Annotated in this window: 52 protein-coding genes and 1 tRNA gene (2 of these 53 running past the window's edge); 34 read left to right on the top strand and 19 right to left on the bottom strand. The window is 67.5% G+C overall.

What is annotated here, in order from left to right; genetic code table 11:
* The 7 genes from der to IEY07_RS05525 form a co-directional block, all read left to right on the top strand.
* Positions 1-39, top strand: the end of a protein-coding gene (gene der / locus IEY07_RS05555; RefSeq protein WP_188894169.1) for a ribosome biogenesis GTPase Der. Its footprint begins 1,347 nt before the window's first position; 39 of the gene's 1,386 nt are visible here — the last part of the coding sequence; the start codon falls outside the window, past its left edge; its stop codon occupies positions 37-39.
* Between the two features lie 68 nt (positions 40-107).
* A tRNA-Pro gene (locus tag IEY07_RS05550) sits at positions 108-181 on the top strand.
* 425 nt (positions 182-606) lie between these two features.
* Positions 607-1,080: a hypothetical protein gene (locus IEY07_RS05545; protein ID WP_188894168.1), complete on the top strand. Its 474-nt coding sequence runs from the start codon at positions 607-609 to the stop codon at positions 1,078-1,080.
* Positions 1,081-1,104: 24 nt separating this feature from the next.
* A complete protein-coding gene (locus IEY07_RS05540; protein ID WP_188894167.1) occupies positions 1,105-2,202 on the top strand; it encodes a threonine aldolase family protein in 1,098 nt (365 codons plus the stop codon).
* A gap of 25 nt (positions 2,203-2,227) precedes the next feature.
* A complete protein-coding gene (locus tag IEY07_RS05535) occupies positions 2,228-2,845 on the top strand; it encodes a DJ-1/PfpI family protein (protein ID WP_188894166.1) in 618 nt (205 codons plus the stop codon).
* Positions 2,845-3,381 (top strand): MarR family winged helix-turn-helix transcriptional regulator, encoded by a 537-nt coding sequence (locus IEY07_RS05530; RefSeq protein ID WP_188894165.1) that lies wholly within the window; start codon positions 2,845-2,847, stop codon positions 3,379-3,381. The genes IEY07_RS05535 and IEY07_RS05530 overlap by 1 nt, the downstream gene beginning before the upstream one ends.
* 10 nt (positions 3,382-3,391) lie before the next feature.
* Entirely contained in the window at positions 3,392-4,552 is a 1,161-nt protein-coding gene (locus IEY07_RS05525) for a serpin family protein (protein ID WP_188894164.1), read from the top strand.
* Here IEY07_RS05525 and IEY07_RS05520 read toward each other — a convergent pair whose 3' ends face one another.
* Positions 4,553-5,812, bottom strand: a complete 1,260-nt coding sequence (locus tag IEY07_RS05520; protein ID WP_188894163.1) for an MFS transporter — start codon at positions 5,810-5,812, stop codon at positions 4,553-4,555.
* A 62-nt stretch (positions 5,813-5,874) separates the two neighbouring features.
* On the opposite strand from IEY07_RS05520, the gene IEY07_RS05515 reads away from it, so the two are divergent.
* On the top strand, positions 5,875-6,447 hold the full coding sequence (locus IEY07_RS05515; protein WP_188894162.1) for a TetR/AcrR family transcriptional regulator: 573 nt from the start codon (positions 5,875-5,877) through the stop codon (positions 6,445-6,447).
* 38 nt (positions 6,448-6,485) lie between these two features.
* Here the strand turns inward: IEY07_RS05515 and IEY07_RS05510 are convergent, their stop codons facing one another.
* Entirely contained in the window at positions 6,486-7,406 is a 921-nt protein-coding gene (locus IEY07_RS05510; protein WP_229669799.1) for an aldo/keto reductase, read from the bottom strand.
* Between the two features lie 80 nt (positions 7,407-7,486).
* On the opposite strand from IEY07_RS05510, the gene IEY07_RS05505 reads away from it, so the two are divergent.
* From IEY07_RS05505 to IEY07_RS05495, 3 genes are all read left to right on the top strand, one after another.
* Positions 7,487-8,233: an IclR family transcriptional regulator gene (locus tag IEY07_RS05505; protein ID WP_188894160.1), complete on the top strand. Its 747-nt coding sequence runs from the start codon at positions 7,487-7,489 to the stop codon at positions 8,231-8,233.
* A gap of 131 nt (positions 8,234-8,364) precedes the next feature.
* Positions 8,365-9,693: an MFS transporter gene (locus IEY07_RS05500; protein WP_188894159.1), complete on the top strand. Its 1,329-nt coding sequence runs from the start codon at positions 8,365-8,367 to the stop codon at positions 9,691-9,693.
* Positions 9,694-9,769: 76 nt separating this feature from the next.
* Positions 9,770-11,401 carry an arylsulfatase gene (locus IEY07_RS05495; protein ID WP_188894158.1) on the top strand — a complete coding sequence of 544 codons (1,632 nt, stop codon included), beginning with the start codon at positions 9,770-9,772 and terminating at the stop codon, positions 11,399-11,401.
* 41 nt (positions 11,402-11,442) lie between these two features.
* Here the strand turns inward: IEY07_RS05495 and IEY07_RS05490 are convergent, their stop codons facing one another.
* Positions 11,443-12,465: an acetamidase/formamidase family protein gene (locus tag IEY07_RS05490; RefSeq protein WP_188894157.1), complete on the bottom strand. Its 1,023-nt coding sequence runs from the start codon at positions 12,463-12,465 to the stop codon at positions 11,443-11,445.
* 94 nt (positions 12,466-12,559) lie between these two features.
* Between IEY07_RS05490 and IEY07_RS05485 the strand changes: the two genes are divergently transcribed.
* From IEY07_RS05485 to IEY07_RS05475, 3 genes are read left to right on the top strand one after another with little or no spacing between them, the layout of a single operon-like run.
* Positions 12,560-13,354 carry a cyclase family protein gene (locus tag IEY07_RS05485; RefSeq protein WP_188894156.1) on the top strand — a complete coding sequence of 265 codons (795 nt, stop codon included), beginning with the start codon at positions 12,560-12,562 and terminating at the stop codon, positions 13,352-13,354.
* Between the two features lie 37 nt (positions 13,355-13,391).
* Entirely contained in the window at positions 13,392-14,708 is a 1,317-nt protein-coding gene (locus IEY07_RS05480; protein ID WP_188894155.1) for an MFS transporter, read from the top strand.
* Between the two features lie 55 nt (positions 14,709-14,763).
* The gene (locus IEY07_RS05475) at positions 14,764-15,540 is read left to right on the top strand and encodes an SDR family NAD(P)-dependent oxidoreductase (RefSeq protein ID WP_188894154.1); all 777 of its coding nucleotides are present in this window, start codon (positions 14,764-14,766) and stop codon (positions 15,538-15,540) included.
* A 40-nt stretch (positions 15,541-15,580) separates the two neighbouring features.
* Here IEY07_RS05475 and IEY07_RS05470 read toward each other — a convergent pair whose 3' ends face one another.
* Positions 15,581-15,994 (bottom strand): hypothetical protein, encoded by a 414-nt coding sequence (locus IEY07_RS05470; protein WP_188894153.1) that lies wholly within the window; start codon positions 15,992-15,994, stop codon positions 15,581-15,583.
* Between the two features lie 87 nt (positions 15,995-16,081).
* Positions 16,082-16,654: a DinB family protein gene (locus IEY07_RS05465; protein WP_188894152.1), complete on the bottom strand. Its 573-nt coding sequence runs from the start codon at positions 16,652-16,654 to the stop codon at positions 16,082-16,084.
* 322 nt (positions 16,655-16,976) lie between these two features.
* Between IEY07_RS05465 and IEY07_RS05460 the strand changes: the two genes are divergently transcribed.
* The 3 genes from IEY07_RS05460 to IEY07_RS05450 all read left to right on the top strand — a co-directional run bounded on the left by IEY07_RS05460 (position 16,977) and on the right by IEY07_RS05450 (position 18,979).
* Positions 16,977-17,525, top strand: a complete 549-nt coding sequence (locus IEY07_RS05460) for an HD domain-containing protein (RefSeq protein WP_188894151.1) — start codon at positions 16,977-16,979, stop codon at positions 17,523-17,525.
* Between the two features lie 41 nt (positions 17,526-17,566).
* Complete coding sequence (locus IEY07_RS05455; RefSeq protein WP_188894150.1) at positions 17,567-18,022, top strand: P-loop nucleotide/nucleoside kinase family protein; 456 nt, start codon at positions 17,567-17,569, stop codon at positions 18,020-18,022.
* A gap of 162 nt (positions 18,023-18,184) precedes the next feature.
* Positions 18,185-18,979, top strand: coding sequence for a P-loop nucleotide/nucleoside kinase family protein (locus IEY07_RS05450; protein WP_188894149.1), 795 nt, complete (start codon positions 18,185-18,187; stop codon positions 18,977-18,979).
* A gap of 56 nt (positions 18,980-19,035) precedes the next feature.
* On the opposite strand, the gene IEY07_RS05445 is transcribed toward IEY07_RS05450, so the two are convergent.
* On the bottom strand, positions 19,036-19,524 hold the full coding sequence (locus IEY07_RS05445) for a GNAT family N-acetyltransferase (RefSeq protein ID WP_188894148.1): 489 nt from the start codon (positions 19,522-19,524) through the stop codon (positions 19,036-19,038).
* Between the two features lie 81 nt (positions 19,525-19,605).
* On the opposite strand from IEY07_RS05445, the gene IEY07_RS05440 reads away from it, so the two are divergent.
* Entirely contained in the window at positions 19,606-19,998 is a 393-nt protein-coding gene (locus IEY07_RS05440) for a GNAT family N-acetyltransferase (RefSeq protein ID WP_188894147.1), read from the top strand.
* A gap of 70 nt (positions 19,999-20,068) precedes the next feature.
* A complete protein-coding gene (locus IEY07_RS05435) occupies positions 20,069-20,920 on the top strand; it encodes an LLM class flavin-dependent oxidoreductase (RefSeq protein WP_188894443.1) in 852 nt (283 codons plus the stop codon).
* Between the two features lie 24 nt (positions 20,921-20,944).
* On the opposite strand, the gene IEY07_RS05430 is transcribed toward IEY07_RS05435, so the two are convergent.
* Positions 20,945-22,528, bottom strand: a complete 1,584-nt coding sequence (locus IEY07_RS05430) for an ABC-F family ATP-binding cassette domain-containing protein (RefSeq protein ID WP_188894146.1) — start codon at positions 22,526-22,528, stop codon at positions 20,945-20,947.
* Between the two features lie 95 nt (positions 22,529-22,623).
* Between IEY07_RS05430 and IEY07_RS05425 the strand changes: the two genes are divergently transcribed.
* Entirely contained in the window at positions 22,624-23,730 is a 1,107-nt protein-coding gene (locus tag IEY07_RS05425) for an alpha/beta fold hydrolase (RefSeq protein ID WP_188894145.1), read from the top strand.
* A 41-nt stretch (positions 23,731-23,771) separates the two neighbouring features.
* Here the strand turns inward: IEY07_RS05425 and IEY07_RS05420 are convergent, their stop codons facing one another.
* Positions 23,772-24,728: a nucleoside hydrolase gene (locus tag IEY07_RS05420; RefSeq protein WP_188894144.1), complete on the bottom strand. Its 957-nt coding sequence runs from the start codon at positions 24,726-24,728 to the stop codon at positions 23,772-23,774.
* 119 nt (positions 24,729-24,847) lie between these two features.
* On the opposite strand from IEY07_RS05420, the gene larE reads away from it, so the two are divergent.
* From larE to lplAB, 6 genes are all read left to right on the top strand, one after another.
* Positions 24,848-25,753 carry an ATP-dependent sacrificial sulfur transferase LarE gene (larE, locus tag IEY07_RS05415; RefSeq protein ID WP_229669737.1) on the top strand — a complete coding sequence of 302 codons (906 nt, stop codon included), beginning with the start codon at positions 24,848-24,850 and terminating at the stop codon, positions 25,751-25,753.
* Positions 25,746-26,453 carry a nickel pincer cofactor biosynthesis protein LarB gene (larB, locus tag IEY07_RS05410; RefSeq protein WP_188894143.1) on the top strand — a complete coding sequence of 236 codons (708 nt, stop codon included), beginning with the start codon at positions 25,746-25,748 and terminating at the stop codon, positions 26,451-26,453. The genes larE and larB overlap by 8 nt, the downstream gene beginning before the upstream one ends.
* On the top strand, positions 26,446-27,705 hold the full coding sequence (gene larC / locus IEY07_RS05405) for a nickel pincer cofactor biosynthesis protein LarC (RefSeq protein ID WP_188894142.1): 1,260 nt from the start codon (positions 26,446-26,448) through the stop codon (positions 27,703-27,705). The genes larB and larC overlap by 8 nt, the downstream gene beginning before the upstream one ends.
* A complete protein-coding gene (locus IEY07_RS05400) occupies positions 27,702-28,562 on the top strand; it encodes an aldo/keto reductase (RefSeq protein WP_188894141.1) in 861 nt (286 codons plus the stop codon). The genes larC and IEY07_RS05400 overlap by 4 nt, the downstream gene beginning before the upstream one ends.
* Entirely contained in the window at positions 28,555-29,145 is a 591-nt protein-coding gene (locus tag IEY07_RS05395) for a PaaI family thioesterase (RefSeq protein ID WP_188894140.1), read from the top strand. Before IEY07_RS05400 ends, IEY07_RS05395 begins: the two co-directional genes overlap by 8 nt.
* A 121-nt stretch (positions 29,146-29,266) precedes the next feature.
* Positions 29,267-30,346, top strand: a complete 1,080-nt coding sequence (gene lplAB / locus IEY07_RS05390; protein WP_188894139.1) for a lipoate-protein ligase LplAB — start codon at positions 29,267-29,269, stop codon at positions 30,344-30,346.
* 93 nt (positions 30,347-30,439) lie between these two features.
* On the opposite strand, the gene IEY07_RS05385 is transcribed toward lplAB, so the two are convergent.
* The gene (locus tag IEY07_RS05385) at positions 30,440-32,677 is read right to left on the bottom strand and encodes an MDR family MFS transporter (RefSeq protein WP_229669736.1); all 2,238 of its coding nucleotides are present in this window, start codon (positions 32,675-32,677) and stop codon (positions 30,440-30,442) included.
* A 6-nt stretch (positions 32,678-32,683) separates the two neighbouring features.
* Complete coding sequence (locus IEY07_RS05380; RefSeq protein ID WP_229669735.1) at positions 32,684-33,310, bottom strand: TetR/AcrR family transcriptional regulator; 627 nt, start codon at positions 33,308-33,310, stop codon at positions 32,684-32,686.
* A gap of 204 nt (positions 33,311-33,514) precedes the next feature.
* On the opposite strand from IEY07_RS05380, the gene IEY07_RS05375 reads away from it, so the two are divergent.
* A complete protein-coding gene (locus IEY07_RS05375; RefSeq protein ID WP_188894138.1) occupies positions 33,515-34,585 on the top strand; it encodes a threonine aldolase family protein in 1,071 nt (356 codons plus the stop codon).
* Positions 34,586-34,589: 4 nt separating this feature from the next.
* On the opposite strand, the gene IEY07_RS05370 is transcribed toward IEY07_RS05375, so the two are convergent.
* Both IEY07_RS05370 and IEY07_RS05365 read right to left on the bottom strand, forming a co-directional pair.
* On the bottom strand, positions 34,590-35,591 hold the full coding sequence (locus tag IEY07_RS05370; protein WP_188894137.1) for a LacI family DNA-binding transcriptional regulator: 1,002 nt from the start codon (positions 35,589-35,591) through the stop codon (positions 34,590-34,592).
* 38 nt (positions 35,592-35,629) lie between these two features.
* Positions 35,630-37,078 (bottom strand): bifunctional cytidylyltransferase/SDR family oxidoreductase, encoded by a 1,449-nt coding sequence (locus IEY07_RS05365; RefSeq protein WP_188894136.1) that lies wholly within the window; start codon positions 37,076-37,078, stop codon positions 35,630-35,632.
* A 107-nt stretch (positions 37,079-37,185) separates the two neighbouring features.
* On the opposite strand from IEY07_RS05365, the gene IEY07_RS05360 reads away from it, so the two are divergent.
* A complete protein-coding gene (locus IEY07_RS05360) occupies positions 37,186-39,801 on the top strand; it encodes a CDP-glycerol glycerophosphotransferase family protein (RefSeq protein WP_188894135.1) in 2,616 nt (871 codons plus the stop codon).
* 14 nt (positions 39,802-39,815) lie between these two features.
* On the opposite strand, the gene IEY07_RS05355 is transcribed toward IEY07_RS05360, so the two are convergent.
* Positions 39,816-43,520 carry a bifunctional glycosyltransferase/CDP-glycerol:glycerophosphate glycerophosphotransferase gene (locus IEY07_RS05355; protein WP_188894134.1) on the bottom strand — a complete coding sequence of 1,235 codons (3,705 nt, stop codon included), beginning with the start codon at positions 43,518-43,520 and terminating at the stop codon, positions 39,816-39,818.
* Between the two features lie 266 nt (positions 43,521-43,786).
* Here IEY07_RS05355 and IEY07_RS05350 point away from each other — a divergent pair, with 266 nt between their 5' ends.
* Positions 43,787-47,365: a CDP-glycerol glycerophosphotransferase family protein gene (locus IEY07_RS05350; protein WP_188894133.1), complete on the top strand. Its 3,579-nt coding sequence runs from the start codon at positions 43,787-43,789 to the stop codon at positions 47,363-47,365.
* Positions 47,362-48,867 carry a CDP-glycerol glycerophosphotransferase family protein gene (locus IEY07_RS05345; protein ID WP_188894132.1) on the top strand — a complete coding sequence of 502 codons (1,506 nt, stop codon included), beginning with the start codon at positions 47,362-47,364 and terminating at the stop codon, positions 48,865-48,867. The genes IEY07_RS05350 and IEY07_RS05345 overlap by 4 nt, the downstream gene beginning before the upstream one ends.
* Positions 48,868-49,005: 138 nt before the next feature.
* On the opposite strand, the gene IEY07_RS05340 is transcribed toward IEY07_RS05345, so the two are convergent.
* Complete coding sequence (locus tag IEY07_RS05340) at positions 49,006-49,968, bottom strand: 5'-3' exonuclease (protein ID WP_229669734.1); 963 nt, start codon at positions 49,966-49,968, stop codon at positions 49,006-49,008.
* 27 nt (positions 49,969-49,995) lie between these two features.
* On the opposite strand from IEY07_RS05340, the gene IEY07_RS05335 reads away from it, so the two are divergent.
* From IEY07_RS05335 to IEY07_RS05320, 4 genes are all read left to right on the top strand, one after another.
* Complete coding sequence (locus tag IEY07_RS05335; protein WP_188894131.1) at positions 49,996-50,433, top strand: Lrp/AsnC family transcriptional regulator; 438 nt, start codon at positions 49,996-49,998, stop codon at positions 50,431-50,433.
* An 18-nt stretch (positions 50,434-50,451) separates the two neighbouring features.
* A complete protein-coding gene (lnt, locus tag IEY07_RS05330; protein WP_188894130.1) occupies positions 50,452-52,200 on the top strand; it encodes an apolipoprotein N-acyltransferase in 1,749 nt (582 codons plus the stop codon).
* A 77-nt stretch (positions 52,201-52,277) separates the two neighbouring features.
* The gene (locus tag IEY07_RS05325) at positions 52,278-52,832 is read left to right on the top strand and encodes an FxsA family protein (protein ID WP_188894129.1); all 555 of its coding nucleotides are present in this window, start codon (positions 52,278-52,280) and stop codon (positions 52,830-52,832) included.
* A gap of 148 nt (positions 52,833-52,980) precedes the next feature.
* The gene (locus tag IEY07_RS05320) at positions 52,981-53,637 is read left to right on the top strand and encodes a Type 1 glutamine amidotransferase-like domain-containing protein (protein WP_188894128.1); all 657 of its coding nucleotides are present in this window, start codon (positions 52,981-52,983) and stop codon (positions 53,635-53,637) included.
* Between the two features lie 316 nt (positions 53,638-53,953).
* Here the strand turns inward: IEY07_RS05320 and IEY07_RS05315 are convergent, their stop codons facing one another.
* The 5 genes from IEY07_RS05315 to IEY07_RS05295 all read right to left on the bottom strand — a co-directional run.
* The gene (locus tag IEY07_RS05315) at positions 53,954-54,334 is read right to left on the bottom strand and encodes an RNA polymerase-binding protein RbpA (RefSeq protein ID WP_188894127.1); all 381 of its coding nucleotides are present in this window, start codon (positions 54,332-54,334) and stop codon (positions 53,954-53,956) included.
* Positions 54,335-54,445: 111 nt separating this feature from the next.
* On the bottom strand, positions 54,446-55,819 hold the full coding sequence (locus IEY07_RS05310) for an MFS transporter (RefSeq protein WP_188894126.1): 1,374 nt from the start codon (positions 55,817-55,819) through the stop codon (positions 54,446-54,448).
* A complete protein-coding gene (locus IEY07_RS05305) occupies positions 55,816-56,640 on the bottom strand; it encodes a glycerophosphodiester phosphodiesterase family protein (protein WP_188894125.1) in 825 nt (274 codons plus the stop codon). Before IEY07_RS05305 ends, IEY07_RS05310 begins: the two co-directional genes overlap by 4 nt.
* A complete protein-coding gene (locus IEY07_RS05300; RefSeq protein ID WP_188894124.1) occupies positions 56,640-57,140 on the bottom strand; it encodes a PGPGW domain-containing protein in 501 nt (166 codons plus the stop codon). The genes IEY07_RS05305 and IEY07_RS05300 overlap by 1 nt, the downstream gene beginning before the upstream one ends.
* Before the next feature lie 76 nt (positions 57,141-57,216).
* Positions 57,217-57,671, bottom strand: partial view of a serine hydrolase gene (locus IEY07_RS05295; protein ID WP_229669798.1) — the 3' portion only. The gene runs 442 nt beyond the window's last position; only the last 455 of its 897 coding nucleotides appear in the window; its start codon lies off the right edge, out of view — the gene reads right to left on this strand; its stop codon occupies positions 57,217-57,219.

The following is a 57,671-nucleotide window of genomic DNA, read 5'->3' as shown; positions in this document are numbered from 1 at the left end:
TCGATCCGGCCGCGGGAGAAGCGCAAAGAACGCTCCTGATCCTTGAGCGGATGCCTGCGGCGGGATCGAGGTGTAGTAGTGTTTTCCCTCGGCTCGTAAGGGCCGATCGGGCTGTGGCGCAGTTGGTTAGCGTGCCGGTCTGGGGGACCGGAGGCCGCGGGTTCAAGTCCCGCCAGCCCGACGATGTGATCGATATGAGGGGCGTGTTCCGTAACGGGACATGCCCCTCTGTTTTGGCTGGGTTGGACCTGTGATGTCCCGCGGATGCTCGGATTCTGTACCCACGACCTGTGCGTTTGCCACCACGTGGTGCAATTCGCCGCGGTGGTCGGATTCCGTACGGTTGTGCCCGCGCTTGGCCGCTGTTTTCCCGGCCATGGCCGGATTCTGTACGCCTGGCTAGGCCGGTCGAGTTCGAGGCCGAAGAGCCCAAGGCGACCTTGGGACTGACTGTAGGCCCGGCTGCCGCGGTACGAGGTCCGCGAAGGACCGTTCGAAGCGATCGAATCCTCGTGCGCCAGTGCAGGTCCGAGTAGCCCGAGCGCTCCGTACCGATGATCTTCAGCGCTTTCGCAAGGCGTACGCCGCGCAGCCATACTGTAGTGCGTGGCACATGACATCGAAGGCGGAGCAGGTTGGGTGATCCGGGGTAGCGATCTGCGCCCCAAGATCACCGACTTGGCGGCGTTCCGTGGAGCGATGGCGACGGACCGTCTGGCTGAGCCGATCGAACTTCTGTGGAGCGGCGACCCCTCGGGGGCTCTGCGGCTGCTGGCAGCTGAGGAGCCGACGCTGCGTGTGCGAGCACTTCGCGCCGATTGTCTGCGCGATCTCGGCGAGGCCTCTGCGGCCGTCCAGGAGTATGACTCGCTCGTTGCGGAGACGGTGGGTACTGCTCGAGAAGCTTCGATGCGTCAGCATCGCGGGAAGGCGCTCCTGTCGGCCGGGCGAGCCGCAGAGGCGGTGCAGGACTTCCGCGCAGTCATCGAGCTCCGAAGTGACGCTGATCCGACCCTGCTGGACTCAGCCCGGCAGGCATTGGAGGTCGCAGCATTGGTGGCCTCGAGCGAGGTGGCCTAGCCTTCTTCGGTTAGCGTGCTGCCCGTGACCGATGATCTTGCCGGGCGTTTCCGCAAGGCGTACGCCGCTGCCTCCGAAACGACTTCCTGGCGTCGCCCCGCCGACCCCGCGACAGCTTTCGCCGCTCTGGCCGCGGCCTGCACCGAACTCGGCATCGACGAGTGGGATCTGTACGCGGGCCACGGAGCCGTCGAACGTCTGGAACAGGAACTCACCACCCTGCTGGGCAAGCCGGCTGCGGCGTACTTCCCGAGCGGTGTGATGGCCCAGCAGGTCGCGCTGCGGATCCATGCCGACCGGTCCGGCAGCAGGCGCGTCGCGCTGCCCGATCTGAGTCATCTGCTGGTGCACGAGGAGGACGGCCCGCGGATCCTGCAGGACCTGCGGTTCGAATTCCTTACTCGAGGGTTCCAGCCGCCCCATGTGGACCAGCTGGCCGCGATCCCCGGACGGCTCGCCGCCGTGCTAGTCGAGTTGCCGCTGCGCGATGCGGGCTGCCTGTTGCCGACCTTCGAAGAACTGGCCGACCTGTCGGCCGGCTGCCGGGAGCGGGGCATCGCGCTGCACGTCGACGGTGCCCGGATCTGGGAGTCCCAGGATCATTTCGGGCGTTCGCTGGCCGAGATCGCCGAGCTGGCCGACACGGTGTATGTCTCGTTCTACAAGGGATTGGGCGGCCTGGCCGGGTCGGCTCTGCTGGGCTCGGAGGACCTGATCGCGGAAGCCAGGCTGTGGCGCCGGAGGATGGGCGGAACGATCTACCGCAACACCGCGGAAGCCGTCTCGGCGCTGGTCGGGCTGCGGGATCGGCTGCCGCTGATGGCCGACTGCGCCGCCTGGGCACGGTCCTTCGCGGCGGCACTGCCGGAATCGATCACCGTGCAGCCGCCGGTGCCGCACACCAACCAGTTCCTGATCTTCACCGGTGGCGATCCGGACAAGATCAACGAGCGGCTGGTCGCGTACGCCGAATCCAGCGGCCTGGCGCTCGGCAGTCCCTGGCGAGCGACCAGCGAACCGGGCCGGGCCGTGTCCGAGCTGAACATCGGCGACGGCGCACTTGAACTCGATCCGGTGGAGCTGGCGGCGGCTGTCGCCGAGATCGCGGCCGACACGATGTAGTACCGAGAGCAATACCGATGACCCATTGACTGAGAACCGCGTACGCGTCGCCCATCTGGCGGTCTACGACACCCTGGCCGACTGGGAATACGGGCACCTGGCCGTCGAGCTGCGGACCGGCCGCTTTACCGGCGTGCCGTACGAGATCCGTACCGTCGCCGAGACCCTGGACCCGATCACCACGATGGGCGGGCTGCGGGTGCTGCCCGACCTGACGCTGTCCGACCTGGACCCGGCGGACAGCGGCCTGCTGATCCTGACCGGCTCCGGCTTCTGGGACGACGGCGGCGGCGAGCCGTTCCTCGACGCCGCACGGGCGTTCCTGGACGCCGGGGTGCCGGTCGCCGGGATCTGCGGAGCGACGTCGGGTCTGGCCCGTGCCGGACTGCTGGACGAACGCCGGCACACCAGCGCGGCGCCGGAATACCTGGCCGCGACCGGCTATCGGGGCGCCGCACACCACGTGGACGAACGCGCCGTCGCCGACCACGGAGTCGTCACGGCCGGTCCGCAGTCGGCCGTGCAGTTCGCTTCCGCCACCCTCGGGCTGCTCGGACTCGCCACGCCGACCCGGCTGGAGGCGTACGAGGGCGTCTTCCACCGGGCCGATCCGGCCGCGTACCCGATCTTGATGGCGGGCTGATGGGAGCGCGACCGGACGGGAATCCTCCGACGCCTCCGCGGGAGCAATGGCCGGATGCTCCGCCGCACAGCAGAGACGGCCAGGTGCTGACCGAGCTGGTTCTCACGGTGTTCCGGCTCAACGGCGAGTTGCTCGAGGCGGCGCAGCAGATGGCGGCTGCGGGGGACATCACCGCAGCCTGGTGGCAGGTGCTCGGCGGCGTACCGGACGAGCCGCGCAGCGTCGCCGAGATCGGCCGGATCATGGGCATGAGCCGGCAGGCCGTGCAGCGGATCGCCGACATCCTGGTCGACCGCGGGCTGGCCGAATACCGGCCCAACCCGACCCACCGACGGGCCAAACTGTTGGTCCGGACCGAGGCCGGCAACTATGCGCTCCGGCGGATCAGCTTCGGCCAGCATCCCTGGACCGATTCGCTGGGCCACCAGGTCGGACACGACCGGCTGCAGACGACGTTGGAGGTGCTGCAGCAGTTGGTCCGGCTGGTGGAGCAGCAGCCACCGGAATCCCGGGAGCCTCGACCACCTGCCGCGTAGTGTCGTGGGGGTGAGCGCACAACAGGCAGACGTCGCGGGGTCGGTCCGGGCTTTCACCGCGGAGCTGTACGGGCGGTTGGCCTCGAGCGCGGACGCGGGCAACGGCTCGAGGAATGGCTCGGGAAACATCGTCGTGTCGCCGTATTCGGCGGCGGCCGCTCTCGGCATGACTCTGGAGGGTGCGCGGGGTGAGACGGCGGCGCAGATCGGCCGGGTGCTGCACGTCGCACCCGACGACGGCTCGGCCTTCGGCGGCCTCGGCACTGAACTGGCCGGCGCGGGGGAGACCCCGGCCGGGGTCACGCTCGATCTCGCCAATTCCCTGTGGGCGCAGCAGGATCTGGGCTGGAAGCAGGAATTCCTGACCGCGCTGGAGACCGGCTACAAGGCCGCGTTCCAGCAGGTCGACTTCAAGGCAGACACCGGCGCTGCCGTTGACCGGATCAACCGCTGGGTCGCCGAGCAGACCCACGACAAGATCACCGAACTCTTCAGGCCCGGGATGCTGGACGCCGACGCCCGGTTGGTGCTGGTCAACGCCGCCTACTTCAAGGCGACCTGGGACCAGCCGTTCACCGATCCGACCGTCGACCGGCGCTTCACCCTGGCCGACGGCACGACCGTGAAGCTGTCGACCATGTCCGAGACGCTGAAGAAGGTCGGCCTGCACGAGGGCCCGGGCTGGCAGGCTCTCCAGCTCAACTTCGTCGGCGACCGGATCGCGATGGCGCTGGTGCTGCCCGACGGTTCTCTGACCGACCTGGAGCAGTCCCTGTCCGAGGACGTCATCGCTGAGCTCCTGAAGCCGTACCGCACGGTCGGCTCGTTGCATGTCCAGCTGCCGAAGTGGGCCTTCCGCTCCCGCTACGAGCTGACCGACCAGCTGAGCCGGCTGGGGATGCCGCTCGCGTTCGACCGCCGGTCAGCCGACTTCAGCGGGATGACCGACGACGAACCATTGGTGATCGGCACGGTCATCCAGGAGGCGTACGTCGCCGTCGACGAGCAGGGCGCCGAGGCCGCCGCGGCAACCGGCGTTGGCATGGTGCGCGCGGCGGCACTCGCCCGTCCGCGGGAGTTGATCTTCGACCGACCGTTCTTGTTCATGATCTTCGACCGTCAGTCCCGGGTGCCGATCTTCATCGGCCGGGTGACCGATCCGCGCGCGTGATCAAGCAGGGGTCGGGGTTGCGCGGCGGCAGCCGCTGAAGGCGTACAGGCCCGCGAGCAGGGCGCCGATGATCAACACTCCGGCGACCAGCGCAACCGAGTGGGGTACGCCGATCGCGGTGCCCAGGATGCTGAGCGTGACACCGTTGAAGGTGCGCATGCCTGAGGAGAACATGCCGTAGACACCGAACACCCGGCCACGTTCGCCGGCAGGCGCCTCGAGTTGCACGATGCTCTGGGTGATCGACATCGAGCCCATGTTGGCCACGCCGCCGATCACCAGCACGATCACTGCGAGCAGATAGCTGCCGGTGGTGGCGAAGGCCAGCGTCGTGATGCCGAACAGGACTGAACAGATCACCGCCCATTTCATGATCGGCTTGATCGCCCGGGTTGCCTCGAGCAGGAAGCCGCCCAGTACACCGCCGGCCCCGTTGGCGAACAGCAGTACGCCGTAGGCCGTACCGCTGGTACCCGACCCGAGCTTGCCGGCGAAGATCGGCATCGACACCTGGAGGGCATTTCCGACGGTGACCGCGGTCAGCCCGGACAGGATGATCATGCTGACCAGGACGCGGTTGTACCAGACCTTGCGCAGTACCCGGATCGAGTCGATGATCGTCACCCGCTGGCCGGTACTGACCAGCTCGCGGGTGTGGCCGGTGTACGGGATCCGCATCATCAGGAGCTGCATCGGCAGGTAGAAGGCGACGTTGGCCCAGATGCCCCAGATCGGTCCGAGCCCGAGCAGCAGCGCCGAACCGACCGCGGGTCCGAAGAGCTGGCCGAGGCTGCGGAAGGTCGCATTCAGCCGGACCGCGCTCGGCAGCTCGTCCCGTTCGACGAAGTCGTGCAACATCAACTGTTCCGCCGGACCCCACATCGAGCCGGCCATGCCGTGCAGCACCAGGAGCACGCAGGCCATCCAGATTTGCAACGAGTGCGTCGCGAACAGCACGCCCCACATGATCGAGACGAACATGAACAGGCCCTGGGAGATGTTGATCAACCGGCGGCAGTCGAACCGCTCGGCCAGGCTGCCGAACCAGACGGACAACAGCAGGAACGGCAGCCAGTGGCTGATCACCTCGAAGCCCACCAGGGCAGGGGAATGGAACTTCTGCCAGAGCACCCAGTAGGTGATCACATGCTCGTTGTTGTCGCCCATCATCGACAGCCCGGCCGTGAAGAGGTACGGACGGGAGTGCCGGTTGCGGAGTGCGGCGAACTTCCGGGGTGCCGCGGATTCGGTACTGGTCATTGCACGCCGTACGTTAGCAGAGAAACGAGACACTCTGTCTCGTTATCTCATATACTGCCCCTATGACCACCAACCAGGCGCCTGGCCGACCGCGCAGTCAGGCCGCCAGGACCGCCGTCCTGCACGCCGTCGACGACCTGCTGCTCGAGCAGGGCTACGCGGCGATGACCATGAAGGGCATCGCGGAGCGCGCCGGAGTCGGCCGGCAGACCGTCTACCGGTGGTGGTCGACCAAGGCGGAGATCCTGATCGAGGCCACCGTAACCGATGCGCTGGACGAACTGGTCGCACCGGTCCGGCGTACGCCTCGGGCCGAGTTGACCAGCTTTCTTCAGCTGCTGGTCCGGTTCCTGACGGTGTCGCCGGCCGGACTGGCCTATCGTGCGCTACTCGGCCAGGCCCAGCACGACGAGGAGGTCGCCGGGCTGCTGGTGGCGACCGATCCACTGGCCGAGTCGGCCCGGATCGTGCTGGACCGGGTCAGGCCGGGGTTGGGCGGCATGCCCGAGACCGGCGAGGCGGTAGCCGAGTTGGTCGGTCCGATCGGCTACGCGATCCTGGCCCGCAGCGCGACCGGGCTTGACACAATGATCGAGCGCCAGGTCGACGGACTGCTGGCTTCCTGGGGCACCTGACCACGTCAGAGCTGGGAGGACGGCTGTGACAGCATCGATCAGGGGACGATGTAACCGGCCGCCGTGAAAAGCCGGTACCACTCCTCGCGGGTCAGGGGGACTTCCGACCCGGCGGCCGATTCCTTGACCCGGCTCGGCTTGGTGGTGCCGAGCACGACCTGGATGTCGGCCGGGTGGCGGGTGATCCAGGCGACGGCGATGCCGGTCGGCGTCACACCGTACTTGGCGGCGAGCTCGTCCAGTGCGTCGTTGAGCTCTGCGTAGTTCTCCCGGTCGTCGAGGAAGACGCCGTCGAAGAAGCCCTTCTGGAAGGGTGACCACGCCTGCAGCGTGATGTCGTTGAGCCGGGCATGGTCCAGCAGTCCGTTGTCGCGGACCACCGATTGGTCGAGGCCGGCCATGTTGGCGGCGATCCCGGAGGCGAACAGCGGCGCATGGGTGATGCTCAGCTGGACCTGGTTGAAGATCAGCGGCACGTTCAGCGAACGCTTCAGCAGTTCGATCTGGCCCGGCGTGTGGTTGGAGACCCCGAAGTGGCGCACCTTGCCCTCGCTGTGCAGCTGGTCGAACGCGGCCGCGACTTCATCAGGCTCGACCAGGGTGTCGGGACGATGCAACAGCAGCACGTCGAGGTAGTCGGTGCGCAGTGCCTCCAGCGACTCGGCGACCGAGCCGGTGATGTGCTCGGCGGAGAAGTCGAAGTAGCCCGGCCGGATGCCGACCTTGGACTGGATGATCACCTGCTCGCGATCGGCGGGGGAGAAGCTGATCGCGTCACCGAAGCGGCGTTCGCAGCCGTGCTCGCCGCCGTAGATGTCAGCGTGGTCGAAGAAGTTGATGCCCTCATCGCGTGCCGTGCCGACCAGTTCGCGGATCTGTTCATCGTCCAGTGACGAGATCCGCATCAGCCCGAGGACGACGTTGGAGGCCTGGAGATCTGTTCGGGAAGGAGTAAGCATCTTCACACCGATCATCCTTGCCCATCGACTGCGGGGCGACATCCCCAGGGTGTGCCGACCTGCTCGCTAGCCTGTCGGCCATGGAGTCCAGCTCGGGGAATGCAGTGGCGAAGGCGATTTCGGTCCTGCAGGCGCTGCGAAGCACCGGTGACGGCGGCAGCGCCCGGCAATTGGCCACCGTCGTCGCCATGCCACGGAGCACCGTTCAGCGGATCCTGTCCACCCTCGAGGATTCCGGCATGGTCGAGCAGGACTCGGTCGACCAGCGGTACCGGATCGGCCCGCAGGCCTTGTTGATCGGACTCGGTTACCGCAAGGGCCTTGATCTGGTCTCACTGGCCCGCCCGCTGATGATCCGGGTCAGGGACGAGGTCGAGGAGACGGTCGGGCTGTCGGTCCGGGTGGCCGACTCGCGGGTATTCATCGACGAGGTGCAGAGCAGGCAGCAGTTGCGCTTCGCCTCCGAGCTCGGACGGCGCTATCCGCTCTGGTCCGGCGCCAGCGGCCGCATCCTGATGTTGGATCTCGCCGACGACGAACTCGGCGAGGTGCTGGCCGACGAGAGCCAATCGGAGGCGGTTTATCGGGCAGTCTCGCCGCAGGACCGACGCAGCTTGCTGGAGCAGGCACGGCGCGACGACTTCGCTGTTGCTCGCAACGAGACGATCGACAACGTCAGTTCGATCGCGGTGCCGGTGCGTGATCTCGACGGAGCGGTCGTCGCCGCGTTGTCGATCAGCGGTCCGACGAGTCGGCTCGCCGCGGAGAAACTGGAGCAGGCCCGTGGGGTGCTGCGCGCCGCTGCAGCGTCGCTACGGCCGAGTTGAGCTAATCCCCGGTGATGCTGCCTGGAATATCCTATCGAACCTCTTGATCTTCCGTCCCGTCCATGGAACAGTCATCAACGCCGTGGGACAGTGTCCCGTAATGCGGGACATCAAGGGAACCGGGGTCAACGATGATCAACAACGATGCAGCCGGGCGGAGCCCGGGCTCGATGCGCACCACCGTCCTTGCGAGTGTGATCGGGTCGGTGATCGAGTGGTACGACTTCTTCCTGTACGCGACCATGGCAGCACTGGTCTTCAACAAAGCCTTCTTTCCCGAGTTCGATCCGTTGATCGGGAGCTTGATCGCCTTCGTCACGTTTGCGGCGGGCTTCGTCACGCGTCCGATCGGCGGGCTGATCTTCGGGCACTTCGGCGATCGCCTGGGCCGGAAGAAGATATTGATCCTGACGATGTTGATCATGGGTGGATCGTCGTTCCTGATGGGCTTGCTGCCGACCTACGCGGCCGTCGGTGCCATTGCGCCGGTGATCCTGCTGGTGCTGCGGATGCTGCAGGGGATCGGCCTCGGCGGTGAGTGGGGCGGTGCGGCGATCCTGACTTTCGAACACGCGCCGGCCGGGCAACGCGGACGGATGAGCAGCTGGCCGCAGACGGGTGTACCGCTCGGACTGCTGCTCTCGACGATCGCCGTCGACCTGGCATCGGCCGGGGGCGACGGCCCGCTCGTGGCGTGGGCCTGGCGGATCCCGTTCCTGTTCAGCGCCGTGCTGGTCGGGATGGGGCTGTTCCTGCGGCTGCGGGTCGCCGAACCGGCTACCTTCGACGCGGTCGTCGCCACCGACCAGCGGGTCCGGGTGCCGTTGCTGAGCGTCGTACGGCGCTTCCCGAAGCAGATCCTGATCGGTGCCGGTGCCCGCTTCAGCGAGAGCATCACCTTCAACGTCTACAACGCGTTCATCCTCACCTACACCAGCACCGTGCTCAAGGTGCCCAAGTCGTACGCCCTGAACGGGCTGCTGATCGCCTCGGTCGCCGGCTTCTTCCTGATCCCGGTGGCAGGCAGACTCTCCGACCGGATCGGCCGCCGGCCGGTGTTCGGCATCGGCGCCGCGGTCGCCCTGGTCAGTGCATTCCCGGTCTTCGCCCTGCTGGACAGCAAGAGCATGATCTTCATCTGGCTGGCGATCCTGATCGGCTGGACGCTGGGTGCCTGCACCATGTTCGGCCCCGAGGCGGCCTTCTTCGCCGAACTTTTCCCGGCCAACGTCCGCTACACCGGGATGTCGGTCGTCTACCAGATCGGCGTACTCCCGTCAGGCGCCATCGCCCCAGCGTTGTCGCTATGGCTGGTCACTCGGTTCAGCGGATCGTGGCCGGTGGCGATCTATGTGATGATCGCGGCCGCCACTGCTCTGACTAGCCTCGCGTTTGCGAAGGAGACCGCCAAGAAGGACATTGATGCCGAGTTGCTCTCGGCAGCCCTGACCAAACAGTGATCGCAGTCAAACAGTGATCATGATCAATTGGTGATCATGATCAAGCGGACAACTCAGGAAGGATCCCGACGCAGTAATGGACAGCGCCATCGACTCCCGAGATCGGCCCCGCCGGCCCAACGTAGTGATCATGCTCGCCGACGACATGGGCTACTCCGACATCGGTTGCTACGGAGGCGAGATCGACACTCCGAATCTCGACGCTCTGGCTGCCGCAGGCGTCCGGCTGACGCAGTTCTACAACACGGCTCGCTGCAGCCCGAGCCGGGCATCGCTGATGACTGGCCTGCATCCCCATCAGACCGGGATCGGGATCTTGAACTACGACGACTCCCCGGAAGGCTATCCCGGCACTCTCAATGAATCCTGCGTCACGCTCGCCGAAGCCTTGGGGCAATCCGGATACCGCAGCTACATCTCCGGCAAGTGGCACATGGCCAGCGACATCCACGCCCCGAGCGACAGTTGGCCGACCCGACGTGGGTTCGATCAGTTCTTCGGGACCCTGGAAGGTGCCGGCAGCTACTTCCAGCCTCGAACCCTTACCAGGAACGAAACCAATGTCGAGCCGGAGGCCGACGGTCCGGACTTCTACTACACCGATGCGATCTCCGATAACGCTGTCAGGTTCGTGCGTGAGCACCGTGACCGGACACCGGAGAGTCCGTTCTTCCTGTACGTTGGCTACACCGCGCCACACTGGCCGCTGCACGCGCTTCCTGATGACATCGCGAAATATCAGGACCGATTCACCGTCGGCTGGGACCAGCTGCGGCGGGAGCGGCTCAAGCGGATGATCAAGCACGGCATCATCTCCCCGGAATGGCCGCTCAGTGATCGCGACCCGCGAGTGCCGGAGTGGTCGGACGTGAGCGCCAAGGAGTGGGAGGCGGCGCGGATGGCGGTCTACGCTGCGCAGGTCGACCGGATGGACCAGGGGATCGGGAAGATCATCCGGGAGCTGGACGAACTCGACATCCTGGACGACACAATCGTGATCTTCCTGTCCGACAACGGCGGCTGTGCCGAGGAGATGCCGATCGAGACGGCAAAGGACTTCGTCACGACCTACGTCACCTTCGATCCGACGACCAGGGATGGTCGTGAGGTTCGTCCGGGCAATGATCCGTCCATCGTGCCGGGTGGTGAGGACACCTACAGCACCTACGGACGCCCGTGGGCGAATCTCTCCAACACGCCTTTCCGAGAGTACAAACACTGGATCCATGAGGGCGGCATCGCCGCTCCGTTCATCATCCGCTGGGCCGGAACGGCCGATGACGGTGGGCTGCGGCATCAACCCCACCAGCTTCCTGACGTCATGGCGACGCTGCTGGAAGCCGCTTCGACCCCGTACCCGGAGGAGTTCGAGGGTCGACGGATTCTTCCGCTCGAGGGTGTCAGCATGGCTCCGACCCTTGTCGAGGATCAACGCGACGATGGTCGACTGCTCTACTGGGAGCACGAGGGCAACTGCGGAGTCCGTCGCGGGCCTTGGAAGCTGGTGCGCAAGTACGGTCAGGACTGGGAGCTGTACGACCTGGCAGCCGACCGGACCGAGCTGACGGACCGTGCGGCCGACCAACCGGCGATGGCTGCGGAGTTGTCCGCTGCGTACGAGGCGTGGACCCAGCGCTGCGGCGTGATCCCGCGTGACCGGGTGCTCAGCCTCTACGCGAGCAGAGGATCCGGGCTCCCTTCGGAGTAGCGCGTCGCTATCCCGTCGGAATGCACGCGGCCTCGTGATGATCACCAGATCCGGGCATTGGCCGACCGGTATTCCTCGGCCACTGCGGCCAGTCGCGCATGGGCTCCGCCGTAGGCCTGCTCGGTGCCGAGCACCGACTTCGGGAACCGGGACACGAAGGTGTAGTTGGGATCGCAGACATTGGCGACCGGCGCTGTGCCCAGCTGGGACACCAGTTGGTAGGCGTCGAAGCGATCGACCGGCAACAGGTCGGTGACCCACTCGACAAGATCCTTCTGGGAGATCCGGTACGCGTCCTCCAACGGCCGGATCGAGCCGGTGCTCATGATCGAATGCTCGTTCTCCAGCCGTGGCCATGCGGGCGCTGCGCCCTTGATCACCTCGACCGTGAAGACCGTGTGCATCGCGCATTCGAGGCCGGTGCCGGTGACCTCGCCCTCGCCCTGTCGCGCGTGTCCGTCACCGAGCGCCAGCAGCGCGCCGTCGGTGTTGACGGGCAGATACAGGGTGGTCCCGGCGCGCATCTCCGGGGTGTCGAGATTGCCGCCGTAGGTCGACGGCACCATCACCAACCGGCTCTCACCGGCGGCCGGCGCGACGCCGATGGTTCCATGCATCGGATCCAGCGGCAGTTCGAGCGTGAAGTCGCTGCTGAGGGCGCGGAACCGGGCCGTCCACCGGTCGAGGTCGAGATCGTAGAACCAGACCTTCTCCGGCAGCGGCTCGGCCAACAGGGCGGTCTCATGGGTCGGCGACAGCGACCCGAAATGCGGGAACAGCGACGAGATGGCGGTGTTTCTCGACGGGACGATGTCGATGAAGTGCACCGCCAGCGCGTCCCCCGGCTCGGCGCCCTCCACATGGAAGGGTCCTGACACCGGATTGAGCGCCTCGAACGGGACCACCTCGCTGGGCAGATCCGACGGTGAGGTGACCAGGCCTCCGAAGCAGTCCTCGGTCGCTACCTGGACGACGTCACCGGGGGCGATGCTGATCTTGGGCTCGGCCGGCCCGAAGTGATGCGCCCAGTCCTGTGGTCCGGGCGTGTAGCGGATCACGTTCATGACCTCAGTCTGTCCTATCCAGGCTGTCGTGTCGGGGCGACCCGGACCATACCGCCGACGAGATCAGCCCGATCGTCATCGTTAGTGTGGACCCATGGCTACCGGACAACGGATCGTCGATCTCAGCCTGCTACTGGCCGAGGAGTTGCCGGCTGCCTGGGCGACGCATATGCCGTACCAGCAGAAGACCTTCAACTATTTCGCCGACCGAGATGATCAAGTCGCCCCGCTGAAGAGCGAGACCGGGCCGTACCAGACCCGCTGGCTGTTGATCGACGAGCACACCGGCACCCACATCGACGCGCCGGCCCACTTCATCCCGGAGCCGGACACCGGGCTGCCGAACGCCGGTCCGGCCGGAACGATCACGGTCGAGCAGATCCCGTTGGAACGGCTGACCGGGCCTGCCGCGGTGATCGACATCCCCGATGACCTGCCGGGCTCCGAGCCGGGTGTGTCGCCGCTGATCACCGACGATCTTGTCCTCGGGTGGGAGCAACGGCACGGGCGGCTGCAGTCGGGCGACATCGTGCTGTTCCGGACCCGCTGGGACCGGCATTACGTTCGTGGGCCGGAGGGCAAGGCGTACAGCCATGGACCGTTGGTGACCAGGTCCGAGCCGGGCTGGCCCGCACCCGGGGTCGAGGCGATGCAGGTGATCATCGACCGTGGTGTCCGGTGCGTCGGCACCGACGGCGCCAGTATGGGTTCCAGCCACAACGGGGCGCCGGTCCACCAACTCGGGCTGTCCTCGGGTGTCGTCTTCATCGAGGCACTGGCAGGCCTCGACCAGTTGCCGGTCCGCGGTGCGACTTTCTGTTTCGCGCCGCTGAAAGTGGCGCGCGGCACGGGTGCACCGGGCCGTGCGTTCGCGTGGGTATCGGACTGATCGGGGTAAGCGACCCGACACACAGAGGAGGTCGACGATGACCGCGGGCGAGCTGAGCACTACCGAGGAGCGGAACCGCCGCTACACGATCTATCTGATCGTCGTCGCGGTGCTGGGATGGTCGCTCGCCTCCTACGACTCGAACATCCTGACCCTGACGATGCCCGACATCGCGTCGGAGTTCCGGCTGACGTCGGGCGTCCTCGGCGTGCTGGGCTTCATCGTCTATGGTGCGGAGTTCGTCCTCGCCCTGTTCGTGGGCTGGGGGATGGACCGGCGGGGCCGCAAGTGGATGTGGATGTTCTGCCTGCTGGTCGCCGCACTCTTCACCGGCCTGACCTTCTTCGTCCAGACGTTCTGGCAGTTGGCCGTCGTCCGCGCACTTGCCTCCGGCTTCGCGCAGGCCGAGCTCGCCGTCTCGATCACCCTGGTCAACGAGCAGGTGCCGTCGCGACGCCGCGGGCTGCTCTACTCGATCGTGCAGGGCGGTTGGCCGATCGGGGTGTTCCTGGCGTCAGGGCTGTATCTGCTGGTCGGCGGCCTCGGTTGGCGGACGGTCTACCTGTTCGGCGTGATCCCGTTGATCATCGTCGCGATCGGCCGGTCCCGGATCAAGGAGTCGGAGCGGTTCCAACATCTGAAGGCGATGCGGGCAGCCGTCGCCAGTGATGATCAGCAGACCGTCGACCGATTGCAGGCCGAGCGGCCGATGGATGTCGACGACCTGCACCGCGGATCGGTACGCCAGCTGTTCGCCACGCCCGGTCCGGTCCGTACGACCCTGGTCCGGCTGACCATCGCCTGGCTCTGCTATTCGACCGCCTACGTCGCGACCAACGTCTACATCACCTACTGGCTGACGACCGCCAAGGGCTGGACCTCCGGGCAGGCGGCGACGCTGCTGCTGGTGTCCGGTGGGATCGGGTTCTTCTTCTACCTGTTCGGCGGCGTGCTGGGCGAGCGGTTCGGCCGCCGGAACGTGCTGGTCGTCTCGGGGGTGCTGGTCGGGCCGCTGAATCTGGTGCTCCTGCTGGTCGACAGCCACGTCTGGGTTGCGGTGCTGTTCTTCATCGTCTACCAGGCGACCAACGGCACCTGGTCCGGAGCCGGGTACGCCTATCAGGCGGAATCCTTCCCGACCCGGGTGCGGGCGCCGGCCGTCGGCTGGATGGGGGCGATGTTCGTCGGCGGCCTGATGGTGGGCAGCCTGCTGTGGACGATCCTCAACGAGGTCGGCACGTTGACCCTCGCCTGGCTGGTGATCGGTGTTGCGATAGGTGTCGCCCAGGGGATTGCGACGTTCTTCCTGCCCAACATCCGCCCGGGTCAGGAACTGGAGCAGATCGCGACGTGACAAGATCATCATCGCGTCGATCTTCAACGTCGACGTCAACCGAAAAGGAGTCTCAATGACCGAGCCGACCGGATTTCCAGCCGAACGGACCGCGGTGATCACCGGAGCCGCATCCGAACGGGGCATCGGCAAGGCGACTGCCCGACGCCTGGCGTCCGAGGGCTGGGCGGTGGCGGTCGTCGACGTCGCGGTCACCGATGCGGAGCGTGCGGCCGAGGAGATCAGCGCCCGGTATGACGTGCCTGCCGTGGGTGTCGGCGCCGATGTCGCCGATCCCGAGTCGGTCAACGAAGCGTTCACGACGATCGAGCGGGAGTTACCTCCGGTCGTCGGCCTGGCCAACATCGCCGGCATCAGCTCACCAACGGCGTTCATGGACACCGCGGTCGAGGAGTGGGACCGGGTGCTGGCGATCAACCTGCGCGGCGCCTTCATCGTCACCCAGCGCGCGTTGCACGGCATGATCGACCGCCGACTCGGCCGGATCGTGAGCATCTCGTCGATCTCGGCGCAGCGGGGCGGCGGGACGTACTCCAAGGTCGCCTACAGCGCCTCGAAGGCCGGACTGCTCGGCTTCACCCGCGCTGTCGCCCGTGAAGTGGGGGAGTTCGGGATCACCGTCAACGCCGTCGCCCCCGGGCCCGTCGACACCGACATCATGGGCGGAACGCTGACCGAGGACCGCAAACAGGCGATGTCCGCCGGCGGCATGCTAGGCCGGGTCGGTACGGCCGATGAGATCGCTGCGCTGATCACCTACCTACTCGGGCCGGACGCCGGTTACATCACCGCCGCGACGTATGACATCAACGGCGGCATCCAGGTCTCCTGACCCGTGCTTTCCTGAGCGAGGGCCCGTCCTGGATGACGGCTCAGCGCCAGTCGAGTTGGGCTGCCGGCGTGCCGTGTGCGAGTCCCCACGCCTTGGCCTCGGCGCTGGCGGACACGTCGCCGACTCGGTAGCGGAACACCTTGCCGGCGAAGACGACCACTCTCTCGACATCGTCGATGGTGAAGTCGGCCCACCAGCCGAGATCCGGCTGGAGCGCGTCGGCCAACGCCTGCGCCAGTTCCACGGCGATCTCATTCGGCCCCTCGAAGTCGACGAAGGTCCAGATGCTCGGTTGGCCGGACACAACCCCTGGCGTGTGCGACGCGTCGCGTTCGTCGGCGGGCTTGGTGGATTCGGTGACGTCGTGGCGCCCGAACCGCACGAGGCGCAGCTCCGGGACCTGGATGTCGACTCCGGGCGTACAGCTCTCTGCGATGAGGCGGCCCTGAAGCATTGGCCTACTTCACAATCCGCAGGTGTGGTGGCGTCGATGGCGCGTGCCCATACCGATCGAGGTTAGCACACATGTTCGAAATAGCGCCTATCCGCCCAACCACGGGACTCCGCGGGTCGCCAGGAAGGCCCTGATCTGGGCGGTGTGCATCTGGAGGTGGGTCAGGCCCACGACGAGCATCTCTCCGACGGGCGTTCCGCGATGACGGTGCGAGTCGGCAACTGGATCCTCCGCCAGATCGTCGGTCAGATCGGAAAAAACCTCGTCGACCTTCCGCCGGCAGTGGTCGACGTACTCCAGCAGTTGGGCACGGGAGTACATCGGCGGCACGACGTTCTCGTCCTCGTCGTGTGGTGACAGCGGTGGATGCGGCACCCAGTCGTGCTCCATGGCCGAGAGATCGGCATCGGTGAAGAACAACGTGTGCGCGGCCGTACGCCAGACAGCGCCTTGTGCCCACCGCTTGGACTGCACGACTTCTTCGTCCTCGAACCGACTGCCGTCCGGGGCGATCGGCGTCCACGTTGCCGGTCCGGGCCGGTCGGCCGGGTAGAGGCTCTCCTCCCACAGCTCATCCGGACACGTGCGGAGGCCCGTCTCCAGATCCTGGAGGATCGCCCGATACTGCGACGCGACCGAGGTGAGCCAGATTGATGTCACTCGTCACACAGTAGAGGCGAACACCGACATGGCGGCTCCTTCTGTGACCCGGCGGTGTTCGTGAACCCACCAGGGCACTGAGGTGGTGATCAGTTGCACGGCATCGTGGTGATCATTCTGCGTGACGGGTGGCCGATCCGGGGCCGCTGGCGATGTGCCGAGTCGGGTCGATAGTCGGGTATTGGTCGGGTAGGTCATCGGCGAGCTCCGGCATCACAGCGGCGGACAGAGGCCGGAGATCTGGAACGCATTGTGACCGCCCTAATCCCAACTGGCCGGGAATTGGGTGCCGCTCGGACGGCTCCAGTGCCAGAATCCCAGCGTGCCAGTCAACGCCGTCGCGCCGTACCTGGAGTTTGCGCTGCCGTTCTACGAGACCCGCGACTCGGCCCACAACGCCGCCCACATTCGCCGAATTGTCGGAAGGCTGGATGACCTCTCTGATGGAGTCGACCCGGCTCCCCGGGCGGCCTTTCTGCACTTCCTAGCCAGCTTCCATGGCCTGGCCTCACGCGTCGCTCATGACCGCGAGTTTGATCAGCAGGTGCGCGAACTGCTGGCCGAGCTCGACTGGACCGAGCCGGAGATCGACGAGGCGTACGTCCTGCTGGAACGCCATTGTGTTGATCCACAGACGAGTGAGGAGTGCATCGTCCACGACGCCAACTACATCGAGGTCCTGGGCGCCTTCGGTGTCGCGAAGGCATTCACCAAAGGTGGGGCGGAGCGGCAGAGTTACGAGCAAACGATGGAGATCTTTCGGCGCAATCTGCACCGCGTCGAGTTCAAGACACCTCGCGGTCAAGCGATTGCTGCAGAGGGGCGCAGCTACGCCGACGGGTTCCTTGATCGACTTCGTGGTGAACTCTGACCACGGTGCTGGCGGCGGACGCCCCGATAGTGGAGCCCAGAATGGTCGACATGGTGAACGGGGCGCAGCGGGGTCGGCCGGTGCTGATCCTGATTTCAGGCTTGCAGGGAACGGGCAAGACGACACTGGCTGCTGCTGTGGCCGCGTCCCTCGAAGCTGATCAGACGATGTTGGCGACCGAAACGCTGGCTGAAGGGCGCAGCGCCGTCGTGGAGAGTGTGATGGCCCGGGGTCTCCGCCGAGAGTGGCAATCCGACGCCGCGGCGCTCGGCGCACCGTGCATCGTGGTCGAGTGCATCTGCTCTGACGTTGCTCTGCACGAGCGGCGTGTCGCGGAACGGTACGAGTCCGGAAGCAGCGCCATCACCTGGCAGCGGGTGCTCGACGACGCCAGGACGTACCAGCCGACGCAGGATCCTGACTACGTCGCGGATGCCGTAGAGCCGGTCGAGCGGCACGTCGATGCTGTCGTGACACTGGTCCGACGCCGGTCGTGAACCCGTCTTCCATGATCATCCGAGGAGTGAAGCAGAGTGACAGCCCGCAGACGTCGAGCGGTGATATCGCAGCTGGAATGGATCCTGGAGGGGCTCGATGCCGGCTCAGGGGAATGGGGCGATGACGCAGCGGAGCGCATGTCGCCGGATTACGCTTCGCGGTTGGCGCCGGACCAATTCGTCAGCATCGCCCGGGATTGGGCGCAGCGGTTCGCTCCGGTGACGGTCGAATCCGTGCAGATCACCGGTCTTTCGGCCAAGGCGACTGTGTCGACGGGCATCGGCAGCATGGTCGTCGCGATCGCGACCGAGGAGAACGAACCACACCGGCTGCGGTCATGCCTCGTGGCGCCGCTGATCCCCGCGGAGCTGGCACCACGTCTGCCGGAGACGTTCAGGCCCGAGGACTTCGGCAGCGATCTTCCACCAGGAAGGCGTTTGACGGTCTTCGCGGGGCTGCCCGGAACCGGCAAGAGCACGCTTGCCGAACGCCTCGGACGTGAGACCGGTACGCCGGTCTTCGCCGCCGACTGGCTCCTCGGTGCGCTCACCCCGTTCGGCGGCCGCTACTGGGACGATCTCCTGGGTATCGCCGCGGAGCAGCTCACCCACCTGGCCTATCGGCAGCTGGTGCTGGGCCAGTCGGCGATCCTTGATCATCCGGTCGAGGACCCGGCACTGCGGGGCCGCTGGGCGTCGCTGGCCGCGGCGGCGGGTGCCACGTTCTCGGTGATCTTGTGCCAGTGCGAGGACATCGCACTGCATGAAGCGAGATTCAGTGCCCGTACCCGGGGCATTCCCGGCTGGCACGAGACCGGCAGTTGGTCCAACGTCGCCCAGCGTCGGGACGCGTTCGTTCCCTGGGCCGGTGCCGACGTTCTTCCGGTCGACGCGGCGATGTCGATCGAGGATGCGATGGAAGCTGTGCGGAGGTTCGTGGTGAGAGACCTGCAGTAGTTGGGGGAGCAGGACCGGACGCGCGGTGCGCCACCGTGATCTGCTGCGGCCTTGTGTCAGGGGGTTGACAGCGGAGTATGCAGGACCATTGGTTGCCGGTCGTTGATCACCGGACCGGACGGTCGGAAGCCCACGCGCTCGTACAACCGTCGGGCATCAGGATTGTCGGGTTCGACGTCCAGGACGATCGGTATCCCTGCCCCGGTTGCAGTATCGATGACCTGGGAGATCACTGCTGTGCCGATTCCGGCGTTCTGATGCACAGGAAGGACCTGCAGCCCGGCGATCTCGATCCGTCCTGTGGTCGTGACGAGTCTCGCCCGGCCGACAGCGATCCCGTCGACGATGATCACATAGGTCGTGCTGTTCTCGACGCCACCGGCCACCTGATCGGCGGCATCCTCGATCAGACCGGCATGGAAGGCGTCCCGGTCCCATTCCGGATACCGGCTGTACCGATGTTCGCTGGAGACGAGCACAACATTCGCCAGGAACTCGATATCGGATTCGGTGGCCCGCCTCAGTTGCGGGGTGATCACTGCCACAGCAAGCGCCCTAGAAGCCGGAGCTGCAGGGACGTACTGGTTTTCCGGCCCGACCGCGCAGGTCGGTATAGCGTCGGCCCCATGACGCGAGAGGTCCAGATCATCCCGTTCGGTCCCGGACTCGCGGAGGGCGTCGCGGCCGCGTGCAGCGAGCTCGGGTGGCCGTCTTACGCCGATCCTGACGTCGCCGCGCGGGGCTGCAGCGCTCCCGGTGTGACGACACGCGTTGCTCTCGCCGACCAGGCGGTCGTCGGCTTCGCCCAGGTCCTCAGCGACGGTGTGGTGCAGGCCTACCTCGCGCAGATCGGCGTACTTGAACCGTGGCGGCGGCAGGGGATCGCGACGAAATTGATCGAGGCGGCGTTCGGGGCGTGCGGAGCACAGCGGGTCGACCTGCTGACCGATGACGCGCAGGGCTTCTATCGCTCGTTCGACCACAAGGAGAAGGCGGGCTTCCGCATCTATCCGGGCTGATCTGACCGGACTGGTCTGTCCCGGCTGATTGTCGGAGGCGGGCTCTAGCCTCGAGGTCGAGTTGAGGTTGATGCATTACGGTCTTGATCTTTCGGCCGTCGGTCCGTGCGGCGATCCGACGACCATGGTGGCGCTCGCACGGCTCGCGGAAGTGTCGGGCTGGGACGGGATCTTCCTGGAGGACTACGTGTTCTTCCACGATCCGGAGGTTCCGGCGTACGACCCGTGGGTCACGTTGAGCGCGATCGCAGTGGCGACGTCGTCGATCACCATCGGCACCTGTGTGACGCCGGTTGCCCGTCGGCGGGTCTGGAAACTCGCGGCCGAGGCGATGACGCTGGACCGGTTGTCGGGTGGTCGGCTCGTCCTGGGGGTCGGCCTGGGCGATGCCGGAAGCAAGGATTTCGGCGGCGTCGGGGAGCCGGTTGATCCGCGGGAGCGTGCACTTGCACTCGACGAGAGCCTGGACGTACTAGCCGCGTTGTGGTCGGGCGAACCGGTCACCTATCACGGCCGATTCGTGTCGGTGGACGATGTCCGGCTGCCTGCGCTGCCGGTGCAGCGGCCACGCATTCCCATCTGGGTCGGCGGCTGCGCCCGGTTCGACGGTCCACGGCAACGAGCGTTGCGATGGGACGGGTCCTGCATGTACGGAACTCCGCCTCCGCAATGGGTCGATCTGACCGTCGCGGATGTCATCGCTCTGAAGTACGAGGCACGCCGCCTCGGGAAGGACGACTTCGTGGTGACGGTCGGCGGGCGTCCCCGGCGGGATGATCTTGGAGCAGAGATCGACTACGTCACATCGCTGGAGCAGGCCGGAGCCGACTGGTGGTGTGAATATGTCCCGCCGGCGACAGCCGTCGAGGACGCGCGGACCTTGATCAGCAATGGACCGATCCGCTCCACCCGCAGCCCCTGAGATCGCCACGGATCGCGGCGCCGATCACCAGACGGGCTCCGGGGTCTCGCTCACGGCGCCGTCGTTGCCGAACACGAGATACCGATCAAAACCCCGGGTGAACCAACGGTCGTGAGTCACGGTGATCACGGTCCCGTCGAATTCGGCCAGCGCATTCTCCAGCGCATCGGCCGATGCGACGTCGAGGTTGTCGGTCGGCTCATCCAGCAACAGCATGGTGACACCCGACAGCTCGAGCAGCAGGATCTGAAGGCGAGCCTGTTGTCCGCCCGACAATGTGCCGAACCGTTGGTCGCGGGCCGCGACGAGTTCGTACCGGTTGAGCACCCCGGCGGCCTGCTCCGATCGCAGCGAGCAGTCGGTCCACAGGATGTCCAGGAGCGTGCGGTCGGCAAGGTCGGGCCGGTCGTGGGACTGGGAGAAGTAGCCGGGCACGACCCTGGCACCGAGTTTCCAGTCACCGGTGTGGGCGACCGTATCGGTTTCCGGCCAACCCGCCAGGAGCCGCATCAAGTGACTCTTCCCGGTGCCATTTGCGCCCAACACGGCGACGCGTTCGCCATAGAACACTTCGAGATCGAAGGGATCAGTCAGGTTCGTCAGTGCCAGTCCGGTCGCCGTCAGCGCCCGGACACCGGTCCGACCACCCTGCAGGCGCATCCGGATCTTCTGCTCCCGCGGCGGTTCCGGCGGCTTGGTCGCCTCGTGCCGGTTCAGCCGGCTGAGGGCGGCCTGGGTCTTGGGTGACTTGGCGGCCTGCAACGCCCGGACCAGGGCCTGGAGCTTGTCGCGTTGCTCCTCCCAGCGCCGCCCCAGCTCCGCGTAGCGCTGGTGCCGGTCGAGCCGGGCCTGGTGATAGCCGGCGAAGCCGCTGCCGTGCACCCAGGCCGTGTTGCCCTCGGGGCCGCCTTCCAGGGTGACGATCTGGTGTGCGGTGTTGGCCAGCAGCTCGCGATCGTGGGACACGTAGAGCACCGTCTTGGCTGTCTCGTTGAGCTGGGTCTCCAACCAGCGCTTGGTCGGCACGTCCAGATAGTTGTCCGGCTCGTCCAGGACGAGCACCTGGTCCGGGCTGCGGAGCAGCACCTGCAGGACCAATCGCTTCTGCTCGCCTCCGGACAGCGTCATCACGTCGCGATGCTTGACCTTGTCGAAGCCGAGACCGAGCGCCTCGGAGCAACAGATGTCCCAGAGGATCTCTGCGTCGTACCCACCGGCATCGGCCCATTCGGCCAAGGCCGCGGCATAGGACAGTTGGGTCTGCTCGTCGTCTCGTTCCATGGCGGCAAGTTCGGCGCGGTCGAGGTCGGCCGCCGCGGAACGGACCCGCGTCGAGCTCACCGACAACAGCAGCTCCGCGACCGACGCCACCCCATGCCCGGTGCCGATGAACTGCCGCATCACGCCGAGCCCACCACTGCTGACAATGGAACCGGACAGCGGCTCGAGATCGGCGGCGATGATCTTCAGCAGGGTGGTCTTCCCGCACCCGTTGGCTCCGACCAGGGCGACATTGGCGCCGTCGCCGACACGGAAGCTGACGTCGGTCAGCAACGGCCTGCCATCGGGCAGCCGATATCCGACGTTCGACACCTCGACGTGGCCCACGAGCGGCCAGTCTGTCAGGGCGTTGGCGTGGTCGCGAGTGAAAATCGGTGTCGGCGAGGACCGGGGTCGACCCATCGGATCGCTACCGTGGCTGAATGCGGGCAGGCAGCCGACGATTCCGAAAGCCGGTCGGAGTGTTGATCAGTGTGGTGATGGCGATCGGTGCGACGGTCGGGTGCAGCGCGTCGCACGGCCCGGTCGCAGCATCATCGCCGACAGCCTCGCCGCCGGCTACGACGAGCACGGAGGTGTCGTTCCAGGTCAACGGCACGAAGACGTACGGGACGCTGGAGGTGCCTGCTCGCCCTGGTGGCCACAAGTTGGCCGCGGCGCTGTTGATCTCCGGCAGCGGGCCGAATGATCGCGACGGGAACCAGCCCAAGGCGGGCGTAACGCCCGGCACCCTGAAGCTGATCGCCGACGAGCTCGCCGCCGACGGGGTGATGACGCTCCGTTACGACAAGTACGGCTCCGGCAAGACCGGCCCGGCTGCCGTGGATCCGAAATCGCTGACGGTGCAGACCGATCTCAAACAGGCCGCGGCCGCGTACGCGTTCCTGGCCGCTCAGCAGCGCGCCGATCCGGATCGGCTGTTGATCGTCGGGCACAGCGAGGGCGGCATGTTCGCGCTGGACGTCGCTGGTTCGGCCAGTCCCAAACCCGCCGGCCTGGCGTTGCTCGAACCACAGGACGAGCGCATTCTCGACCTCGTCAGGATCCAGGTCGCCGAGGCAACGGCAGACCAGGTGTCCGCCGGGAAACTGTCGTCCTCGGCCGCCCGGACGAGCAACACTGCCGTGGCACGAGTGATCCAGGAACTGCGAGCCGGCGAGCCGGTGGACTCCGACGGCATGGCTCCGATCGCCCAGCAGGTGCTGGGCAGCGTGGTCAACGAGCCGAACACCACCTACACGCTGAGCTGGGACAAGATCGACCCGGTGCGCCTGACCGCCGCTGTGCGACCGGGGACCCGGGTGATGATCACCGAGGGCACCCTGGACACCAACGTGCCCAGGGACACGATCGGTCCGCTGCAGAAGGCACTGGACTCGGCCGGCGTCACCGGACCCGGACTGACCGTCCTGCAGGGCGCGGACCACGAAATGCATCTGAGCACCCAGCCGATCACCGCCCAGGTGCTCGCTCCGGCCGCCACCAAGGCGATCCAGGACTGGGCGCAGCCGTACGCGACCAAGCGCTGAGAAACGCCGCAAGACCCGGCTGGCGGCTGGGCCGCATCAACTCAGAGACCCTCGATGCTCCGGAGGAAGTAGTCGGTGAACGCCGTCGCATCGACGTCAACGGCGATCCGCGCGTTCGATGCCGGCGCGTCGGCCGCGCGCCGCAGGTCGGTGATCATCATCCCGGCGCCGGGAACGTCGCCGGTGATCACGTCCAACCTGACATCGGCCCAGGTGATCAGCTCCGGGTGGACGATCGCCGCGACCGCCAACGGATCATGCATCGCACAAGAGTCCCCGGCCTGCGGATCGCCCGGCTCGGCGGCCTGGGTGTGATCGATCCAGGCTTCGGTCGCTGCCCCGGCGAACGGCGCGAACTCTCCCGGTGCCTGGCTGAGCCGGCGCGCGTCGGCACGGGTGAGCCGGACCTTCAGGGTGACGTCGAGACCGACCCAGCGTTGCGGTGCACCGCTGCGCAGCACCGCCGCAGCGGCCTCCGGATCGCACCAGACGTTGAACTCTCCCGGCATGCCTCGCTGACCCGTGATGCCGAGGAAGACCCCGCCCATGATCACGATCTCCTTGACCGCGCCCGCCAGCCGCGGCTCGATGGCCAATGCCGCGGCGACATTGGTCAATGGTCCGATCGCGACCAGGGTGATCTCCCCGGGCTCGGCCAGGATCCGCTCGGCGATCACCGCCGGAGCGTAGCCGGACTCCGGCGACAATCCCTGCCCGTAGGAGTTGATCACCTCATCCGGTGGCGTACGCCTGCGTTCGGGATGGGTGAGCGGGGTGGCCGCCCCCTTGACGACCGGTACGTCTTTCACGCCGAGCCGCCGGAGCAGTTCCAGGCTCAGGACAGTCGCGCTCTCGACGTCGGTGTTGCCGTCGACGGTCGTCACCAGCTGCAGGGCCAATTCCGGATCGGCGTGGGCCAGCGCGAGCGCGAAGCCGTCGTCGATGTCCGAGCCGGGTGCGCCCATCGCCAGATCCGTGTCGAGAATGATCTTGTTCATCGGAAGAAGTACAGCACGTCGGGGCCCCGACTGGAACCAGGACGGCAGATGTTGGCAGACTAGGGGCAGCGGGATGCCCGGCCCGCTGGTGGATTGGTCGTGCCCCTACGGTGGGTGCGATGGACAGCGAGAGGGCATTGGCTATGACGTCGGTAGGACCTGCGATCGATGAGCAGCTTCTCGATCCTGACGACCAGGAGATGACCAAGCTCGACCGACAGCTCGACCGACAGTTCGACGGGGTCGGCCGGCTCGGGGTGGCATTCTCCGGGGGCGTCGACTCCTCGGTGCTGTTGGCGGCGGCCGTACGCAACCTCGGCGCCGACCGGGTGATCGCGATCCTCGGGGTGTCGCCGAGCCTGGCCACCGCGGAACGGGCCGCTGCCCACGAGGTCGCCGACTTCATCGGCGCCACCGTCGTCGAGGTCGAGACCCACGAGGGTGATCGGCCGGAATACCGCGCCAACGGTGCGGACCGCTGCTTCTTCTGCAAGGACGAGCTCTTCACCCGGATCGACGACGAGCTGCTCGCCGAGCATGCGCTGGACGCGGTCGCGTACGGGGAGAATGCCGATGACGCGCTCCGGCCGGACCGGCCGGGCGCCAACGCCGCGACGCAGCACAAGGTGCTGCGACCGCTCGCCGACGCCGGTCTGGACAAGCAGGCCGTACGCCGCCTGGCCCGCGCCTGGAAACTGCCGTCGGCCGACAAACCGGCGGCGCCCTGCCTGGCGTCGCGGATCCCGCACAACGAGGAGGTGACGCCCGAGAAGCTGCAGCAGATCGACCAGGCCGAGGCCGGTCTGCGCGAACTGGGTTTCAGCGATTTCCGGGTCCGCCATCACGGCGAGATCGCCCGGATCGAGCTGCCGGCCGAAGAACTCGTACGGGCCGTCACGCCTCCGCTCAACGGCGACATCCGCCGCACCATGCAGCGCTCCGGCTTCCGCTACGCCACCGTGGATCTGGGCGGCATGCAATCCGGTGCCTTCACGCTGACCGTGCTCGGCCAGAACCATGCCTGAGTCCGATCCATTGGACGGGATCGCGAACCTCGATCTCGGCCGGGCCGACCGCAGAGGCTATCCCGAAGCGGTGTTCTGCGAAGGGAAGTCGGTCGATCAGGTTGCCGCGATCGCCGGTGTGATCGCCGACCATCCGGAGCAGATCCATCTCTTCACCCGGACCTCGGAGCAGCAGGCCAAGGCACTCCTGGGGATCCTTCCGGACGCGCACTGGGACCAGACCGCGCGGCTGGTGGCCTGGCCGCCGACGGTGCCGGACTCCACGGGCGGAGCGGTGCTGGTGCTGTGCGCCGGCACCTCGGACCTGGCGGTGGCACGCGAGGCGCTGTTGACTGCGCAGTATCTGGGCCGGGACGCGCAGCTGGTCGCCGATGTCGGAGTCGCCGGTCTGCACCGGGTGCTGTCGAAACTGGACCTGCTCCGTACGGCCCGGGTGATCGTCGTGGCCGCCGGGATGGACGGGGCACTGCCGAGCGTGGTCGCCGGTCTGGTCAGCTGCCCGGTGATCGCGGTGCCGACCTCGGTCGGCTACGGGGCCGCCTTCGGCGGGATCGCACCGCTGCTGACCATGCTGAACGCGTGCGCCCCGGGCGTCGCGGTGGTCAACATCGACAACGGGTACGGCGCCGGTCACCTCGCCGCGCAGATCAGCGCGCCGCCCTTGGGTCCTGAGAGATCGTCGGGAGGCTCCGATGCCTGAGCGACACGCCTGGATCGATGCCTCGGCGGGGGTTGCCGGGGACATGCTGCTCGGCGCGCTGACCGACGCCGGCGCCGACCTCGATTTCGCCCAACGCTGCATCGATGCCGTGTTGCCGGACTCCGTCCGGCTCCGGTCCGAGCGAGTGACCCGGGCCGGGATCGCGGCGATCAAGGTGCATGTCGACGTGCTCGTGGAGGACCCGCCGCACCGCACCTGGCGGACCATCGCGCAACTGCTCGCCGACGCCGATCTCCCGGAGGATGTCCGGCAGAACGCGACCGCGGTCTTCGCCAAGCTGGCCGAGGCTGAGGCGAAGGTGCACGGCACCACCCCGGAGGAGATCCACTTCCACGAGGTCGGTGCGCTGGACTCGATCGCCGACGTCGTCGGGGTCTGCGCCGGGCTTCATGATCTGGCCATCAGCTCGCTGACGGCCAGCCGGGTCGCGGTCGGATCGGGAACCGTCAAGGCCGCCCACGGCCGGATCCCGGTTCCGGTCCCGGCGGTCACCAGGCTGGCTTCCGGTTGGGAGCTCGTTGCCGGCGGCGAGGGGGAGCTCACTACACCGACCGGCATGGCACTGGTCGTGACCCTGTGCCGGGAGTGCACCGACCTGCCCGCACTGCGGATGGACAGTGTCGGCCTGGGCGCCGGCAGCAAGGACTTCCACGGTCGGGCCAATGTCACCCGGATCCTCGTCGGAGAGCGGACGAGCCCGTCGCGCCAGGACCGGGGCGACTCGGCGGTCCTGATCGAGGCCAATGTCGATGATCTCGATCCTCGGTTATGGCCCGGTGCGCTGGCCGACCTGATGGCGGCCGGTGCCTCCGACGCCTGGCTGGTACCGATCACCATGAAGAAGGGCCGCCCGGCCCACACCCTGACCGTGCTGTCCCACCCGTCCGCGGCCGACCGGCTCCGCGAGTTGATCTTCACCCGCACCACCACGATCGGTGTCCGGCAAACCGACTATCGCAAATTCGCATTGCCGCGCGCCTGGGTCACGATCAAGATCACCGGGGGAGAGATCATGATCAAACTCGCGCATCGCAACGGGTTGATCGAGCAGGCGACGCCGGAGTTCGATCACATCACCAAGATCGCGACCGCGACCGGGACTCCGGCCCAGATCGTTCTCTCCGAAGCCATCGCAGCCGCCTGGACGGCAGGTTTGCGACCCGGCGAACCCGTCCCCGAGAACGCCCACAGCACCAGCAGCAACCCAACCGAACAGGAGCACCTCTCATGATCCCGACCCTGAATTTCGGCCGTACCGGGCACGAGTCGACCCGGATCATCTTCGGCGCCGCGGCGCTGTCGGACGTCACCCAGGACGAGGCCGACCAGACGTTCGAGCTGATCCGTCAGCACGGCATCACCCATATCGATACCGCGGCCAGTTACGGCGGCGCCGAGGACCGGCTCGGGCCGTTCATCGCCGAGCACCGTGACGAGTACTTCCTGGCCTCCAAGACCGGTGACCGGACCCGGGACGAGGCGTACGCGTCGATCCAGCGCTCGCTCGAGCGGATGCGGACCGACCACCTCGACCTGATCCAGTTGCACAACCTGGTCGACGAGGACGAGCGCCAGACCGCACTCGGCAAGGGCGGCGCGCTCGAGGCCTGTATCCAGGCCCGCGACGAGGGACTCGTCAAGTACATCGGCATCACCGGCCACGGCACCACGGTCGCCGCGCAGCACTACAAGTCCTTGCAGGTCTTCGATTTCGACTCGATCCTGTGCCCGTACAACTTCCCGATGAGCCGCAACCAGACCTACATCGAGGACTGGACCAGGCTGTATGAGTACTGCCAGGAGAAGAACGTCGCGTTCCAGACGATCAAGGCGATCACCCGGGCACCGTGGCAGGACGACTCGGACCGCTTCGCCGCGACCTGGTACGAGCCGCTGCGCGACCAGTCCGCGATCGACACCGCGGTCAGCTGGGTGCTCGGCAAGCCGGGCATCTTCCTCAACACCGTCGGCGACATCCACATCCTGCCGAAGGTCCTCGACGCCGCCGAGCGCTTCACCACGCGTCCGGACGACGCTGCGATGGGCGAGCTTGAGAGGGCCTGGGGGATGGAACCGCTCTTTGTCTGAGCGGATCGGCTCCGAACGCCTTACTGACAAGGAGAAGCCGGCCTGGTCCGAGATTCTTGATCTTGGGCCACGGCCGGCTCGTCCGCGCGCCGGCGAGCGGCAGCGGACGTATGAGTGGAGTGATCCGGCCGAGGTTGCGCGGGTCGCGCCGGAGACCTCCGGCCTGGACTTCCTGCAGAAGATGATCAACGGCGAGGTGGCCCCGTCGGCACTGAGCCGGACACTCGATTTCGATCTTGTCGAGGCGAACGCCGGACGCGTTGTCGTGACCGCCAGACCGGCTGAGTTCCAGTGCAACGCGATCGGCACCGTGCACGGCGGCGTGATCGCGTCCTGGGCCGACACCGCCATGGGGTATGCGATCCAGTCCCGGCTGCCGGTCGGCATCAGCCTGACCACGCTCGACCTCCAGGTCCGGTACCTGCGGGCGGTTCGGCCGGACGATGCGCCGGTGTCGATCATCGGTACTACCGACCACGTCGGCCGCAGGACCGGGGTGGCGCGGGCGGAGGTGCACGACGCCGACCAGCGGTTGGTCGCGACCGCCACCACCAGCTGCCTCATCCTGCCGAGGGGTCAATAACTCCTCAATATCTGCGGCGTGTCGCCTGCCCGCCCTGCCGACACACCGCACGCGTGAGGGAATATGTGACCCTTCGCGAGGGTGAGGAATAGCGGTCGGGCAGGTGCGGTTGGGTGTCACTGTGCGTGGTGAATACAAGGTCCCCGGCGGCAAACTGGTCGCTGCCGATGTCGAGGTGGACGACCAGACGCTGACCGCCGTCCGGATCTCCGGTGACTTCTTCCTGGAGCCGGACGATGCCCTGGAGAGCATCGACCGGGCGCTGACCGGGTTACCCGAGGACGCCTCGGTGGCGCGGATGAGCGCGATGGTCGAAGCGGCGATCGGGCCGGACACCCACCTGATCGGTTTCGACCCGGACGCCGTCGCGATCGCCGTCCGGCGGGCTGTCGGACGGGCGACCAGCTGGTCCGACCACACGTTCGAGATCGTCCACGGCGCGGCCGAGACGCCGCAGCTGCAGATGGCTCTTGATCAAGCCCTGACCGAGGCGGTCGCGGACGGTAGCCGGGGCCCGACCCTGCGGATCTGGGAATGGGAACGCAACGCCGTGGTGATCGGCTCGTTCCAGTCCTACCGCAACGAGATCGACCAGGAGGCGGCCGACAGATACGACGTGACCGTCGTGCGCCGGATCTCCGGCGGCGGTGCGATGTTCATCGAACCGGGCAACACGATCACCTACTCGCTCTACGCGCCGGGCTCGCTGGTCGAGGGTCTGAGCTTCGAGCGGTCGTACGCCTTCCTCGACGACTGGGTGCTGGGCGCGCTGTCCGACCTCGGCATCGCGGCGCGTTATGTGCCCCTGAACGACATCACCTCGCCGATCGGCAAGATCGGCGGTGCGGCCCAGAAACGCCTGGCCAGCAGAGATCCCGAGGCCCGGAACAAGCTCGGCGGGGCAGTGCTGCACCATGTCACGATGTCCTACGACATCGATGCGAACAAGATGACCCAGGTGCTGCGGATCGGACGGGAGAAGCTCTCCGACAAGGGCACCACCAGCGCCAACAAGCGCGTCGATCCGCTCCGCAGCCAGACCGGCATGCCGCGAGCGGCGGTGATCGAGGCGTTCAAAGATCATTTCCGCAGTCGGTACGCGACCGTGGACGGCGCGATCGCCGACCAGGAACGACAGCGGGCCGAGCAGCTCGTGGCTGAGAAGTTCGGTGCCGATGACTGGCTGTATCGGGTGCCGTAACGAGGCACCGAGCCGCACGCGAAGCACGAGAGCCCGCCTCCCGATAGGGAGACGGGCTCTCGTGTCTTTTCGGGCCGGACTTTCCGGGCCGGATCAGACAGTGGCCCTGACGGTCTCGTCCGGTTCGTCGGCATCGGAGCCGTCGGTGGTCCGGACCTGCGGAGCAGCCGTTTCAGGCTGACCGGCTTCGGGTGCAGCCAGCAGACCGGAGACCCGGGCGGACAGCTCCCGTTCGGTGGCCCGCAGGTCCGCGATTTGATGATCGATCTCGGCGCGCCGGTCCTCGGCCTCGGCCAGGATCCGTTCGGCCTCGGCCCGGGCGTTACGGGTGACCCGATCGGCGACCGTATGGCTGTCCTGCAGGAGGACCGCCTCGTGCGCCTCGTCGCCCTCAGCCGGCGCCGGGGTCGCCGTCTCGGCGAACTGCTGCCGGATCTGGTCCAACTGCCGATGGGTCGCACCGATCGTCGCGTCGAGCTGCTGCGAGACGTCGTCCAGCCGGCCGGCGAGCCGCTCGGTCGGAGCGTCGCCCGGAACCGTGTTGGCCCGAACATGATCACGGGCAGCCGTCAGGACGCTGACCGCGGCCGACGTCTCGAGATCCTCGGCCGGCACGGCATGCCCGGCCCGTACGGCCCGGGACAGCGGCTCCGGCGAAGCGACGGTCCACGATCCCGCCGCCGGCACGGTGGCCTCGGCGGCGACCGGAAGACCGGCAGCCTCGGCCGCCTGGAGCGCAGGTTCGGCCTCCGACTTCGCGGTGACGTCAACCTCAGCCCCGCTGCCCTCGATCGTGGTGGCGAGCGCCTTCTCCCGGACGAAGATCACCAGGACCAACGCGATGCCCAGCAGTGGAGCCAGATACAGGAAGATCGGCGTCAGCGCGTCGTTGTAGGCGCCGATGATGACGTTCTGCACGGCCTCCGGCAGGTGCTTCACGATGTCCGGCGTGAGCGAGTTGATGTTGCTGCCGGCGCTCTGCGACGCTCCGGCCGGCATCCGCTCGGTGAGCAGGGTGGCGAGGCGGTTGGCAAAGATGCTGCCCACGATCGAGGAGCCCAGCGAGGCACCGATCTGGCGGAAGAAGTTGTTCGCCGCCGTCGCGGTACCGACCTCCCGGTTGGGGAAGGTGTTCTGGACGATCAGGATCAGGTTCTGCATGCCCGTACCGATGCCGGCGCCGAGCACGAAGATGTAGGCCATCAGCTGCCACAGCGGGGTGTCTACGGTCAGCGTCGAGAGCAGCAACAGGCCGCCGCCGGTGATGATCATGCTGACGATCGGCGCCCACTTGTAGCGACCGGTCCGGGTGACGATCTGGCCGGAGACGATCGAGGCGATCAACAGGCCGGCGACCATCGGGATCAGCATCAGGCCTGACACGGTCGCGCTGACGCCCTGGGACATCTGCAGGTAGGTCGGCAGGTAGCCGATGGCGCCGAACATCGCGACCGCGATGATCAGGCCGCCCAGCGTGGTCAGGTTGAAGTTGCGCTTGGCGAACAGGTGCAGCGGGATGATCGGCTCGCGGGCGTTCCGCTCGGCGATCACGAACAGCACGCCGAAAACCAGGGTCAGGGCGAACAGGCCGATGATCTGCCAGGAGTTCCAGTCATACTGGCCGCCACCCCACGAGGTGGCCAGGATGAGCGAGGTCACGGCGATCGCCATGGTGACGATGCCGAAGACGTCCAACGTCGCCCGCTGATCATGTTTGGGCAGCTTGAGGAAGAAGACGACGACCAGGATCGCGATGATGCCCAGCGGGACGTTCAGCCAGAAGCCGAGCCGCCAGGTCAGGCTCTCGGTGAACCAGCCGCCCAGCAGCGGACCGACGACCGAGGAGAGGCCGAAGACGGCGCCCATCACGCCCATGTACCGGCCGCGTTCGCGCGCCGGGACGACATCGGCGATGGTCGCCTGCGCCAGCAACATCAGGCCGCCGCCGCCGATTCCCTGGATGGCCCGGCCGATGATCAAGACGGTCATGTCGCCTGCCAGCGCGCCGACGAAGGAACCGCCGACGAAGACCGACAGCGCGAAGATCAACAACGACTTGCGGCCGACCAGGTCGCCCAGCTTGCCGTAGATCGGCATCATGATGGTGGCAGCGACCAGGTAGGCCGTCGTCACCCAGAGCATGTGGTTGACACCGTGCAGATCACCGACGATCGTCGGCAACGCGGTGGAGAAGATGGTCTGGTCCAGCGCCGCCAGGAACATGGCGACGAGCAGGCCGGCGAAGATCGGCACCAGGTGCCGGTTCCCGGTGCGCTCCGGCGCAGGGTCGGGGATGGTAGCCGCCACCGGGGCGGCAGTCTCAACGCTCACTTCTGATCAGGCTTCCTTGATCTTGTCCAGCAGGATGAGCAGGTCGTCGATGATCTGCTGGGGGTCAGGTGCATGGTCTGCGGCCGCAGCCTGTGACCAGAGCTTCATGGCGTGGTGGGTGATTCCCCACCAGAGGTTCACGATCAACCGCGCCTGGTCGCCCAGCCGGTCGTCGGGGGTTCCGGGTCCACCGTGCTGCACCTCGAGCCGGCGGAGCACCAGGGCGACGAGCTCCTCGTCCTTGTCGCCGAACCGCTCCGCCTGCGCTTTGAGCAGTTGCGGATTGGATCGGATGATCGTCCGGCGGTCGGTCCACAGTGTCATGTCGACATCGCCGTGATCGGCGAGCACGGCCGCCATCATCCGGGTCAGGTCACTCAACACGTCACCCTGGGGATGATGGATGAAATTCTCCGCGATCTGGGGGTCGGGATCGGCCGGGGCAGGGCCGAGGATGGCTGCTTCCTTGGAGCCGAAGTAGTTGAAGAAGGTCCGCTGCGATGCCAGAGCGGCGTCGCAGATCATGTCCACGGTGACGTTGTCGTAGCCGTGTTCCAGGACCAGCGCGACCGCGGTCTTCTCGATCGTGGATCGCAGCAATTCGCGCTTCTTCTCGCGCAGACTAATGCTCATCAGGCCGTTCTTCGGGAGTGGTGGGTACGAGGCAGCCACCGAATTCTCGGTGGAGCGCCGGTCCGCCGTTGGGCCCTGTGGTACGCGCTGAGACCACAATAGTGCAGTGACTGCACGAATGCAGACACTGCAGGTACGTGACGTCGGCCACATCCTGAGGCCGGCCGGAGAAACGCCGGAACGGCTGGGTGAGAAACTCCTGGGGTGACCACACCCCTGCACGACCCGGGCCGGCGCGGCTTCGCCTCGGACAACTACGCCGGCGTCCATCCCGAGATCCTCGTCGCGATCGCCGACGCCAATGGCGGGCACCAGGTCTCCTACGGCGCTGACGTCTACACCGCCAGGCTGCAAGAGGTGCTCGTCGATCAGTTCGGCGCCGGCGTCCAGGGTTTCGGGGTCTTCAACGGCACAGGTGCCAATGTGGTCGGACTGCAGTCGTTGTTACCGCGCTGGGGTGCGGTGATCTGCGCCGACACCGCGCACATCAACACCGACGAGAACGGCGCCCCGGAGCGGGTCGCCGGGATCAAGCTGCTCACGGTTCCGACTACCGACGGCAAGCTTCGCCCGGCCGATCTCGACCGGTTCCCCCGGAATCCGGAGGATGTCCATCACCCGCTGCCAGAGGTGGTCTCGATCACCGAGTCGACCGAGCTGGGCACCGCCTACACCCCGGACGAGATCGCCGCCCTGGCCGACCGTGCGCACGAGCTCGGGTTGACCGTGCACATGGACGGTTCCCGGCTGGCGAACGCTGCCGCCGGCCAGCAGGTCAGCCTTCGGTCGTTGACCGCCGACGCCGGGGTCGACGTGGTCTCTCTGGGGGGCACCAAGAACGGCCTGCTGTTCGGTGAGCTGGTGCTGGTGATCAATCCCGATGAAGTCAGCGGCCTCGCCTATCTGCAGAAGCTGAACATGCAGCTGGCCTCCAAGATGCGGTTCCTGTCCGTGCAGTTCATCAGCCTGTTGGAGGGGGATCTCTGGCGGCGGTCGGCCGGGCACGCCAACGCCATGGCGACCCGGTTGCGTACGGCGCTGCAGGACAGGATCGATGCCGGCACGATCGCCGGCATCGGTTTCACCCAGCAGACTCAGGCGAACACCATCCTCGCAACCCTGCCGGCCGGTGTCGCCGATCGCGTACGGCAGCAGTACGCCTTCTACGATTGGAATCCGGGCCTCGGCGAGGTCCGCTGGGTGTGCTCCTTCGACACCACGGAGGACGACGTCGACGGGTTCGTCGCCGCCTTGGAGACCGAACTCAAAGTCTGAGGGTTCACCTCGGGCAGGTGCTGGCCCGGCGGACGATCCGGTGCGGCAGCGTGACGCTCATGGTCGGCCGGTCGGGTTCGGAGATCCGGTTGGTCAGCACCCGGATCGCGGTCTCGGCGAAGACCTGCTTGTCGAAGTGCACCGTGGTCAGTGGCGGTTCCATGCTGGCGGCGTCGGCGATGTTGTCGTAGCCGACCACGGAGATGTCACCGGGCACGGACAGTCCTCGCCGGTGAACCGCCGAGATCACCCCGAGCGCCAGGGTGTCGGTCATGCAGACCACCGCGTCCGGGCGGTCATGATCACGCTGGTCGAGGAAGGCGCCGAAGCTGGTGGCGGCACCGTCGGCGTACCAGTTCCCGCAGCTGATCTCGAGCTCGGGTTCGGCCCGGATTCCGGCCGCTCGCAACGCCGTGCGGTACCCCTTCAGACGGAGCTGCGCGGTGGCCATCGGCCCGACGCCGACGATCGCGATCCGGCGGTGGCCCTCGGCGATCAGCAAGTCGGTGATCTCCCGGGTGGCGGCGACGTTGTCGACCCAGACGTGGTCGACGATCGGCTGGTCGACCTCGCCGATCAAGACCACCGGGGGGAGTGCCACACCGCGCTGTACGGCGGTGGTCTCCAACATCACCGGATTGAGGATCAGCCCGTCGACCAGTTGGGCGCGGGCCCGCGACATCAATTCGGCTTCACGCTCACTGCTCGCGCCGGTCTCCTCGATCTGGACGTGCAGATTGCGTTCGGCAGCCGCCTCGACCAGATGGTGGAGCATCTCGGCTGCGTACGCCATCCGCAGGTCGGGCAGGGCGACCGCGATCATCCCGGTCCGTCCGTTCCTCAGGCCCCGCGCGGACAGATTCGGTACGTAGTCGAGGGCAGCCATCGCCTCCTCGACCTTGGCGCGGGTTTCCGGCGTCACCCGGAAAGTGCCGTTCAAGACATTGGAGACCGTCTTGGGTGACACTCCGGCCCGGGCCGCCACATCCCGTACCGTCGCTCGCATAGCGACAACCTACCGGCCGGGCCCAGGGCCGGCCCCGATCACTCTTGCGCTAGCGCCGGCGGCCCGTCCTCGCGGCGGATGTCGATGACGTGGCCGGTCTGGCCGGACAACAGCACGCTCAGCGACTGCCGGGCGACATCGGTGGACGCCAGCAGCGTGCCGGGCGGCTCCTCGCCGAAAGCCTTGGTCCGCATCGGCGTCGCGGTGCGCTCGGGGTTGATGCAGTTGACCCGGATGCCGATTCCGGCCCACTCGTCGGCCAGTGCCTGGGTCAGGTTGACCACTGCCGCCTTGGCCGAGGAGTAGAGCGCATACCCCGAACGGCCGCGGGTGTAGGAGGACGAAGTGAACAGCAGCAGTGACCCGCGGGACTCCTTCAGGTACGGGTAGAACTCCTGGGCGATGAAGACCGGGGCCAGATAGTTCACCTCGGTCGCCTGGTAGATGGTGTCCTCCGAGGTCTCGGCGAGCTCGCCGCGGGGCAGCACCCCGGCGGTGTTGACCACCAGATCCACCCGGCCGCTCTCGGCGAGCACCTGCCGGGCCGCGTCGTGCACGTCGGACCGGCGGTCGACGTGGGTGTTGGTCGCCGAGCGGGAGAAGGTGTGCACGATGGCGCCGTGCTCGCGGGCCAGGCTCGCGATATCGCTGCCGATCCCGTACGAGCCGCCGAAGACGACCATCACCTTGCCCTCGAGCGCAGCCCGGTACTGATCGTCGTCCAGCTCGGCGGGCGTGTCGGCCGAGGTCAGCTGGAAGAGCTTGTCGGCCAGGTAGATGTCGATCGGCTCGGTGATCTTCATGTTCCGCTCGTGGCCGTTGACGACCGCGATCGGGACGTCGGGCAGGTAGCGCAGCACAACGGTGCAGTCGTCGGTCGCGGTGAAGTCCGGGTCGTGGTTGGCGAATTCGTAGGCCTTGCGGATCACCGAGAGCCGGAACGACTGCGGCGTCTGCCCGCGGCGCAACAGCGCACGCGGCAGCACGTCGGAGATCACCGGCTGATCCTCGCCGACCCGTACGCCGCCGGACAGCTGCCCGTCGACCTGGACGATCGTGTCGGCGGAGGCGATAGCGGTGTCGACGGCCTGGTATTCCTGCAACGCGGCGATGTTGGCCTCGATGATCGTCTGCGAGACCAGCGGCCGTACGGCGTCGTGCAGCAGGACGTTGCACTCCTGATCGCCGAGCGCGGCCAGCGCCAGCTGGGTGGTGTCGTTACGGGTGCCGCCCGGCCCTGCGCCCTCGAGCACCTGGGTGACCTTCTGATAGTTCCCGGCCTTGAGAATGGCGTGCACCGGGTCGAGATAGCCGGGCGTCATCAAGATGATGATCTCGTCGATCAGGGAGGACTGGCTGAAGGCGATGATGGTGTGCTCGATGATCGGTTTGCCGGCGATCTTGACGAGCTGCTTGGGGATGTCCAAGCCCACTCGGGTGCCGGTTCCGCCGGCCAAGATGATCGCCACATTCCGCAACCTGTCCACCGCTTGACTGTAGCGTTCTCAGCAGTGAACCCGGAATCTCGCCCGATTCACTAGGCTGGTCCGTCTCAGACGTCCTCCGGCGGCGTCGGCTGCGCAGGAGGAGTGGCATGGAGTCGAGTTCGCCCGCGAGGGCGATACGTCGCGTCCTTGCGCGACTCAACCGGCTCCGGCCGACCGGTCGAGCCGCCGTTCCCGAAGCCGACCGGGCCGACAGAGCCGACCGGGCCGACAGAGCCGACCGGGCCGACCGGCAGCAGACCGCGCCGGACGTCCCGGAGCCTGCTCACCTGGTCGCCAGGCTGACCAGGGCTCACTGGACCGAGCGGGACGGGGGCTCGGTGCTCGCGATCGAAGGTTCGGCCTGGCGCCGTGGGGGTGCCCAGGACGGATCGGCGGTGACCGCCGTGCAATGGCAGTCCGAAGGGCGGGAACTGGCGTTCGAGGTCGAGCCGCTGACGTCCGGATCGATCAACTATCACTCCCGGATGCCGGCCGTCGACCGAAGCACGGCCGGGTTCGTGGCCACCCTCGCGGTCGAAGGGCTGCGGCAGGCGATCGCCGATTCCGTCGACCGGGACGAACTGGCCGAGCTCCGGGGTGCCGTACGGATCACCGTCACCGACCGTCAGGGACCGCTGACGGGCAGTTTCGGATCCCGGGACGAGAGCGGGTCCGCGGGTCAGCTGCAGAGCTGCTACTTGGGGGATCGGGCCGTCGCGCAACCGTCGTGGGACGCCGAACGCGGCCTCGTGCTCACCCTCGCGCGCCGCGCAGCTGTCGCGGAGCGGATCCGCCTCACCGGCGCCCGGCTGGAGGCGAGCATCCTGATGCACCCGGAGTTTCCGGCTGTCGGTGCGATGCTGCGGCAGGGTGAGCAGATCAGGACACTGACTGCCCACGCCACCGACGGCGAGCTGCAGATCTACGACGATCTGTCCGACCTGGTGCCCGGCACTGAGGACCCGCCGGCCGTGGTCCGGTATCTGCACGTGGTCGATGACCGCGGCCGGACCCGGCATGTGCATTGGCAGGGGCCGCTGGATCAGCCGGCGCGGCAGCCGAGTGCAGACCTGCCGCAGCTGGCCGTGCATTACGGTGCCGGCGGGGTGATCCGGATCGATGCGAACCGGGCGCTGCTGTTGGCGGACACCATCGCGATTGCCGGCGATGCCGCGCAGATCCAGCTGACGATCGAAGGCACAGCCCTGGCCGTCAGTGACGAGCCCGGGGACTGGCGACTGGTCGGTGGCCGGTCGGACCTGGTCGCGGCCACGGTCGAGCTGGACCGGGCGACCGGACGGTTCAGTACCGCATTCACCGTGCTGGCAGTGCCTGAGTGGGGCACGCGGGCGATGCCGCTGCCGACGACGACATTCGAGCTGAGCGTCGCGACCGTCTCGGCCTGCGGTCCATCCGATCCCGATGCTCCGGCCGATTCACGACCGGATCGGATCCGGGCCGGCGTGGACCAACGGCTCGGACAGCGGCTTCCGCTGACCCTGCAGACCACCGGGAACCGGATCGTGGCACACCGGGCCAAGGGCGCCCGGCTCGAGCTCTCGGTGGGAGTGCCGCTGCCCGACGGTGCCCGGAGCGGCTATCAGAAGCAGCGGCTGGAGGTCATGCATCGCGACTGGTCCGGCCCGCTGGTCGATGCCGTCCTCTACAACAGCTTCAACGGCAAGGCGGCCAATGACAACACCCGGGCCGTGCACGACGAGCTGCTGCGCCGCTCGCCCGGGCTGCGCCGCTTGTGGACGGTGGCCGACCTGTCGGTGGAGGTTCCCGAGGGCAGCGAGCCGGTGATCTTGTGGAGCGAGGCCTGGTGGCGGGCGCTCAGCGAGTCGCGATACGTGGTGACCAATTGCTGGATGCCGGCCAAGTACCAGCGGCGTGATGATCAACAACTGCTGCAGACCTGGCACGGCACCCCGCTGAAACTGCTCGGTTTCGACCGGATCGGCACCAACCGCGGCGAGGCGTACCGGAGCAAGACCCGGCACGAGGTGGCGCAGTGGTCGGCGCTGATCGCGCAGAACCGGTTCAGCCGCGACGTCTTCCGCTCGGCCTACTGCTATCAGGGTCAGATCCTCGAGATCGGCTATCCGCGCAACGACGTGCTCAGTAGTGCCGGAAGCGGTGCCGCCGACGCCGGCTCCGACATCGCCGCAGCCGTACGCGACCGGCTGGGGATCGGCGCCGACGAGTTGGTCGTCCTCTATACGCCGACCTGGCGTGAGGGATCGGGCAGCATCTTCGCCGAGCTCGATCTCGAGGCGGTCCAGCGGTCGCTCGGAGCCACCGGCCGGCTGCTGGTCCGCGGACACGTGAATACGATCAAGCACGGCGGCCGGGTCGGCGGTTCGGTCCTGGACGTGACGCTCTATCCCGAGCTGGCCGATCTCTACCTGGCCAGTGATGTGATGATCACCGACTACTCCTCGACGATGTTCGACTTCAGTGTGACCGGGAAGCCGATGATCTTCTTCGTGCCAGACATCGGGGAGTACACCGGGCGTCGTCGGGGCACCTATTTCGATCTTGGTGCCGAAGCGCCGGGCCCGCTGCTTCGGACCACCGACGAGGTGATAGCGACGCTGGCGGATCTTCCCGCTGTGGCGGATCGGTATGCCGATCGTTACCGCCGGTGGCGACAGAAGTTCAATCCGTACGATGACGGCCAGGCATCCCGCCGCGCCGTCGATGCACTGCTGCGGCAGTGATCACCCGGAACTGATCACCCGGATACGGGGAACACGGCGGCGACCAGCCGCTCGGTGGCGTGACCGTCGTCCAGGTCGAGGAAGTCGCGCCGGAAGGCCGCGTACGCCTGCGCATGATCGCGCCGGACCCGATCAAGATCACCGAGTGCGGCGATCACCTCGTCGGTCGTCGACAGCAGTGGCCCGGGCGCGGTCGGCCCGTAGTCCCACAGCGATCCTCGCGCCTCGGTCTGATACTGGACCAGATCGGGAACCATGAAGATCATCGGCTTGCCGGTCAGCCCGTAATCGAAGCGCAGCGAGGAGTAGTCCAGGATCGCCGCGTCACTGGCCAGACAGAGATCGGCGATGTCGGGATAGTCGGTGACGTCGATAATCCTTCCCCGGCTGCCGATCCGGGCCTCGAGCCGGGCGTTGAACGCGTGCCCGCGGACCATGATCACGAAATCGTCGCCGAGCTCGCGGGCCAGCGTGTCGACGTCCAGGAAGTCCACCATCGCCGCAGTGTTGTCGTCGGTGCTCATGCTGTCCCGGAACGTCGGGCCGTAGAGCACCGCCGTGCGGCCGTCCGAGATGCCGAGCCGATCACGTACCTGCCGGGCGATCTTGTCCGCGTCGGGGGAGAGCAGGATGTCGTTGCGGGGATAGCCGATCTCCAACACCGTGTTGGGGAAGCCGAACTCCCGGGCCAGCGCCTGCGAACCGTAGCTGGCGGGTGACACCAGGTAGTCCCAGTCGGCGGCGCGGTCCAGATAGGACTTGACGTGGGCGACGTCGCGGTTCTGCATGGCCCAGTGCGACAAGCCCATCTGCTTGAACGGATAGCCGTGGAAGGTCTGGATCTGGGTCTGGTGGGCCGGCTTCTTGTGATAGAGCGGCTGGTGCATGTTGTCCATGTAGAGCACGGCATCGTGCAACAGCCGATACCACTCGGCGCTCTCGTAGAGCACCGGCACCGCACCCTCCGGCACGCGCACCGAGTAGTCCTTGATCGCGAAATAGCTGGTGTACGGACCGCCGGGCGCTCCATGACTGTGCAGCCGCGCCTGCAGCGCCGCCGGATTGCAGCCGCAGATCTCGCCGTAGTAAGACCGCAGCAGCACCGCCCCGGGCTCATGCGCGGGATCGCGGAGCCGGGCCGCCAGCAGGTCCTGGAGTCGCTGCTGCTGGCGGGCGCCGGACTCGGCGTCGGCCAACGGCGGCTGCAGCCTGATCGCCAGCCGGTGCGGCTGCTGGAGCAGCAGTCTGCCCGATAGCCGGCTGGTCCGGAAGGGCTCGGGCAGCCGGTGCAGGAGGGCGTCGCCGATCCGGACGGAGATCTCAGTCAAGTCCTTGTCATGCTCGACCACGGAGGCGGTCACCGCGTAGTCGCCCGACGGCAGCGGAAGCGCCCCAAAACCCCAGGGGTCGGCGACTGTCGGAACGATCGCGGTGAACGATCCGTCCGCGGCCGGCTCGATCTCGACCTGAGTCGAGAGTCGCGGTACCCGCAGGCCGACGCGGACGGACCCGCCCTCGGTGCCGCTCGGGTGACCGGCGATCAGTCGACCGGTCAGCTGCAGGCCTTCCTCAACGGCGGCGGCGTCGTCCAGCACCATCGTCGGCTGCTCGATGATCGTCAGGGCGCCGTTGCGCGCCCGCCAGGCCGCCGGCACAGTCTGCTGGGACGAGCCGGTGCTGGCTGGGTCGGGCGTCCAGATCGGCAGTGTCCGGGTGCCGTCGGATGCGATCACCGTGAGTTCCAGGCCGGTCGTCGCGCCCGGGAGCGGCGAACTCACCGGGACCACCAGATCGATGAGTCCGGCCTGGACCGGTGCGGACAACACCGTCGACCTCTGCGCCACCGCTCCCTGTGACACCGCTCCCTGCAACACCGTCGCCGTACGGGCCAGCTGGACCTCGTACGGGATGAAACCGCCGTGGCCGGTGAGCCGCGCAGTCAACCGGTGGCCGCTGACGGTCACGTCGGTGACGGTGCACCGCGGCCGGCTGACCTGGACCCGCAGCCCGTCGCGGCCGGAATAGACGGCAGTCGCCAGGCGTCCGTCGGGCAGCAGGTCTGCTCCGAGCCGGCTCGCGGAACTGCCCGGCTCGACCGCCCGGAGCAGCCCCGCCCGGGTGATACCGCCGGCCGACACCGACACATTCAGCTGCCAGGAGATTCGCCGATCGGCGCCGGCCCGGTCGTCGGGCGCGGGCCCGGCCAGCGCCGCCGGCACGTCGAACACCGCCTCGAAGTGGGAGCGCTCGTAGTTGGCGTACCGGTGCTTGCTCCTCCGGGTGACTTCCACCGAAGGTCTGAGCGTGACGTCCAGCTCGGCCCGGGCACCGGTCTCGGCATCCTGGGCAACGAGCGAGATGGCGATGTCCGCGGGATCGACTTGGCTGAGGTCGAGGTTGTCGATATAGGCCCAGCCGTCCACTCGGAGCCGGTGATCGCAGTCCCAGGCCACATGCTGGATGCTGGTGATCAGGCCCAGCTGATGGTCGGCCAGTGCCAGCAGCGGATCCGTCGGACCGAGCCCGAGCAGCTCCCGGGCCGGGGTCTGCAGATAGACGTGTCCACCGGCGACCAGCGGAGGGATGTTCTTGGGGTTGTTGTGGCCGAGACCCACGTAGTCGATCGCCGCCTCGCGGTGGCCTTCGGTGACCAGTTTGATCGCAACCCGGTGCTGTGCCGATACCGCGGCCCAGACGGCGTCGCCGGCCCGTTCGGTGAGCCGGCGGAGTCCGTCGGTGAGCAATTCCCAGAATTCGTCGTTGGCACGCTGGGCCGATTTGATCGACAGCGGGAAATCGTTGCTGAGATATTGCGCCAGCCGGGTGTCGCGCACATGCTCCAGACCCGGACCGTCCAGCTCGGCCAGCGAATTCTCCGCCGCCCTCAGCCGCGCCCGCAGATCGGCGAGCGCGGTGGCCTGCTGAGTGATCGAGCTGCGGTCCTCGCGCACCCGCCAGCCATAGGTGACCTTGGAGAGGATGTCGAATTTCTCTGCCTTCGCGTACGCGCGGGCAGACAGCGCCTGGTCCTCGTACAGGACGCCCTCGGGGAAGGCGAAGCCGTGGCGTTCCCAGAATCTGCGCCGGTAGACCTTGCTCCAGGCGACCGCGTTGACGACCGCGTCGGGTGACTCGGCGATGGTTGTGGCCAGCCGGGAGAAGCGGTGGGCCGACCGGATCCACCAGGCGGCCGGCCAGGTCTGGTGGGACGACATCCGGTCATAGCAGCCGACGGCGAAATCCGAACCGGTCCGGCGCAGTGTGCGGACGTAGGTGCTGATCGCGTCCGGACGTAACTCGTCGTCGGAATCCATGAACATCAGGAAGGTGCCCTTGGCATGCCGGGCGCCGACGTTGCGGGCTGCGCCCAGTCCGGCATTGGCCTGGCGCACGATCGTGATGCGCCGGTCCCGCGCAGCGTAGGCCCGGATGATGTCGATCGAGGAGTCCGGCGAGCCGTCGTCGACCAGGATCACCTGCAGATGCCGGTAGGACTGGGAGAGCACGCTGTCCAGACAGGCCGGCAGATAGCGCTCGACGTTGTACACGGGGATCACGATGCTGACCAACGGCGAGGCGAGGCGGGAGTAGAACGCTTGTTTGGCGTAGGGACGCAGCCGCCCCCAACCTTCGCGGACACCGCGCTGGGCGACCGACGGCATCCGTGCCGACGCCTGGTGTGCCAGCCGTCGAGCGCTCGTCCGCGCCTTGTCCAACACCGAATCCCTCGCCTTCCGCGATCCCCGGTCAATGATCCTTCACCTTGCAGCCCGCAGCCGTGAGCGGCGCAGGTCAGACTAACCGGCGCACCTGCACGCAGCCTGATCCACGCCGTGCCCTCGACGGTCCGGTCGTCGCGGTCATCGAGCCAATACACTCAAACGTCGCGATCCGTGTCGTCTGATCCGAGTCGTCTGATCCGTGTTGTCCGATCCGAGTTGCCTGACCCGAGTTGTCCGATCCGAGCGTAGGAGATCCGCACCGCATGCTCCCCGCCGAAGCCGGTCCGCAGCCGACGGCGTTGCGCCGGTTCGCCGGCGGGCTGGTGGCTGATCTGGCCATCGCGGTCCTGCTGGCCCTGGGCGGCCTGGCTGGGGTGGCCATGCTGGGCTCGGCGGGCCCGGCCCGGGCCGCCCGGTGGCTCGGAGTGGTGGCGCTCGCGGTCGCGGCGGCGGCAACCGCGGCTCGGTTCCCGCGAGCTGCCGACCAAGACGATCCGCGCGAGTCCGTCTATCGCAGCGCGGCAGCGGGACGTCGGCTCTGGATCGTCAACGGCTTCGGCGGGCTGGGGCGGTTTCCCGGGCTGCGGACAGCCGCAGTCGGTGTTGCGGTCCTGCTGGGAGCCGGCCGCTATCTCGCCACCGACGACCGGGCCGGCTTCGTCCTGGTGACCATCGCGGCCGCCGGACTGGTGCTGACGATCGCTGCCGAACCGTTCGTGGTCCGGCTGTTACGTCTGCCGGCGCCGTACGCGGTGCGGCTGCCCGGCCTGCCGGTACTGCCCGCCCGCATCGGCTATGCCTGGCTGCCGGCGCATCTGGGCCAGGTCGCGACCATCGCGGTCGGCGCCACCGCCGTCGCCGGAGCGCCTGGCTGGGTGCCGTTGGCGCTGGCGGTGCTGGGTGCGGTGCCGTCGGCCGCAGTGATCCTGAAGGTCCGGTCCCGCCGACAGGTCGCAGCCCGGATCCGGACCCGGCTACCGGGTGCGATGGCCGGCTACGCGCCTGAGTTCGTGCTCTACACGGCCCGGCCGGACGACGCGTCCTACCAGTTGACGATGTGGCTTCCGTATTTGCGACGCGCCGGCCGGCCGTTCGTGATCGTGACCCGCGACGAGCTGCCCTCCGAGGCGATCGCGGCGTTGACCGATCTCCCGGTGGTCTGCTGTCGTGCGGTGGCCGACCTGGATCTGATCATGACCGAATCGCTGCGGGCCGCGTTCTACGTGAACGCATCGTCGGGCAACGGCGCGCTCATCCGGTACCACCAGCTGACGCACGTCTACCTGGGGCACGGCGACTCGGACAAGCCGCCGTCCTACAACCCGACACATGCGATGTACGACCGGATCTTCACCGCCGGCCCGGCGGCCAACCGTCGCTATGGCGAGCACGGCGTGCTGATCGATCCGGCGAAGTTCCGGATCGTCGGCAGGCCGCAGGTCGAGGTGATCCGGCCGGCGGACCCGGACCGGCTTGCTGCCCGGGTCGCCGGCGCCCGGCCGGTGATCTTGTACGCGCCGACCTGGAAGGGGCACGTCAGCGAGACCGCGCTGTCCTCGCTGGATCGCGCTGAGGCGATCGTCGCCGCGCTGCTGGATCGTGACGCCGAGGTGATCTTCCGGCCACATCCCTTCAGCTACGACGATCCGGGGGAGACCGAGATCATCGAGCGGGTCAAGCAGCGGCTCGCCGCCGACCGGCAGTCGAGCTCCCGGCAGCACTGCTACGGTCCGGCCGCCGAGACCGATCTGGACGCCTTCGGCTGTATGAACGCCGCCGACGTGTTGATCTCCGATGTTTCCAGCGTGGTCTCGGACTTCCTGCAGTCCGGCAAGCCGTACGCGATGGTGGCGCCGCCCGAGCTAGCGTCCGACCGCTTCGTCGTCGACTACCCGGTCGCCCGCGCCGGCTATCTGATCGATCACGAGCTGACCACGCTCGAGGCGGTCCTGGACGACCTGCTGGTGATCACCGGCGATCGTCTGGCGACGGGACGGACACGGGTGCGTGCCGACTATCTGGGTGATTTCGCGGTCGGGGGCTACGCCGAGCACTTCACCGCCGCGGTCCGTGAAGCCTGCGACACACCCGCACCTCGGATCGCCGAGGTGGCGGAGTCCGACGACGGCTCGACCGCCGTCAGCCGTGACACCGTCCGGCGCAACCTGGACAGTCTGGCCAGGGCCATGAGCACCGGCGTCGCCGCGGTGGTGGCGTTGGCGGCCGGTGTCGACCATGCGGTCCTGCTCGGTGCGGTAGCCGCGACGATCGCCGCCCTGGTTGCAGTGCTGACGCCGTTGACCCGTCGGGTTGCGGCCGATCCGCCGCCCCTGGACGGCGCCCGGATGATCATGGCTCTGGCTGCCGCCGCGGCGGCAGCCTCCGGCGCCCCGCCGCACTGGCTCGGCCCGGTGCTGCTGCCGATGATCATCGGCATCGCGGCCGAGACGACGATCCGCTCCGGATGGTCCTATCCCGGTGTGATCGCGACCGGGCTGGCCGGCCTCGAGGTGCCGGCATCGAGCCGCCGGCCATGGTTGCTGCCGGTCACGGCGGCGGTGACCAGTTGGCTGGCCTGGCCGGCGATGATCATCGGCGCGACGTGGCCGATGTTGGTGATCGCCGCGCTGATACTTGCCGTTCTGATCATGGTCGCGGTGGCGACGGCCCGGGCGAGGACCCGGTTGGCGGCGGCGTTGTCCGCCGAGCGAGCAGTGCCGGCCGTGCTGGCGGAATTTGCGCCGCAGTTCTGCGTCTATTTCGGCTCCGGGATCGGGGCGGCGTACCAGGTCGGCATGTGGCTGGAGTATTTCCGCCGGCTCGACCGCCGGTTCGTGATCATTACCCGGGCACTGCCGATGCAGGCCGAGATCGTACGACTGACCCGGGGAACCGGGATTCCGGTGCTGTTCCGGCCGACCTTGCGCAGCCTGGAGGAGGTCGTCGTCCCGAGCATGCGGCTGGCCTACTACGTGAACAACGCCGTCCGCAACACCCACTTGATCGAACGCCGTGAGCTGATCCATGTCTGGCTGAACCACGGCGATTCCGAGAAGCCGGCCTGCTACAACCCGGTGCACGCGATCTACGACAAGATATTCACCGCCGGTCAGGCCGGGATCGATCGGTATGCCCGGCACGGGGTGACGATCCCGGCCGCCAAGTTCGTGATCGTCGGCCGGCCGCAGACCGAGACGATCATTCCGGCGTCGGCACCGATCGGATCGGTGCAACGGCCGACCGTTCTGTATGCGCCCACCTGGCAGGGGCCGTACGCGGACAGCCGGGTGTATTCGCTCCCGGTCGGGCTGCAACTGGTCGACGCACTGCTGGAGCGGGGTGCCCGAGTGATCTTCCGCGCCCATCCGTTCAACTATCGGTTCGCCGCGGACCGGCGAATGATCACCGAGATCGGGGCCCGGTTGGCGGCCGACCGCGCTCGCACCGGCACCGACCACCTGTGGGGTGAACAGGCGGAGAACCGACTGAGTGTTGAAGACTGTTTCAATGCCTCGGATGCGATGATCTGCGATGTGTCGGCGGTGATCTCTGACTACCTCGCGGCGGCCAAGCCGTTCGCGGTCGTCGCCGTTGGCCGGACCGAGGCCGAACTGATCGCCGAGGCTCCGGCGGCGGCCGCGGGCTACCCCGTTGCGGAGGACCTGAGCGACCTTCCGGAGGTGCTCGGGCGACTGCTGGGCACCGATCCGAAGGCGGCTGAACGGGATCGGATGCGGCGCTACTACCTGGGGGAGTTGCCCAACGACCGCGCGGCGGAGGGCTTCCTGCGGGCCAGTGCCGGGCTGCTCGAGACGACCGGGCCGGGGGACACGCCGGTATGAACCTCCGGTCGGTGCTGAAGTCGGCGCTGGGACAACTGCCGATCGCAGTCGCGATCGGCCTGGCGCTGGTGGTGATCGCCCAGCTACGCGAGCACGGAGTGCTGGGACTGCTGGCGGCGATCGGCACGGCCGTCGCCGTCGCCGCCCTGCCGCTGATCAGCGCCGTCCACGGCCCGAAGCCCCCGGAGGCGTTACGGCTTCCCGGGTATCGGCGCCCGCTGCCGGTGCCGACCGGACGGGGCAGCCAGGGCATCGCCGGCGTCATCGTGCTGATCGTGGTGGTGGTGATGTGGCGGCTGCCCGGTTGGGTGGCCTTCATCGTGATGGTGCTGGCCGGTCTCGGGTTGCTGATCAACATCGCGATGGCCTACAACCGGCGGCGGGCCCGCTCGCGGCTGCGGGCCGCCGTGCGGACAGCTGTGGAGGCGTACGGACCGCGGTTCGTGATCTACACCGGCCGCCGGAACGACGCGTCGTACCAGCTGACGATGTGGATCCCGATCGTCGAGCGACTCGGGCTGCGGTATCTGATCGTGCTCCGACACCAGGACGCGGTCCGGCCGACCCGCATGATCACCGACGCCCCGATCATCATGCTGCCGACCGGCAGCGACCTGGACGCGATCATGGTGCCCGGACTGCGGATCGCCTTCTACGTCAACGGAATCGCCGAGAACTCGACCCTGGTGAACTACCGCAACCTGACCCACGTCTACCTGGGCCACGGCGACTCCGACAAGGAATTGTCGGTGCACCCGATGCACGCCATGTTCGACCGGGTCTTCGTCGCCGGTCAGGCCGCGATCGACCGATACAGCCAGGCCGGTGTGATCATCCCGGAGAACAAGTTCATGATCGTCGGCCGCCCGCAGATGGCCGACCTGGACAAGGCTGTACGCCCGATCGGGGAGATCCAGCCGCCGCGGGTGCTGTTCGCACCGACCTGGCGCGGTTACAACGCCCAGACCACACTGAGCTCGCTGCCTGTGGGTGCCTCGATCGTCAGGGCGCTACTCGACCGCGGGGCGGTGGTCGGGTTCCGTGCCCATCCGTTCAGCTGGCTCGGCGCCGGCGAGCGGTCGGAGATCACCGCCATCGACGAGATCCTCCGCAAGGACCGCGAGGCGACCGGGCGTCCGCACAGGCTGGCGGTCGAGCATCGTGACGAGTCGGTCGCCGATGCCTTCGACAACTCCGACGCACTGATCACCGACATCGGCAGCGTGCTGGTCGACTACTTCGCCACCGGCAAGCCGTACGCCGTCGTCCTGCCGCCCGGACAACCTGAGGACACCGCCCGGGCCGATCTGCCGAGCACCCGGGCCGCCTACCTGATCCGATACGAGGCACTCGGCGACCCGCTGCTGACCGCCCAGCTGCTCGAGCAGTTACTTCAGACCGACCCGCTGGCGCGCGAGCGGGCAACCACCGCCCGGTACTACCTGGGTGATCACCCAGGCGACGACCAGCCGTTCTACGCCGCGGTCCACAGTCTCCTGTGACGCCGACCTTCCCCTCGCCCTCATGCCGAGGGGTCACAAACTCATCAATTTGGGCCGCGTGTCGCCGAAGCCTGGATTCCTTGGGTCGCGACACGCCGCGCGTATCGGGGAACAATTGACTGTTCGGCGTGGGCGGGGTCAGGGGTGGCGGTCGAGGGCGGCCAGCACCCGGTCGGAGCTGCCGCCCAGCCTGAGCGACTCGGTCAGCTCGGCGAACCGGGCCGGATCGGCAGGTGTCGTCGCCAGGACAAGATCATCCAGGGTGACGCCGAGGTCGAGATCGTCGCGCACCCCGACCACCTCGGGGGCGACGGCGAGGTAGTCGATCGCGGCACTGAGCTTGGCTTTGATGCCGGGCGCGATCGCCGAAGCGGGAGCTGCGACCGCTTCGATGATCCCTTCCAGAGTGCCGTAGCGGGTGATCAGATTCGCCGCCGTCTTCTCGCCGACCCCGGCAACGCCCGGCAGTCCGTCGGAGGGATCTCCTTTGAGGGTGGCGAAGTCCCGGTAACCGGCGGCGGGCACGCCGAACCGGTTCTGCAGCCAGGCGTCGTCGACCCGGTCATGTTTGCCGACGCCGCGTGCTGTGTAGAGCACCCGGATCTGACGGTCGTCGTCGACCAGCTGGAACAGGTCCCGGTCACCGGTCACCACGTCGACCGGAATGCCGACCGTCCGCGCCAGGGTGCCGATCACGTCGTCGGCCTCGTAGCCGTCCTTGCCGACGATCGCCAACCCCAGGGCGGTCAGGGTGTCGATGATCATCGGGACCTGGATCGCCAGGTCGTCGGGGGACTCCTCGATCGGGGTCGCGGTCGAGTGCGACATCTCCGCGATGCCGGTCTGGTCGCCGGTCGCGACGCGATGGGCCTTGTAGCTGGGGATCAGTGCCACCCGCCAGGCCGGTCGCCAGTCGTTGTCCCAGCAACAGGCCAGATGCGTCGGTTGGTAGTCGGTCACCAGCCGGGCGATGAAGTCGAGCAGACCGCGTACGGCATTGATCGGGCGCCCGTCCGGAGTACGCATGCTGTCCGGGACGCCGAAAAATGCGCGGAAATAGAGCGAAGCCGTGTCCAATAGCAGCAATCTTGGGGTACTCACGCCGCAAATACTGGCACGCTTGGGCCCATGGAGAAGCTCGACCGACAGATCCTTTCGCTGCTGGCCCGTGACGGCCGGATGTCCTACACCGACATCGGCAAGGCCACCGGCCTGTCCACCTCGGCTGCCCAGCAGCGGGTGCGCAAGCTCGAGCAGCGCGGCGTGATCACCGGCTACAAGGCGATCGTCGCACCCGAGCAGCTGGGGCTGATGCTCACTGCCTTCGTCGAGGTCAAGCCGTTCTTCGCCGAACAACCCGACGACACCCCGGAGCTGCTCAGCGACATCGAGCAGATCGTCTCCTGCTACTCGGTGGCCGGCGAAGCGAACTATCTGCTCAAGGTCCAGGTCTCCAATGCCGCCGAGCTCGAGGACCTGCTGGCGGTGATCCGCAGCAAGGGCAGGGTTTCCACCCACACGACGGTCGTGCTGTCGGTGCCGTACGAAGATCGTCCGGCGGTGTGACGCAGGTACCCTCGGGTGGTGCTCGAACGTGATGCGCTGACCGCGCCCGCCTCACCGGCGCTCGCGGCCGAGCGTGATACCCGCCCGGCGGTACTGCGGCGGAGCCGTGCCGGCAGCCTCCGAATGCCCTTGTTGCTGAGATTGCTGAGTGCTGTGCTGGCCGGTCTCGCGCTGGCCTTCGCCTTCCAGCCGTATGCGATCTGGCCGTTGACCTTCGTCGGCGCGGCTGCCTTGACGATCCTCACCCACGGCACCCGGCCGCGGCGGGCCTTCCTCACCGGCTACCTCTTCGGGCTGGCGATGCTGACCGTGGCGATCGGCTGGGTCCGGGTGATCGTCGGCGGCGGCGCCGTCGCCTACCTGGGGGTCTTCGGCTTGGTCGGGTTCGAGGCGCTCGCGTTCGGACTGCTCGGTGTCGCGATCACCTTGGTGGGCCGGCTGCGATTCTGGCCGCTGATGGCCGCCGCTGCCTGGACCGGTGTCGAGTACGTCTACTCCCGCTATCCGTTCGGCGGCTTCGGCTGGACCCGGATCGCTTACACCGCGGTCGGGACGCCCTTCGAGGGGTTGTTCCCGATGGTCGGCGTGGCCGGTGTCTCCTTCCTGGTCGCGCTGCTGTCGCAGGCCGTCGGCTGGCTGGCGCTGAGGTTGATCACGGCCCGGCCGGAGGGTCAAGATCGGCGGCGGATCGGGCGGATGCTGGTCGCGCCGGTAGCTGTCTGGGTCGTGCTGCTGGGCGCCGGTGTCGGCCTGCAGCGCTGGAATCCGGATCCGGCCGACGGCATCGGACAGACTGCGCACGTCGGGATCGTCCAGGGCAATGTCCCCGGCAAGGGCATCGACGCCCTCGGCCGGATGCGTACGGTGACCGCCAACCACGTGGCACAGACCGAAAAGCTGATGGGCCAGGTCGATGAGGGCAAGTACCCGAAGCCGGACTTCATTCTCTGGCCGGAGAATTCCACAGACATCGACCCGACCAAGGATCCGATCACCGGTGACCAGGTCGAGACTGCGGCCACCGTTGCCGGCAAGCCGATCTTCGTCGGGGCGGTGATGGACGGACCGGGTCCGGACGAGCGGCAGACCTCGGGGCTGTGGTGGGATCCCCAGAAGGGGATCATCGCCCGCTACGACAAGCGCAACCTGGTGCCGTTCGGCGAATGGATCCCGTTCCGCAACGAGTTGCTGCCGCACTTCCCGATCCTGCAGCTGGTCGGGCCGCAGTCGGTTCCCGGCACCAAGCCCGGCGCGATCAAGGTCCCGATCACTCTCGGCGGCAGCGCCGTGCACCAGGTCGTGGTCGGCGACGCCATCTGTTTCGAGCTCGCCTACGACGACACGATTTACGACGTGGTCAACTCCGGGGCCGAGTTGTTCATGGTGCAGAGCAACAACGCCACCTACACCGGCACCGGCCAGGTCGCCCAGCAGTTCGCGATCACCCGCGCGCGCGCCATGGAGACCCGCCGCGAGATCGCCGTCGCCACCACCAACGGTGTCTCCGGATTCATCGGCCGCGACGGTCAGGTGGAGTGGCAGACCAAGGAGCGTACGGCGACCTCGAACGTGGTGACGATGCCGTTGCGCACCGAGATCACTCCGGCCGTACGGATCGCCCCGTGGCTGGACCGCGGGCTGGCTGCGGGCGCGCTGGTGTGCTGTGTCATCGGAATCATCGCCGGCAGACGCACCCGGACACGTACGGCGGGTGGCTCTTTGGGGGATCCCTCGGGGTCGTCCGCGGGCCAGTCTTCGGCAGACTGAGGGACAATCGGTCTATGAGCTGGGGCCGGCCGGATGAGTCCGCGGGAACGCGGAGGTGGCGACATCGCCTGGGACCGGTGTTCGCCGGCGCCCTGATCCTGGGTGTCGTGGACATCTGGCTGCTGATCTTGATCGGGCACCACCTCGGTGCGCTGCCGGTGGTGCTCTTCATGATTGCCGAGGCGGCCGCGGGCGGGTGGTTGATCCGGCGCCGCTGGCGCAGCGCGTGGCAGCGGCTGGCCAGGACAGGCGAGAACCGACCCGATCCAAGCCGGCTGGACCTGCAGAATCCCGGCCGGCAGGTGGCGCAGGCGGTCGACACCGGTCTGGTCGTCGGCGGGGCAGCGGCACTGATCTTTCCAGGGGTGATTACAGCGGTCCTGGGCCTGCTCCTCCTCTTGCCCGTCACCCGGCGGGTGCCTGCCGCCATGCTGAATCGCGCCATCGGCCGGCGGATCCCCGACCTGGGGGATCTTGATGGGCTGGGCGGATTCGGTGGCCGGTCCCGCGGGCGCGGGTCGACAGGCTATGGCGAGGTGATCGAGGGCGAAGTCGTCGACAATCCCGGTCCGAATGGCACCCAGGATCCGGACGGGCCGACGATCATCCGTGGCGAGGTCGGCGACCGCTGACCGCTCCACACCAAAGCTCGAACCTTGACCTTGCGCACAGCTGCACCACTTTCGTACGGCGTGTCGCGGCACCAATCGCAAACCTTGAGCCAGCGGGCCGGGTTGGACGCGCTGTGGGTGAACTTCGAGGCGGACCGAAGGGTAGATCATGAGGATGCTTCTCACCTCGGGCGGTGTCACGAACCCGACGATCAATGCGGCGCTGGTCTCGCTGCTGGGCAAGCCGATCGCCGACGCCGACGCGCTCTTCATCCCGACCGCCCAATGGGGGCAGCCGGCCTGCTCGCCCGCGTCGGTGATGCGATCGATCGCCGGGCCGGGTCTGGGTGATCTCGGCTGGAAATCGGTCGGCGTCCTCGAGCTCACGGCGCTGTCGAGCATCGATCGCGGCCGCTGGGTTCCGTGGGTCCGGGCGGCGGATGTCCTGCTGGTCGACGGCGGCGAGGCGACCTACCTGTGCCACTGGATGAAGGAATCCGGGCTGGCCGAGCTGCTGCCCTCACTGGAGGACGCGGTCTGGGTCGGGGTGAGCGCCGGCAGCATGGTGATGACTCCGCGGATCGGCCCGGAGTTCGTCGACTGGGACCGGTCGCCCGGCGACGAGACCCTGGGACTCGTCGAATTCTCGATCTTTCCGCACCTGGATTATCCGGACTGGCCGGACAACTCGCTCGACAGTGCCCGCCGCTGGGCAACCAAGATCGGCGGGCCGGCGTACGCGATCGACGACCAGACGGCGATCTCGGTCGGCGATGCGATCGAGGTGATCTCCGAGGGGCACTGGGAGCAGTTCAACTCCCGGTGACCATGGCTATGCCGAGCCCGCCGCCGGGTCCGAACGGATGGTCTGCCACACCGCGTGCGCGGCAGTCTCGTGTGCCTCGAGCGAGTCGGCGTACCGGCTCCTACCGGTCGTCTCGTCACCGGTCGGAGAAGGAACAAGCACAAGCCGTCGCCGCCCGAAACTCAAGTTGTCACGAGTTCCACGGTGCTACGGGCCGATTTCGTGGCGGAAACTCGAGTTGTCGCGACTTCCACGGCCCCTGAGCACGGCGCCGGGCATGCGAAAGGGCGCCGTACGACCGGAGTCGTACGACGCCCTGTACGGCGTGCCGCGGAGCTCAGGCGCTCTTGCGGGTCTTGCCGCCTACGGTCGCGTAGTTCGGACCGAGCTCGCCGCTGCGCAGAAGATCCAGCCGCTCGGCCAGCAACTCCTCCAACTCGGGGATGGAGCGACGCTCGCGGAGCATGTCCCAGTGCGTACGTGCGGGCTTCTCGTCCTTGGCCTCCGCCTTGGTGCCGTCCAGACGGAGCGACTCGGCACCGCAGCGCGGGCACTCCCAGACTGCGGGGACTTCGGCTTCCACGGCGAAGGTGAGCGAGTACTCGTGCTTGTTGCTACAGATGTAGCCGACTTCCTGACGAGCTGCGAACTCGACGCCGGTCTCATCCTCGAAACTCTTCGAGCCGAGACCCGTGCCACGCAGCGAACGATCAGCCATGGTTTACCTCCCGATGTGTTCGCATATCACAACGCATGCGCCCGATAACATGTTCCCTCACCGACGGGGCGTTACCCGCGATGTGGCCAACCGCACATCCTAGAAATCTGCTTAGAAATCTGCTCGAGCCCTCGCGGCAGGGGACTTCACCGGCACCAGCGCCACGGCCCCGCCGAGCAGGACCAGAATGATCCCAAGGATACCGATCCGGTCACCGAACAAGCCTGAGAACACGGCAAAGAGTGCCGGTGCAATGAATGAGGCTGCCCGGCCGGTGGTGGCGTACAGACCGAAGAGCTCACCTTCCCGCTGCGGCGGTGCGATCTGGGCCAGGAAGGACCGGGAACTGGCCTGTGCCGGGCCCACCCAGAGCACCATGATCAGCGCGAAGATCCAGAAGAGCATCGTGATGTTGGCCGGATGGATCAGCGCCACCACCAGCAATGTGCTGGCCATCACGACCAGCCCTGTCAGTGAGATCAGGATCACCCGCTTGGGCCCGATCCGATCCTCGAAACGGCCCATGACGACGGCGCCGATCGCGGCCGAGATGTTGGCCACGACACCGAAGATCAACACCGTCCCCGACGCCATCCCGTAGACGCTGACCGCCAGGATCGCCCCGAAGGAGAACACCGCGGCCAGGCCGTCGCGATAGATCGCGCTGGCCAGCAGGAAATAGACCGAATGCCGGTCGGCCCGGAACAGGTTGCGGATGTCGAGGATCAGCTGCCGGTACGCGTCGACCAGTCCGCCGCCACCGAGCCTGACCTTCGCAGCGGCCTTGACCTCGGGCACGGCGAGGAAGATCGGGATCGCGAAAATGCCGAACCAGACGGCGGCCATCAGTGCGATCGCGCGATAGCGCAGCCCGCCCTCGCTGCCGACGCCGAACCAGCCGACGTGCGGCGCGATGAAGCCGACGTAGCAGATCAGCAGCAGGAAGATTCCGCCGAAATAGCCCATCGCCCAGCCGAACCCGGAGATCCGGCCCATGTTCTTTTTGGTCGACACCTGCGGCAGCATCGAGTTGTACGACACCCCGGCCAGCTCAGCGAAGATGTTGCCGGCCGCCATCAACGCCAGCCCGAGCCAGAGGAAGCTGACGTCGTTCTTCACCCAGAACAGTCCGACCATGGTCAACAACACCAGCCCGGACCAGATCGCCAGGTTGCGTCGCCGATGCCCACCGGCATCGGCGCGCCGGCCGCCGATCGGGGCCGCCAGCGCGATGCAGACACCGGCGACCGTGGTCGAGATACCCATCCAGGTGTCGCCGGTCAGCCCGCCGGGCCGGTGGTCGCCGACCACTCCCTGGACGATGTAGGGACCGAAGACGAAGGTTGTGATCACCGCGTTCTGAGCGGCCGAGGCCCAGTCCCACAATGCCCAGGCCAGCACCGTACGGCGCTTGGCCGGCTGGGCGCCGGGCGAGGCAGCCGGTACGGCCTCGGCTCCCGCCGGGACACCGCTGTCGGTCGTCATGCTGCCGACCATAGGCCGCGCCGGGCCAGTACGTCCTTCAACGTGTCGATCCGGTCGGTGAATATTCCGTCAACGCCGAGATCGATCAGCCGATTCATCTCGGCCGCGTCGTCGATCGTCCAGACGTGCACCTGCCGTCCGGCCTGGTGTGCGGCCGTCACCAGGCGTTCGGTCAGCACCGCCACCTGGCGTCCCGCGACCGGGGTGGTGACCGGCAGCTGCAGGGCGACACCAGGGGAGTGGACGAGGTTGCTGATCACCGGCAGCCGGGTCAGGAAGGGCGCGAACCGCAACTGCACGATGGCCCGCGAGCTGACAGCGGTCGGCACCGCCGGCAACAACTCCCGCAGCCGGCGCAGCCGGTGGACGCCGAAGGAGCTGACGCAGACCCGGTCGACGACCTCGTGCTCGAGGATCTCCCGGGCCAGCAGGTCGACGGCGTCCTCGGCCTTGCAGTCGATGTTGAACCGAGCGGCCGGAAAGGCGTGCAGCAACTCGGCCAGCGTCGGGATCTGGTATCCGTCTCCGACGACCGCCGTCCGCACCTCGTCGAAGGTCAGCTCGGCGATCGCCCCGGTGCGATCGGTGACCCGGTCCAGCCGCTCGTCGTGGAAGGCGACCAGCCGTCCGTCCCGGGTGGCGTGCACATCGGTCTCCAGGTAGCGGTAGCCGAGATCGACCGCAGCCTGGAAGGCCGCCAGAGTGTTCTCGTGACCGCGATTGGCCGGGTACGCCGCCCCGCCGCGATGGGCGAAGGCGAGGAACGGGGCATCGAAGAAGCCGAAGTCCGCCGCCCGCCGGCCGACCGGTGCCCGAGCCATCAGCCCACGCCCGGCAGCCGGCTCAACCAGGTGACGGCCACGTGGGGTGCCCAGGTCGGGATGCCGAGCACCAGCAGATCTGCGTACCCGAGCGCACCGATGACGGCGAAGAAGATCACCCAGGCGAGCACCTGTTTCGGTCTGCCCCAGCCGCGGAAGGTATGCAGTTGGCGCTTGACCCACTGCATGAGCCGATGGGCCCAGGCGAATTCACTGGCCCAGATCGCCAGCCCGAGGAGCACCAACGGGATGCCACCTGGACCGGGCAACGGGCCGCTCACGACGCCGAACAGGATGAGCAGGGTGCCGAGGATGCCGATCAGCACCCGATAGACCCTGGCCTTGTGGGGATCGGCGCGGATCTTGCGCCGCCAAGCCCAGCGGTCGTGGTGCTCGGTCTGGTCGCTGCCCTGCATGGTTCGGTCCGCGTGCGTCGTGCCGCTCAGCGCGCCGCGGGTTTCGGGCTCGCTCCGACCTCCACGAGCGTCCCGGGTCGCCATGGGCACAACTGTAGGTGCGGTGACGCCCGCCTCGGCCTGCTGTGATCCGGCTCTGGGGAAACTTTCAGTGAGACCGTCAGTCATCGCCGCCGCCGGGCCGACGTTGCCAGACGGTGCCCGCGATCCGCTGGATCAGCCGATGGGACCGTTCGTTCGGCCACGCGCCGCTGATCGCCACGCTGAGGACGAACTGATCGCGGGGATCGTCCCCGCCGTGCGGCCGAACGAGCGCAGCGTCGAGGACGCCGTCACTCACCCAGCCGTTCTTATGGGCCACCCAGGTGCCGGTCGGCAGACCTGGACGGATGTCGGTGTCGACCTCGTTGTCGGCCAGTACGCCCAGTACTGCGGCACAGGTGCCCGGCGGGGCCGCGGTCCCGCCGGCCAGCGCGAGCAGGATCTTGTTCAGTCCGGACACCGTCACCAGATTGGAGATGCCGGCCCGCTGCGCGGCGTAGTCCTCGATGCCGCGAACGACCTGTACACCGTCCGCCTCGCAGTCGACGATCACTTGCGCGACTGCCTCGAAGC

This window comes from Microlunatus endophyticus (assembly GCF_014646195.1).
Lineage (GTDB): Bacteria > Actinomycetota > Actinomycetes > Propionibacteriales > Propionibacteriaceae > Microlunatus > Microlunatus endophyticus.
Note: the sequence above shows the minus strand (reverse complement) of the source record. Positions and strands in the feature narration are given on the sequence as shown.

Bases quoted from the DNA above. Each gene is read 5' to 3' on its own strand.
- IEY07_RS05495 (WP_188894158.1), top strand. From the start codon at position 9,770: ATGGACAGCGCCATCGACTCCCGAGATCGGCCCCGCCGGCCCAACGTA.
- IEY07_RS05505 (WP_188894160.1), top strand. From the start codon at position 7,487: ATGGAGTCCAGCTCGGGGAATGCAGTGGCGAAGGCGATTTCGGTCCTG.
- IEY07_RS05500 (WP_188894159.1), top strand. From the start codon at position 8,365: ATGATCAACAACGATGCAGCCGGGCGGAGCCCGGGCTCGATGCGCACC.
- IEY07_RS05370 (WP_188894137.1), bottom strand. From the start codon at position 35,591: ATGCGAGCGACGGTACGGGATGTGGCGGCCCGGGCCGGAGTGTCACCC.
- IEY07_RS05360 (WP_188894135.1), top strand. From the start codon at position 37,186: ATGGAGTCGAGTTCGCCCGCGAGGGCGATACGTCGCGTCCTTGCGCGA.
- IEY07_RS05440 (WP_188894147.1), top strand. From the start codon at position 19,606: ATGACGCGAGAGGTCCAGATCATCCCGTTCGGTCCCGGACTCGCGGAG.
- IEY07_RS05315 (WP_188894127.1), bottom strand. From the start codon at position 54,334: ATGGCTGATCGTTCGCTGCGTGGCACGGGTCTCGGCTCGAAGAGTTTC.
- IEY07_RS05400 (WP_188894141.1), top strand. From the start codon at position 27,702: ATGATCCCGACCCTGAATTTCGGCCGTACCGGGCACGAGTCGACCCGG.
- IEY07_RS05420 (WP_188894144.1), bottom strand. From the start codon at position 24,728: ATGAACAAGATCATTCTCGACACGGATCTGGCGATGGGCGCACCCGGC.
- IEY07_RS05305 (WP_188894125.1), bottom strand. From the start codon at position 56,640: ATGGCTCGGGCACCGGTCGGCCGGCGGGCGGCGGACTTCGGCTTCTTC.
- IEY07_RS05435 (WP_188894443.1), top strand. From the start codon at position 20,069: ATGCATTACGGTCTTGATCTTTCGGCCGTCGGTCCGTGCGGCGATCCG.
- larB (WP_188894143.1), top strand. From the start codon at position 25,746: ATGCCTGAGTCCGATCCATTGGACGGGATCGCGAACCTCGATCTCGGC.
- IEY07_RS05490 (WP_188894157.1), bottom strand. From the start codon at position 12,465: ATGAACGTGATCCGCTACACGCCCGGACCACAGGACTGGGCGCATCAC.
- IEY07_RS05480 (WP_188894155.1), top strand. From the start codon at position 13,392: ATGACCGCGGGCGAGCTGAGCACTACCGAGGAGCGGAACCGCCGCTAC.
- larC (WP_188894142.1), top strand. From the start codon at position 26,446: ATGCCTGAGCGACACGCCTGGATCGATGCCTCGGCGGGGGTTGCCGGG.
- IEY07_RS05520 (WP_188894163.1), bottom strand. From the start codon at position 5,812: ATGACCAGTACCGAATCCGCGGCACCCCGGAAGTTCGCCGCACTCCGC.
- IEY07_RS05510 (WP_229669799.1), bottom strand. From the start codon at position 7,406: ATGCTTACTCCTTCCCGAACAGATCTCCAGGCCTCCAACGTCGTCCTC.
- IEY07_RS05425 (WP_188894145.1), top strand. From the start codon at position 22,624: ATGCGGGCAGGCAGCCGACGATTCCGAAAGCCGGTCGGAGTGTTGATC.
- IEY07_RS05455 (WP_188894150.1), top strand. From the start codon at position 17,567: ATGGTCGACATGGTGAACGGGGCGCAGCGGGGTCGGCCGGTGCTGATC.
- IEY07_RS05515 (WP_188894162.1), top strand. From the start codon at position 5,875: ATGACCACCAACCAGGCGCCTGGCCGACCGCGCAGTCAGGCCGCCAGG.
- IEY07_RS05300 (WP_188894124.1), bottom strand. From the start codon at position 57,140: ATGGCGACCCGGGACGCTCGTGGAGGTCGGAGCGAGCCCGAAACCCGC.
- IEY07_RS05350 (WP_188894133.1), top strand. From the start codon at position 43,787: ATGCTCCCCGCCGAAGCCGGTCCGCAGCCGACGGCGTTGCGCCGGTTC.
- IEY07_RS05485 (WP_188894156.1), top strand. From the start codon at position 12,560: ATGGCTACCGGACAACGGATCGTCGATCTCAGCCTGCTACTGGCCGAG.
- IEY07_RS05310 (WP_188894126.1), bottom strand. From the start codon at position 55,819: ATGACGACCGACAGCGGTGTCCCGGCGGGAGCCGAGGCCGTACCGGCT.
- larE (WP_229669737.1), top strand. From the start codon at position 24,848: ATGGACAGCGAGAGGGCATTGGCTATGACGTCGGTAGGACCTGCGATC.
- IEY07_RS05530 (WP_188894165.1), top strand. From the start codon at position 2,845: ATGGGAGCGCGACCGGACGGGAATCCTCCGACGCCTCCGCGGGAGCAA.
- IEY07_RS05380 (WP_229669735.1), bottom strand. From the start codon at position 33,310: ATGAGCATTAGTCTGCGCGAGAAGAAGCGCGAATTGCTGCGATCCACG.
- IEY07_RS05335 (WP_188894131.1), top strand. From the start codon at position 49,996: ATGGAGAAGCTCGACCGACAGATCCTTTCGCTGCTGGCCCGTGACGGC.
- IEY07_RS05475 (WP_188894154.1), top strand. From the start codon at position 14,764: ATGACCGAGCCGACCGGATTTCCAGCCGAACGGACCGCGGTGATCACC.
- IEY07_RS05345 (WP_188894132.1), top strand. From the start codon at position 47,362: ATGAACCTCCGGTCGGTGCTGAAGTCGGCGCTGGGACAACTGCCGATC.
- IEY07_RS05470 (WP_188894153.1), bottom strand. From the start codon at position 15,994: ATGCTTCAGGGCCGCCTCATCGCAGAGAGCTGTACGCCCGGAGTCGAC.
- IEY07_RS05320 (WP_188894128.1), top strand. From the start codon at position 52,981: ATGAGGATGCTTCTCACCTCGGGCGGTGTCACGAACCCGACGATCAAT.